The organism is uncultured Capnocytophaga sp., assembly GCF_938029845.1.
Taxonomy (GTDB): Bacteria; Bacteroidota; Bacteroidia; order Flavobacteriales; family Flavobacteriaceae; genus Capnocytophaga.
Genome location: NZ_CALHGG010000078.1, coordinates 1 through 41,701, shown reverse-complemented (window position 1 = coordinate 41,701; position 41,701 = coordinate 1). Strand labels below are relative to the sequence as shown.

General features: G+C 39.6%; 43 protein-coding genes. 23 read left to right on the top strand and 20 right to left on the bottom strand.

The genetic code is table 11. The features are described 5' to 3' along the window. Positions 1–479 precede the first annotated feature (479 nt). From Q0625_RS05785 to Q0625_RS05760, 6 genes are all read right to left on the bottom strand, one after another. Positions 480–1,319, bottom strand: a complete 840-nt coding sequence (locus tag Q0625_RS05785) for a prephenate dehydrogenase (RefSeq protein WP_298824414.1) — start codon at positions 1,317–1,319, stop codon at positions 480–482. 98 nt (positions 1,320–1,417) lie between these two features. Then, positions 1,418–1,570 carry a DUF4295 domain-containing protein gene (locus tag Q0625_RS05780; RefSeq protein ID WP_002670441.1) on the bottom strand — a complete coding sequence of 51 codons (153 nt, stop codon included), beginning with the start codon at positions 1,568–1,570 and terminating at the stop codon, positions 1,418–1,420. Between the two features lie 8 nt (positions 1,571–1,578). After that, a complete protein-coding gene (gene rpmG / locus Q0625_RS05775) occupies positions 1,579–1,761 on the bottom strand; it encodes a 50S ribosomal protein L33 (protein WP_009641682.1) in 183 nt (60 codons plus the stop codon). 19 nt (positions 1,762–1,780) lie between these two features. Next, positions 1,781–2,017, bottom strand: coding sequence for a 50S ribosomal protein L28 (gene rpmB, locus Q0625_RS05770; protein WP_298824412.1), 237 nt, complete (start codon positions 2,015–2,017; stop codon positions 1,781–1,783). Positions 2,018–2,119: 102 nt separating this feature from the next. After that, on the bottom strand, positions 2,120–2,782 hold the full coding sequence (locus Q0625_RS05765; RefSeq protein ID WP_298824410.1) for an ABC transporter ATP-binding protein: 663 nt from the start codon (positions 2,780–2,782) through the stop codon (positions 2,120–2,122). A 143-nt stretch (positions 2,783–2,925) separates the two neighbouring features. Further along, positions 2,926–3,885, bottom strand: a complete 960-nt coding sequence (locus tag Q0625_RS05760; RefSeq protein ID WP_298824408.1) for a lytic transglycosylase domain-containing protein — start codon at positions 3,883–3,885, stop codon at positions 2,926–2,928. A 190-nt stretch (positions 3,886–4,075) separates the two neighbouring features. On the opposite strand from Q0625_RS05760, the gene Q0625_RS05755 reads away from it, so the two are divergent. The 3 genes from Q0625_RS05755 to Q0625_RS05745 all read left to right on the top strand — a co-directional run bounded on the left by Q0625_RS05755 (position 4,076) and on the right by Q0625_RS05745 (position 9,134). Continuing rightward, complete coding sequence (locus Q0625_RS05755) at positions 4,076–5,245, top strand: AIR synthase related protein (RefSeq protein WP_298824406.1); 1,170 nt, start codon at positions 4,076–4,078, stop codon at positions 5,243–5,245. A gap of 135 nt (positions 5,246–5,380) precedes the next feature. Beyond that, positions 5,381–7,816, top strand: coding sequence for a DNA translocase FtsK (locus Q0625_RS05750; RefSeq protein ID WP_298824404.1), 2,436 nt, complete (start codon positions 5,381–5,383; stop codon positions 7,814–7,816). 25 nt (positions 7,817–7,841) lie between these two features. Beyond that, on the top strand, positions 7,842–9,134 hold the full coding sequence (locus Q0625_RS05745) for a nucleotide sugar dehydrogenase (protein ID WP_298824402.1): 1,293 nt from the start codon (positions 7,842–7,844) through the stop codon (positions 9,132–9,134). A 16-nt stretch (positions 9,135–9,150) separates the two neighbouring features. Here the strand turns inward: Q0625_RS05745 and cmk are convergent, their stop codons facing one another. The 10 genes from cmk to Q0625_RS05695 all read right to left on the bottom strand — a co-directional run bounded on the left by cmk (position 9,151) and on the right by Q0625_RS05695 (position 20,442). Beyond that, positions 9,151–9,867, bottom strand: coding sequence for a (d)CMP kinase (gene cmk / locus Q0625_RS05740; protein WP_298824400.1), 717 nt, complete (start codon positions 9,865–9,867; stop codon positions 9,151–9,153). Between the two features lie 70 nt (positions 9,868–9,937). Further along, a complete protein-coding gene (locus tag Q0625_RS05735) occupies positions 9,938–10,336 on the bottom strand; it encodes a hypothetical protein (protein ID WP_298824398.1) in 399 nt (132 codons plus the stop codon). A 12-nt stretch (positions 10,337–10,348) separates the two neighbouring features. Beyond that, positions 10,349–10,822 (bottom strand): hypothetical protein, encoded by a 474-nt coding sequence (locus Q0625_RS05730; RefSeq protein WP_298824395.1) that lies wholly within the window; start codon positions 10,820–10,822, stop codon positions 10,349–10,351. 172 nt (positions 10,823–10,994) lie between these two features. Continuing rightward, positions 10,995–11,921: a transporter gene (locus Q0625_RS05725; protein ID WP_298824392.1), complete on the bottom strand. Its 927-nt coding sequence runs from the start codon at positions 11,919–11,921 to the stop codon at positions 10,995–10,997. Positions 11,922–12,145: 224 nt separating this feature from the next. Continuing rightward, the gene (locus Q0625_RS05720; protein ID WP_298824389.1) at positions 12,146–14,155 is read right to left on the bottom strand and encodes an OmpA family protein; all 2,010 of its coding nucleotides are present in this window, start codon (positions 14,153–14,155) and stop codon (positions 12,146–12,148) included. A 32-nt stretch (positions 14,156–14,187) separates the two neighbouring features. Continuing rightward, the gene (locus Q0625_RS05715) at positions 14,188–15,102 is read right to left on the bottom strand and encodes a type IX secretion system membrane protein PorP/SprF (protein WP_298824415.1); all 915 of its coding nucleotides are present in this window, start codon (positions 15,100–15,102) and stop codon (positions 14,188–14,190) included. Between the two features lie 346 nt (positions 15,103–15,448). Continuing rightward, positions 15,449–16,909 (bottom strand): peptide MFS transporter, encoded by a 1,461-nt coding sequence (locus Q0625_RS05710; RefSeq protein ID WP_298824386.1) that lies wholly within the window; start codon positions 16,907–16,909, stop codon positions 15,449–15,451. A gap of 28 nt (positions 16,910–16,937) precedes the next feature. After that, positions 16,938–19,106, bottom strand: coding sequence for a S9 family peptidase (locus Q0625_RS05705; RefSeq protein WP_298824383.1), 2,169 nt, complete (start codon positions 19,104–19,106; stop codon positions 16,938–16,940). Between the two features lie 143 nt (positions 19,107–19,249). Further along, on the bottom strand, positions 19,250–19,480 hold the full coding sequence (locus tag Q0625_RS05700; RefSeq protein WP_298824381.1) for a uracil phosphoribosyltransferase: 231 nt from the start codon (positions 19,478–19,480) through the stop codon (positions 19,250–19,252). Between the two features lie 41 nt (positions 19,481–19,521). Further along, entirely contained in the window at positions 19,522–20,442 is a 921-nt protein-coding gene (locus Q0625_RS05695; protein ID WP_298824379.1) for an ATP-binding cassette domain-containing protein, read from the bottom strand. 95 nt (positions 20,443–20,537) lie between these two features. On the opposite strand from Q0625_RS05695, the gene Q0625_RS05690 reads away from it, so the two are divergent. The 10 genes from Q0625_RS05690 (at position 20,538) to Q0625_RS05645 (ending at position 29,707) form a co-directional block, all read left to right on the top strand. After that, positions 20,538–22,673 (top strand): alkaline phosphatase family protein, encoded by a 2,136-nt coding sequence (locus Q0625_RS05690; protein ID WP_298824378.1) that lies wholly within the window; start codon positions 20,538–20,540, stop codon positions 22,671–22,673. 105 nt (positions 22,674–22,778) lie between these two features. After that, positions 22,779–23,120, top strand: coding sequence for a hypothetical protein (locus tag Q0625_RS05685; RefSeq protein WP_298824377.1), 342 nt, complete (start codon positions 22,779–22,781; stop codon positions 23,118–23,120). An 84-nt stretch (positions 23,121–23,204) separates the two neighbouring features. After that, positions 23,205–23,873, top strand: coding sequence for a hypothetical protein (locus Q0625_RS05680; RefSeq protein ID WP_298824376.1), 669 nt, complete (start codon positions 23,205–23,207; stop codon positions 23,871–23,873). Between the two features lie 156 nt (positions 23,874–24,029). Continuing rightward, the gene (locus Q0625_RS05675; RefSeq protein ID WP_298824375.1) at positions 24,030–24,713 is read left to right on the top strand and encodes a hypothetical protein; all 684 of its coding nucleotides are present in this window, start codon (positions 24,030–24,032) and stop codon (positions 24,711–24,713) included. Between the two features lie 8 nt (positions 24,714–24,721). Next, complete coding sequence (locus Q0625_RS05670; RefSeq protein WP_298824373.1) at positions 24,722–25,246, top strand: gamma carbonic anhydrase family protein; 525 nt, start codon at positions 24,722–24,724, stop codon at positions 25,244–25,246. A gap of 25 nt (positions 25,247–25,271) precedes the next feature. Beyond that, a complete protein-coding gene (uvrA, locus tag Q0625_RS05665; RefSeq protein ID WP_298824370.1) occupies positions 25,272–28,019 on the top strand; it encodes an excinuclease ABC subunit UvrA in 2,748 nt (915 codons plus the stop codon). After that, positions 28,016–28,579 (top strand): 5-formyltetrahydrofolate cyclo-ligase, encoded by a 564-nt coding sequence (locus Q0625_RS05660; RefSeq protein WP_298824368.1) that lies wholly within the window; start codon positions 28,016–28,018, stop codon positions 28,577–28,579. The genes uvrA and Q0625_RS05660 overlap by 4 nt, the downstream gene beginning before the upstream one ends. A 16-nt stretch (positions 28,580–28,595) precedes the next feature. Beyond that, positions 28,596–29,036, top strand: a complete 441-nt coding sequence (locus tag Q0625_RS05655) for an Imm26 family immunity protein (protein WP_298824365.1) — start codon at positions 28,596–28,598, stop codon at positions 29,034–29,036. An 18-nt stretch (positions 29,037–29,054) separates the two neighbouring features. After that, the gene (locus Q0625_RS05650) at positions 29,055–29,387 is read left to right on the top strand and encodes a hypothetical protein (RefSeq protein ID WP_298824363.1); all 333 of its coding nucleotides are present in this window, start codon (positions 29,055–29,057) and stop codon (positions 29,385–29,387) included. 26 nt (positions 29,388–29,413) lie between these two features. After that, positions 29,414–29,707 carry a hypothetical protein gene (locus Q0625_RS05645; RefSeq protein WP_298824360.1) on the top strand — a complete coding sequence of 98 codons (294 nt, stop codon included), beginning with the start codon at positions 29,414–29,416 and terminating at the stop codon, positions 29,705–29,707. Positions 29,708–29,848: 141 nt separating this feature from the next. On the opposite strand, the gene Q0625_RS05640 is transcribed toward Q0625_RS05645, so the two are convergent. Together Q0625_RS05640 and Q0625_RS05635 are read right to left on the bottom strand one after the other, a co-directional pair. Continuing rightward, positions 29,849–31,078: an OmpA family protein gene (locus tag Q0625_RS05640; RefSeq protein WP_298824357.1), complete on the bottom strand. Its 1,230-nt coding sequence runs from the start codon at positions 31,076–31,078 to the stop codon at positions 29,849–29,851. Positions 31,079–31,091: 13 nt separating this feature from the next. Then, positions 31,092–32,858, bottom strand: coding sequence for an outer membrane beta-barrel protein (locus Q0625_RS05635; protein ID WP_298824356.1), 1,767 nt, complete (start codon positions 32,856–32,858; stop codon positions 31,092–31,094). A gap of 205 nt (positions 32,859–33,063) precedes the next feature. On the opposite strand from Q0625_RS05635, the gene Q0625_RS05630 reads away from it, so the two are divergent. From Q0625_RS05630 to lysS, 10 genes are all read left to right on the top strand, one after another. Next, a complete protein-coding gene (locus Q0625_RS05630) occupies positions 33,064–33,642 on the top strand; it encodes an alkylphosphonate utilization protein (protein ID WP_298824354.1) in 579 nt (192 codons plus the stop codon). Between the two features lie 91 nt (positions 33,643–33,733). Then, the gene (locus Q0625_RS05625; RefSeq protein WP_298824350.1) at positions 33,734–34,081 is read left to right on the top strand and encodes a DUF2853 family protein; all 348 of its coding nucleotides are present in this window, start codon (positions 33,734–33,736) and stop codon (positions 34,079–34,081) included. Positions 34,082–34,149: 68 nt separating this feature from the next. Then, positions 34,150–35,292, top strand: a complete 1,143-nt coding sequence (locus Q0625_RS05620; protein ID WP_298824347.1) for a hypothetical protein — start codon at positions 34,150–34,152, stop codon at positions 35,290–35,292. Then, positions 35,289–35,999, top strand: a complete 711-nt coding sequence (recO, locus tag Q0625_RS05615) for a DNA repair protein RecO (RefSeq protein ID WP_298824344.1) — start codon at positions 35,289–35,291, stop codon at positions 35,997–35,999. Before Q0625_RS05620 ends, recO begins: the two co-directional genes overlap by 4 nt. 64 nt (positions 36,000–36,063) lie before the next feature. Then, on the top strand, positions 36,064–36,270 hold the full coding sequence (locus Q0625_RS05610; RefSeq protein ID WP_298824341.1) for a hypothetical protein: 207 nt from the start codon (positions 36,064–36,066) through the stop codon (positions 36,268–36,270). Next, positions 36,270–36,707: a type II toxin-antitoxin system VapC family toxin gene (locus tag Q0625_RS05605; RefSeq protein ID WP_298824338.1), complete on the top strand. Its 438-nt coding sequence runs from the start codon at positions 36,270–36,272 to the stop codon at positions 36,705–36,707. Before Q0625_RS05610 ends, Q0625_RS05605 begins: the two co-directional genes overlap by 1 nt. A 9-nt stretch (positions 36,708–36,716) precedes the next feature. Beyond that, on the top strand, positions 36,717–37,742 hold the full coding sequence (gene ruvB, locus Q0625_RS05600) for a Holliday junction branch migration DNA helicase RuvB (RefSeq protein ID WP_298824335.1): 1,026 nt from the start codon (positions 36,717–36,719) through the stop codon (positions 37,740–37,742). A gap of 31 nt (positions 37,743–37,773) precedes the next feature. Beyond that, positions 37,774–38,031 (top strand): toxin-antitoxin system, antitoxin component, encoded by a 258-nt coding sequence (locus Q0625_RS05595; RefSeq protein ID WP_298824332.1) that lies wholly within the window; start codon positions 37,774–37,776, stop codon positions 38,029–38,031. Further along, positions 38,009–38,302, top strand: coding sequence for a type II toxin-antitoxin system RelE/ParE family toxin (locus Q0625_RS05590; protein WP_298824329.1), 294 nt, complete (start codon positions 38,009–38,011; stop codon positions 38,300–38,302). The genes Q0625_RS05595 and Q0625_RS05590 overlap by 23 nt, the downstream gene beginning before the upstream one ends. Positions 38,303–38,445: 143 nt before the next feature. Then, the gene (gene lysS, locus Q0625_RS05585) at positions 38,446–40,131 is read left to right on the top strand and encodes a lysine--tRNA ligase (RefSeq protein WP_298824326.1); all 1,686 of its coding nucleotides are present in this window, start codon (positions 38,446–38,448) and stop codon (positions 40,129–40,131) included. A gap of 160 nt (positions 40,132–40,291) precedes the next feature. On the opposite strand, the gene Q0625_RS05580 is transcribed toward lysS, so the two are convergent. Beyond that, the gene (locus tag Q0625_RS05580) at positions 40,292–40,846 is read right to left on the bottom strand and encodes a DUF1629 domain-containing protein (protein WP_298824324.1); all 555 of its coding nucleotides are present in this window, start codon (positions 40,844–40,846) and stop codon (positions 40,292–40,294) included. A gap of 128 nt (positions 40,847–40,974) precedes the next feature. After that, complete coding sequence (locus Q0625_RS05575) at positions 40,975–41,610, bottom strand: hypothetical protein (RefSeq protein ID WP_298824321.1); 636 nt, start codon at positions 41,608–41,610, stop codon at positions 40,975–40,977. Positions 41,611–41,701 lie beyond the last annotated feature (91 nt).

Sequence of the window (41,701 nt, the reverse complement as noted above, 5' to 3'; positions counted from 1 at the left end):
TTAGGAATTGTCTTAGCCAGCGCCTGTGTAGAGACGCAATTTATTGCGTCTTACAGAATGTCTCATCCATTAACATGAGTTCGATATAATCAAAATTTACACATACCTAGTTGGGTATTCGCGCCAGCGTGGGGGACAATAATTTACAAGACGCAATGAATTGCGTCTCTACGGAAAACTATGCCCATTAACATGAGCTCTATATAATGAAAACTCGTACAAAACCAGCTATGGGTGTCTGACCGCTGTCTTCTGACTACTGACCACTAACCACTAAATACTGATAACCGAACAGAGTGCAAAATTACAACAATGCAAGGGACAAAGTCAAGGAAAAGGCTGGTGAGAAGTAAGAATTTATACGATAAAAAATAATGTTAAGTGTTTAACAGTAGGCAGTAGACAGAGGTCAGTATTCAGTAGACAGTGTCTAACAACTAACAACTGTCCTCTGACAACTGACTACTGACCACTGACTGCTATTTCAGTATTTTACGTATATAGTTTGCCTCTTTGATATTTTGAGTAATAGCGTCTGCTTGATCGGTTTCGAGAAGATGTTTGAAGTTTTCTAAGTTTTTGATGTACTCGGTAAGAGCTTTGAGTACATTAGTCTTGTTTTCCAAGAAGATAGGTGTCCACATTTGAGGGTGGCTCTTTGCCAATCGCACAGTGGAGGCAAAACCTGTGCTAGCCAAATCAAAGATCTGTGCTTCGTCCTTTTCTATCTCCAATACGGTCTTACCCAACATAAAGGAGCTTACGTGGGATAAATGGGAGACATAGGCTGTATGAAGGTCATGATCTGTAGGCGACATCATCTTGACCCTCATATTGAGCGCTTTGCTAATATCCAAAGCCCTATCCAAGAGCTTCCAATTACTTTTCTCTACCTCACATAAGGCCATCACCTTACCGTCAAAAAGGTCATATAGGGCAGCCTGAGGGCCTGAGTATTCAGTACCTGCCATAGGGTGTGCAGCAACAAACTGGCTGCGGCGCGGGTGTTGGGCTACTTCCTTACAGATAGACTCTTTGACTGAACCTACATCCATGACTAGGGTATTCTCCCCTACATGGTCTAATACCTCATGGACTACTTGTGCTATACGATTCACAGGAACTGCCACTAGTACAAGGTCTGCATCGGCTATCTGTGGGTAATCAATTGCTTCGGATATGATCCCCAAGGCAAGAGCCTCCTGCAAGTGCTGAGGATTCTTATCTATACCCACTACGGTATATTGTAAGCGTTTCTTAAGTTCCAAGGCAAAGGAACCTCCTATAAGTCCTAAGCCTATAATCACTGCTTTTTTCATGGTTAGAAATAAAAAAAGACTACTCACATACTATGAATAGCCTGCTATGTTATAATCTTTATAGCTAAAAAATAAGAAAGCCCTTATAAGGGGCTTACTTATTTCTTTTTTAAGAATTCTTCTGCTAATTCAGGAGCCATTACGCCTTCTACGAAAGTGTAAGCACCTGTTTTAGGTGATTTCACCATTTTGATTACTTTGGTCAATCGCTTAGATTTACCCTGTAAAGTTGCTACTGTCTTCTTTGCCATAGTATTATTTATTTAATTTCTTTATGAACGGTAACTCTCTTTAGGATAGGGTTGTATTTCTTAAGCTCCAACCTATCTGGAGTATTTTTTTTGTTTTTAGTAGTAATATATCTTGAAGTTCCTGGAAGTCCAGAATCCTTATGTTCAGTACATTCTAAGATTACTTGTATTCTATTTCCTTTTTTAGCCATGGTATATGATTTTTATAGGTTATTTAATAAATCCTTGCTTTTTAGCTTCTTTGATTACTGCAGAAATTCCCTTTTTGTTGATGGTTTTGATAGCGCTTGTTGAAACGCGAAGGGTAATCCATCGGTCTTCTTCAGGAATATAGAAACGCTTGGTTGTCAAATTCGCTTTAAATTTTCTCTTTGTTTTGTTCATGGCGTGAGAAACATTGTTTCCACCCATTGCTTTTTTACCTGTCAATTCACAAACTTGTGCCATTTTATCACTTTTTAGTTCATTATTTTATCGGGGTGCAAAGTAACGAACTTTTATTGAAACTACCAAATTTTTTTCACTATTTTTTTTGTTAGTGATTTGTGTTTAGTCACTAATTCTTCCGTCCTGCATAGTAAAGGTCTTATCAGCCATTTGTGCCAACTGGGTATTGTGGGTTACAATCACAAAGGTTTGTTCAAAGGCGTCTCGCAGGGAGAAAAATAACTGGTGTAGCTGCTGGGCACTCTCTGAATCAAGGTTACCACTAGGCTCATCGGCAAAGATGACCGCAGGTTGGTTCATTAGGGCGCGAGCTACCGCTACTCGTTGCTGCTCTCCTCCTGAAAGTGCATCAGGCTTATGAGAGAGCCTATGGGAAAGCCCTAAATAGTCCAATAATTCCTTTCCTCTACTTTCGGCTGCTTGGCGTGCTGTCCCTTTTATAAAAGCAGGAATACAAACATTCTCCAAGGCAGTAAACTCAGGCAGGAGTTGGTGAAACTGGAATATAAACCCTATATGCTCATTGCGGAATTGTGCTAGCTTCTTAGCCGAGAGCTTTCTAACATCTATTCCATTGATAATAAGACTGCTCCCCTCGACTTCTGTCATAGTATCGAGTGTACCGAGAATGTGTAATAGAGTGGTTTTCCCCGCCCCTGAAGCCCCCACTATAGAGACCACTTGGGCTTTCTCCACTTGGATATCTACCCCTTTGAGTATCTCTACTTGGCCAAATTTCTTATGTATATTAGTTGCTGTTATCAAAATGAGTGAAAAATGAAAAATAAAAAGTGAAAAGTGTATAGTGAAGAATGAAAAGTAAAGCCAGCGAATACTTGGAGCTGGGTATGTGGGTGAAAAGTTGTCATAAACTAACCTCTAACCACTAACAACTGATCACTAACCACTTATTTAGGTACTTTGATTACATAGGTCTTCCCTGACTTGTTTTGGAGAGAAAAATCTCTTATCCAAGGATTCAGTAGGCGTATTGTCTTGTAATTGGTTTTATAACGCTTAGCGAAACTTGCTAAGTTGGTAATAGTAGAATCCACTGTGATATATTGTACAGGTTCCAAGCTATATAGCTGATCTTGCTTATAGTTGAATCCGTACTTCTTTGGATTTCTCATAATCTCCTTAATAGCCAAAATGCGGAATACATAGCGGCTAGTCTCATTGTTCAGGTGTAGGTCATAGTAACTACTTACCTCCTGCTTATTCAGTTGGTTACGGATCCCTGCCTTTCCTGCATTGTAAGCAGCGGCAGCGAGTGTCCAGCTACCCATTTCCTCCTTGGCTTTTTTCAAATACAAGCAAGCAGCCTCAGTGGCTTTCTCCAAGTGATAGCGCTCATCTACCGTATCCTCCATTTCCAAGTTATACTCCTTAGCTGTATTTTTCATAAACTGCCAGAAGCCTGCTGCTCCTGAGGGAGAAACCACATTCGTCAGACCACTTTCTATTAGAGCTAGGTATTTGAAATCGTTAGGAATATCGTATTTGTGTAAGATCGGCTCTATAATCGGGAAGAACTTATGTGCTCGCTTGATAAGCAATAGCCCATTGGACTGCCAATATACATTGACCAACAGCTCCCTATCGAGACGTTCTCTGACATCGGATAGCTGTAATGGCACCGCTTCACCTGCGAAATCCAGCTTTTTAGGCAAGTCAAAGGCACGAATCTGATACATAGGCAAGCTATCTCTTTCAGAAATCGCCTCTACCATGATGGGGTCGTCCGCACTAAGGGTTGGCACTTCCGTTTCAGCAGGAGAAGCCACCGCATTGATAAGCAAAAGCGCTATGGCAATCACTCCTATTCCGCTGAATATCTTTTGACAAACAGAAAAAAACTTACTCATTTTCAATAGTTTATATTATACATGTTCTTATTTTCTACCATTATACAAGTAGAAAATATTAAGGCATTTTTCTGCGCACAAAGATAGAGAAAAAAGTAAAAGGTAAAAAGTAAAAAGTAAAAGTTTTTTATATCAACTTTTTTCACTACCTTTGGCACTTGTAAAAACCGCTAAAAAACCATTACTTCAGATGGACAACCGATACGCCATGCGTGGGGTCTCTGCTACCAAAGAGGAGGTTCACAACGCTATTAAGAATATTGATAAGGGACTCTTCCCTAAAGCCTTTTGTAAGATTATCCCTGATTACTTAAGTGGAGATGACCAATACTGCCTTGTGATGCATGCCGATGGGGCTGGCACTAAGTCCTCCCTCGCTTATATGTATTGGAAGGAAACGGGTGATCTCTCTGTATGGAAGGGCATCGCTCAGGACGCCCTAATTATGAATATTGATGACCTCCTCTGTGTAGGAATTACCGACAATATCCTACTTTCCTCTACTATTGGTCGTAACAAAAGGCTCATCCCTGGGGAAGTGATTGCAGCTATTATAGGGGGTACTGAAGAACTCATCAAGGAGTTGGGACAATATGGAGTTACCATTCACTCCACAGGGGGTGAAACCGCTGATGTAGGTGACCTAGTACGTACCATTATTGTAGATTCCACCGTTACAGCGCGTATCAAGCGCAGTCAAGTGATCGACAATGCACGTATTGAAGCAGGAGACGTTATCGTAGGTTTGGCCTCTTTCGGACAAGCTACTTATGAGAAGAGCTATAATGGCGGCATGGGCAGCAATGGACTTACTTCGGCACGACATGATGTATTTTCTAAGGTCTTGGCAGAGAAATACCCTGAAAGCTATGATCGTGGACTCCCTGAGGAAGTAGTCTATACAGGAGGCAAAAACCTCTGCGATACAGTGACTGATAGCCCGCTCAATGCTGGTCTGCTAGTGCTCTCTCCTACCCGCACCTATGCTCCTGTGATTAAGCAAATCCTCTCCCAATACAGTCCTACTGATATTCATGGCATGGTACACTGTAGCGGAGGCGCCCAAACGAAAATCCTACATTTCATAGATAACCTACACGTTATCAAGGATAACCTCTTCCCTGTGCCTCCCCTCTTCCAACTCATTCAAGAAGAATCTAAAACCAATTGGAAAGAAATGTATCAGGTGTTCAACTGTGGACACCGTATGGAACTCTATGTCCCTGAAAGGATTGCAGCCGATATTATCCGTATCTCCCAATCTTTCCATATAGACGCCCAAATCGTAGGCCGTGTAGAGAAATCAGACCATAAAAAGGTTACTATACAAAGCGAATACGGCATTTTCAATTACCAATAAGGAATAACCAAAGACCGATGACAAGTGACAAGTGACTAATTTTGTTGTTAAAAAGATTTGTTACTTGTCACTTGTCACTTGTCATTATTTTCGTATTTTTGCAGCTGTTTTTTAACTTAAGATGTGTCCATAATCATGGCAAAAACCAAATCCCCAGAGACTGAGAAAGAGAAAGGAAAAGAGAACAAAGGCAAGCGAAATACCCTATTGGAGCGAAAAGTCTCTATAGGGGTGATTCTTCTTTTTGTATGTTTTGCGCTTTGTGCCTCTTTTATCTCCTTTATCTTCACTTGGCAGGCTGATCAAAGTATCCTAAGCGAGTTTGCTGACAGGAATGTACGACCACAGAATATCCTCAACAAGATAGGGGCTTACGTGGGTAACCTTTTCATATACAGAGGCTTTGGGATAGCTACTTTTATTCCGCTTTCTCTTTTGACTCTTACAGCCTTAAAACTCATTTTGGATACTAAGACCAAGATGCTCAACAAGTGGTTTTGGGGGATATTGTGGATGCTCTTTCTTTCGGTTTCCTTTGGCTTTTTCTCATCCGATGCTACCATTCTCAGTGGTATAGGCGGGTATGAACTCAATGCCTTCCTAAGCGATTACATAGGGCATTTAGGTACTGCCTTGGTGTTGCTAGCTATACTTTGTGTATATCTTGTTAGAAAATTCCACATCACCCCTGATAAGATCAAAGATTCAATAGATACAAGTAATAACTGGATTAAAAACCATAAAAAACCCTCTTTTTCCACTCCCCTTAAGGGTAAAATTGTCCCCTTAACCCCTACGGAAACCCCTCCAGCAGGAGAGGAGTCCTTTGCCCCTGACCCAACAGGCTTTCAAGAAAGCGAAGATGGTCAAGCTACTGACGAAAAGATAGATGTCTATACGCACCGAGATGACATTCCACGCTTACACCCTGAAGAACCCCTGACTCCAGAGGCTACTCCCTCAGTAGAAGAGGAAGAGGATAGTGCTTTCAAGGTGGAAATCAAGCAAGAAGAAACTGTTAATCCTGAAGATGTAGCTCGCCGCTTGGTAGAAGACTTTGGCGAGTTCGATCCTACCTTGGAACTCAAGTCTTACCAATTCCCTCCTATAGACCTGCTCAAGGAATACAAAGATGCAGGCGTAGTGCGCAATGATGAGGAATTGGAGGAAAACAAAAACACCATTATTCAGACCTTACGTGACTACAAAATAGACATCTCACGTATTACCGCTGTGATAGGGCCTACTGTTACCCTCTATGAAATAGCTCCTGCCCCTGGCGTACGTATCTCCAAGATCAAAAGCTTGGAAGACGACATAGCGCTCTCCTTGGCAGCCTTAGGGATTCGTATCATTGCTCCTATTCCAGGGAAAGGGACTGTCGGTATAGAAGTGCCTAATAAGCATCCTGCCATGGTACCTATGCGATCTGTCATCAGTTCGGTTAATTTTCAAAAAGCAGAAATGGAGCTACCTATTGCTTTTGGGAAAACCATTAGCAATGAGACTTTCGTAGCCGACTTAGCCAAAATGCCTCACATGCTTATGGCAGGTGCTACAGGACAAGGAAAATCAGTAGGGCTTAATGCCGTACTTACTTCCCTACTCTACAAAAAACACCCTGCTGAGGTAAAATTTGTCCTTGTAGACCCTAAAAAAGTGGAGCTTACCCTCTACAATAAGATAGAGAAACATTACTTAGCTAAACTTCCTGATAGTGAAGAAGCTATTATCACCGATACCACCAAAGTTGTCAATACCCTCAACTCTCTCTGTATAGAGATGGACAACCGATATTCCTTGCTGAAAGATGCTATGGTGCGCAATATCAAGGAATACAATACGAAGTTCAAGTCTCGACTGCTCAACCCTAATGATGGTCATAGGTTCTTGCCGTATATAGTCCTAGTGGTAGATGAGTTTGCCGATCTTATCATGACAGCAGGCAAGGAAGTAGAGCTTCCTATTGCTCGCTTGGCACAGCTAGCACGTGCCGTAGGTATCCACCTAATCATCGCTACTCAACGACCTTCAGTGAATGTGATTACAGGGCTTATTAAGGCGAATTTCCCTGCCCGTGTAGCCTTCAAGGTATCACAGTCCATTGACTCCAAGACCATTTTGGATGGCCCTGGTGCCCAACGACTTATCGGTAAGGGAGACATGCTCTATACGCAAGGCAATGACCTAATACGTATCCAATGTGCTTTCGTAGATACCCCTGAGGTAGAGCGTATTGCTAACTTCATTGGTGCCCAACGTGGTTATCCCGATGCCTTCTTACTCCCCGAATATGTGGGTGAAGGAGGCGAAAATGGTATTGTTGACGTAGATATGAGTAAGAAAGACCCCCTACTGAGAGATGCTGCTGAACTTATTGTGAATAGTCAATTGGGGTCTACCTCCATGCTACAACGTAAGTTAGAGGTAGGTTTTGCGCGTGCCGGCCGTATCATGGATCAGTTGGAAGTGCTCGGTATCGTAGGTGCCAATAAGGGTAGCAAGGCACGTGATGTGAATTTCCCTGACCTTATCTCCCTACAACAATTTTTAGACGAAAAAGGTATATAACAGAATAAATTAAGCAAAAGACACAATGAATCCCCCTAAAATAGCTATCATTGGACTTGGATATGTAGGTCTGCCCTTGGCTCGGCTCTTGGCTACTCGCTATGCTGTAGTGGGTTATGACAAAAAAGCCTTACGTGTGGAAGCCCTACAAAGAGGGGAAGATACTACTCTTGAGGTAGAAAAAAACCTATTACAAGAAGTCTTAACCCCAACAAACCCCACTCTTACTAAGGGACAAATAGGTCTTTTCTGTACCCATAACCCCGATGACTTAGCACAGTGTAACTACTTCATTGTTACGGTGCCTACCCCTGTGGATAAGCACCATAGACCACTACTTGCCCCCCTACACTCAGCCAGTGAGGTTGTAGGCAAATACCTCAAAGCAGGAGATATCGTCATCTACGAATCTACCGTATATCCAGGTTGTACCGAAGAAGAATGTGTACCTATCTTGGAACAGGTCTCAGGACTGAAGTTCAACCAAGACTTTTTCGTAGGTTATTCCCCTGAACGCATCAACCCTGGGGATAAGCTCCATACAGTGGCACATATTCTAAAAATCACCTCTGGTTCCACCCCAGAGACCGCACAAAAGGTCAATGCCCTCTACCAATCGGTAATTGAGGCTGGCACCCACTTGGCTCCCTCTATCAAAGTAGCCGAAGCTGCTAAGGTAATAGAGAACTCACAACGAGATATCAATATTGCTTTTGTCAATGAATTGGCAAAAATATGTAATTTGTTGGATATTAATGTACAAGCAGTATTGGAAGCGGCAGGAACCAAGTGGAATTTCTTGCAATTCTCTCCAGGTCTTGTAGGAGGCCATTGTACAGGGGTAGATCCCTATTACTTAGCTCAAAAAGCTCAAGAGGTAGGTTACCACCCCGAGATCATCTTAGCAGGTCGCCGTATGAACGATTCTATGGGCAAGTATGTAGCTGATCAAGTTATTAAGTTGATGATCTCCCGTGAAATCCCTATTCATGGAGCACGTATCCTTGTACTGGGTATCACCTTCAAGGAGAATTGCCCCGATGTACGCAACACTAAAGTTACCGATGTGGTACGCCAATTAGAGGCTTTCCACACCCAAGTCACCGTATATGACCCTTGGGCACACCCAGAAGAAGTATGGGAAGAACACCAAATTCGCTCCCTAACAACCTTACCTAAGGAGCTACCATACGATGCCATTGTACTGGCTGTTGCCCATAAGGAGTTCCTTTCTCTGCCTTGGAAAGAGCTAAGAAAGCCTCATAGTATCCTCTACGATGTAAAGGGTATACTTCCTGAAGCTGACGGACATTTATAGAAAAAAGCGTAGGCAACTACGCTTTTATTTTTTCTTCAGCCAGATGTACAATCTGAGCTACCACCTCCTCAAGTGAGGTATGAGAGTTATCTATCTCCACCGCATCAGGAGCTTTTTGTAGAGGTGATTCTTTGCGATGTGTATCTTGATAGTCACGCTCTTGTATATTCTTGAGTACCTCTTGGTAAGTAGCAGGCTCTCCCTTTTGTTGGAGTTCCTCAAAGCGTCTTTGGGCACGTATCTCTTCCGAAGCTGTCATAAATACCTTCAGCTCAGCATTAGGGAATACAACAGTGCCTATATCACGTCCGTCCATGACCACTCCCTTCTGTTGTCCCATTTCACGTTGCAAGTTTACCAAATAGGCACGTATTTCAGGGATTTTAGCCACTTCACTCACATAACTTGCTACGGATAAGCCTCGTATTTCTTTCTCAATATTCTGCCCATTAAGGTAGATTTCTGAGACTCCCAATTGTGGATTGTGCTCAAAACGAATAGTACTTTGCTTAAGTGCTGAGAGCAAGCCATCCTTATCAATATTCAAAATCTGTTTCTCCTCTCCCCCATGTGGCAAAGAGATAAAACCCTTTTCAAGAGCTAGAAAAGTAACAGCCCTATACATAGCTCCCGTATCTATATACACATATTGTAAAGCTTTGGCTACACGCTTAGCGGTAGTACTTTTTCCAGTAGAAGAATGACCATCTATGGCAATAATTATTTTTTTCATGATATCAAAAAAAATAACTTACCAAAAACAAGTTATGGATTTCGGTAAGTTATGTTATAAAGTATGATTTTTAATTATTATTCACTATTTTACAAAAAGATTTGCTTTCTGTCTCAGTACGTATTTTCCTGATTAGGAGTTTGGCCAGCCCCACGATAGCCGTATCATCAAGTATCACATGATCTAAGACCTTTTTGCTCTGCAAAAGCCCAATTAAGTGCGTTTGCCCTTGATATACCAAGCATACATCATCTACTGTTTTATTGGCAAGTCCTTCTGTATTTTCGAAAGAAAGAATAGCATTTCTAAAGATTTCTACTTGGTAAGAGCTTGCTAGGCGGTTATCTACTCCTGGGCGTGCTTTGTAGGCTACGATAGAGCCATCAAGGGTACTTACCAATGAAACAGAGATCACCCCTGGCACATTATTAAAGAGTAGTGCTGCATATTCGTTCAAAAATTGTTCCATGGTTTGTATGCTTTAGCTAAAGAATAATTTTCTGAAATGACTTTCTTTCTTAGGAGCTTCGGAAGTTGTATTGGTATTATAAAGCTCTGTCTGTATATTATCAAATGTAACCACTTGATTCATTGCCTCATAACATTGCTTATGAATCACACTCAAGACCCCATAATTGACCTTGGTAGCATCTGTGATAATATGTATCAAGTAATCAAAATCCTTAGACACATAGATTACATGTATCTGCTCATTATTGGATATGGTAATCTCACGAAGTGAATCTTCATGAATGTTATCTATATATTTAATTTCTTGAAGTGCATTTTTAGCTATTTCAGCCTCAAACTTTGAAGTAGCGGAATAGTCTAATCCACTAAAAGATTGGTTGTATAACACCTCACCATGTTCTGTACCTATAAAGCTAACTGATAGTATGCCAGAAAGTTGGGCTCTCATCTGGTCAGCGTATTTTTTAAATTCTTCCAAAATCATACTTTCAAAATTTTAGTTAGGTTACAACAATGCAAAACTACGATGTTTTTCTATAAATTGCAACTTTTACACCTTAATATATTCAACAAAATAGCTTTTTTTGTTGATAACCTTATAAGATATTCATCTACAATTATTTACACAGAAACTCCGCTATCTTTCAGTGAATAAATTAAAAGCCAAAAATCTGAGCATCTTCCTTGTTTTGTTTATCTCTAGCTTTTTTCTTAGCTTCATATTCTATGTCCTTATATCTATCATAGAAACGATAAGAGAAGCCTATTCCGCCCATATAACGTGTTGGTGTAGTTTTCCAACTAGCCCCTATGGTAGCATTTATTTGAAAATTTTCATCTATGAGATAAGAAACACCCCCTCTTAGCAGAGAATCCTTGTAATAATCACTTGTAATCCCCTCATTTTCCAAATAGATACTCCAACGATCATCATAAAGATTGTGGGTAAGAGTGAACACATAGCTATACTGTGCATGTTGGGAAGCTATATTAGTTCCTATGATATTGAGAACCAATGCCACTTCTTTGAGAGGATGGCTCTGAAGGATAATCATTGCCTTGGGGGTAGCTATTGGGTAGCTCTCATTCATCACCTCATAGAGGTAACGATTTTTTTCTAAGAGATTTACCCCCGCATAGAGTGAAATGGCAGGGATCAATTTTCGCCACTTGAACTCTGCATTAGCCTTCCAGCTATATACATTGATATCACTTAGAAAAACGGGGTCATAGAACAAATATTTCACCCCAAGAGTAGTACGCTGAAAGCCCAATTTCCCCGATGAAACGCCATCGGTAGAGCGGTTGCTATAAAGTAGCGTACCATCGCCTACAATCTCGAACTGGTCTCTCCAAACCCCATAACGTACCATATAATTCAGTCCTACATTCTCCTGAGAAAGACCTAAGAGGTCATGCTTATTGGTCTCATAATAGATATCTGATTCCACTTGAGCCACCTTCCTTCCCACCGAATAAGCCCCCATAGAGCGCCCAGGCTTGTTTGAGTTAATAATATCTGTGTATTGTGCTTGAGTGGTTATAGCCGATAACACCAAAAGGAAAAATAGCACTTTTTTCATAAACAGATTCATTTTGTTAAATAATTAATCTTACAATTTACCACACTCCTCTGCTTTTTGATATAAAAAAATAGCCATTTAGAGTGTTTTATAGCTTAGTTCTTATAAGGTACAAAATTAAAAAAAATATTATTAAAACCAAGACTTAACCTTAAAAAGTTTTAGTATAAAAAACGGCAATAGGTTTCCCCATTGCCGTAAAAAATATAAACTATGAAAAAATTTTACATTTCCACAATGATAAACTCACTACGTCTGTTTTCTTGGTGTTCTTCTTCAGAGCAAGGAACGCCATTCTTACAATGGTTAACGAGTTGTGTTTCTCCATATCCCTTAGCAGTAAGCCTGTTCTTAGCAATTCCTTGACTTACAATCCAAGCCATAGTAGCTTTGGCACGTTTGTCAGAAAGGATAAGGTTATACTTATCAGAACCACGGCTATCAGTATGAGAACGGATAGAGATCTTCATAGTAGGATGATCCTTCATTGCCTCTACGATTTTAACCAATTCAGCAGCTGCATCAGGACGAATATTATATTTATTAAGGTCAAACTTGATTTCCTTTATCTGGAAGATCTTAGCTAAATCATCACCTTTCTTAAGTTTTTTCTTGGTGGTTTTCATCAAGATTTCTTTCTCAATAACAGTACCTTTTTCACGGATACTCACTTGTTCTTCTACTACTGCATAGTCCTCTCGCTGAGCACGAATGAATACGAAGGTATCATCACAATTTACTGTCTTAGCACCAAAGTCATAATCTCCGTTGGGTTTATTGTCAATCTTGGCAATTTCTTTTTGGTCACTATCGGAGAGTGTAAGAGTTACGTGACCTAGTACTTCTTTAGTATCTATATCCTTAACAATCCCTTTGATAGTCTTTTTACAATCAAATTCCAAAGGTCTGTTTTGTATAAAATAGTAGATATCATCTTTTCCTTTACCTCCTGGACGATTAGAAGAAAGGAAACCAACACTTCTGTCTTCGTCAAGTACAAAAGCAAAGTCATCGTCAGGAGTATTACCTGGGCGACCTATATTCTGCAATCTCTTAAGAGAACCATCTTGTTCTATTTTCACAGCAAAAATATCCAAACCTCCTAAACCAGGAAGACCATCAGAAGAGAAGAATAACACATTCTTAGAAGAAATATAAGGGAAAGTTTCTCTACCTTCAGTATTGATAAGATCACCTAAGTTTTCTGGTTTTCCATAAACACCTTTCTTATGGTTGATACGTACTCTGAAGATATCGGACTTACCACGAGTACCATTGATATCAGCAGCGAAGTAGAGCCATTTTCCATCAGGAGTGATGGCAGGATGCGCCACACTGTAGCCTATGACATTGAAAGGTAAGCGCACTGGATCTGTCCATTCGTTATTTTTTCTAACAGAACGATAAAGTTCCAAGAGAACTTTCTCTTCTGCTTTCTTTTTCTTTTCTTCTTTAGAAAGCGGAACTTGGTAGTTACGAGTAAAATAGATCGTATCCATTGTTCTTGTAAATACAGGACTTGACTCATTCAAAAGAGAGTTGAGCTTGGAAGAGAAGTTCTCCTCTTTGGTAAGTTGTCCATTGCTGAATTTTGCTCTAAAGAGATCATAATAGCCCTCACCTGTCCAATTAGAAGTACCACGAGCTGATGTCTTTCGGCTTGCAGTGTATACTACTTCATCTTTTCCATAGAAAGCAGTACCATATTCAGAGAATTCGGTATTGATATCTACAGGTTTAATTGTTAAGCGACCTGAATTATCTTTGATTACTTGCAAATAGTCTGAATGCTCTTCCAATTTGCGAGCACGAAGGTCTTCCTTACCTGTAAGCTTTATAAATTGATCCAAAATAGTCTTTGCTTCATCGTAGCGCTCTACCGATTTAAGACATTGTGCATAACGATAGTAATATTCTGGAGTAATTTTGTAATTTTGGCTATCTTTTTTAGCGTTTTCAAAGAGCTTGTCATACCATTTCAAAGCTGTAGTATAGTCAGCATTGAAATAATAAGAATTTCCTAAATTTTCCAAGACATTTTGATCTACATACCCTTGTTCTGCTATACGTTCGTATATCTTAATAGCATCTATATAGGCATATTTACCATAGAGATCATTAGCTTTTTTTATTTTACTTTCATTTTCTTTCTTCAATTTCTCCTTGTCTTCCTGAGCAAAAATTACAGAGACAGAGCAAAACAGAAGAAAAATAGCGGTTATCTTTCTTATCATTTTTTTATTTTTTTAATTGATTAGTACACTATTTAGAAGAAACGAGGAGAGATAATCTTTTGAATATCTCGAACAAACTCGTAACGCAAGAAAATTTCATGAGAGCCAGAGTTATACTTACTTAGTTTAGTAGTTTCCCAGTCAAAAGCATAACCAATAAACCAGTTTCTATCTATCTGGAAACCAGCCATAGCACTCACAGCAGCACTCCAGCGATAAGCAGCACCAAGAACAAAACGGTCATCGTACATAAAATTAGCTGAAAGGTCTACTTGCAATGGGCTACCAGATACCATTTTCATAAGAGCAGCAGGCTTGAACTTGAGGTCTGAAGAAAGGTCAAACACATATCCTCCCATAAGGTTGTAGTGTTGTCTTTCATTGATATCAGTAATCTTTCGCTCATCTGTCTTGGAGAATGTTTTGGTATCCAAGAGATAAGGGATAGAGAAACCTACATAGTATTTTTCTCCATAATAGAAAACTCCAGCTCCTATATTAGGTAAGAAAATATTTGCTTTCCCTTCAAAAGCAGCATCATTAGGATAAAGTAAGTTAAGCTTGTTTCTATCAAAGTTGTAGAAACCAGCTGCAGCCTTTAACCCGAAAGCCAACTTAGATTCGTCAAAATCCAAGGTATAAGAGAAATCCACGTCTACCACATTAGTAGATTGAGGCCCTATACTTTCATGATAGATACCTGCACCTATTCCTATATGTTTCTCCTCAAAAGGAGTATGGAAGCTCAAAGAAGCCGTCTTAGGAGCTCCATCCAAGCCTACCCACTGATTACGATAGAGAGCAAAGATGCTCGTACAATCACGAGAACCTGCATATGCAGGATTAATCATCATTGTGTTATACATATATTGTGTATACTGAGAGTCCTGCTGTGCAGTTGCCTGATCTCCAAGCAATACCAATCCTAATAACACAATTAATCGCATTCCTTTTTTTAACATATTCTTTTCATTTAAGAGTGTGCAAAGATACAATAAAAACAAATGATTGCACAAATATTTCATTTATATATTTCCTATATTCTTATTGATTTTTTCTATACAACTGTAAATCAAATACTTAACCCCTCAAAAGTTATTAACAATTATAGAATTAATTATAATTTGTTAATGATCAATTGTTAATTATTTAAAGATTAGCCGTTAGTGATTAGTGATTAGTGATTAGTGACTAATGGGTAGTGACTGGTGACAAATGATTAGTGACTAGTGACTGATACCTGTAAAAGGATTAGTCACTAGTCACTATTAGTTAGTCACTATAAGGATATCACTATCTGATACCATGCATCATGCGTTCTATCACTTTGTTAAGGGATACCATAAGGATACCCAATATCATTACAAAGGCAGAAATAGAAGCAAATACAGTACTTGCACCCAACTCTACCACATAAGAAGAGATAAGTCCTGCAAGCATATTAGCAAAGGCAGCCGCCATAATCCATACACCCATGAACAAAGACGCAAAACGCGCTGGGGATAGCTTGGTTACGATAGAAAGCCCTACTGGAGAGAGAGATAGCTCCCCTATGGTATGTAGTAGGTAAGTGAGTATCATCCAAATCATACTTGCCTTAACCATTTCATTGGAGTTATCTACAATGGTTAAGCCTCCTTCCCAAATAGCTCCTCTTTGGAAACCAGCAATGAGCATAAACCAGAAACCTATTCCAAGAACAATCAGTCCGAGTCCCATTTTCAAAGGTGTATTAAGGGCTTGTCCCAATCGGGTATTCCAGAAATAAGCAAAGACTGGTGCCAAGACAATCACAAAGAAAGGATTCACCATCTGTAACCATGCAGTAGGAATCTCACGCCCAAATATAGTCCTGTCTATATATTTGTTAGCATATAGGTTAAATGACGCACCTGCCTGTTCCATACCTGCAAAGAAGAAGACAGCAAAGAAGAAGAAGATGAAGATTACCGCAATACGTTCTTTTTCTTGTCGGGTAAGCGGTGTCTTTACTTCTTCAACAGAGGTTTCTGCTACTTTGGCAGCACCCTTAGGTGCTATACCTATATTGCCTAAATACTTATTACTTAGGAAAACAAATAAGAGTTGCCCTATAAGTACCCCTACAGAAGCCGCTAAGAATCCGTAACGATAGCCATGTGTGATCTGAGTAACCCCATTGGCATCTACATAAGTGGTAGCAAATACGTTATCAGCTAAAAGTCCTACGATGAGTGGCGCAATTACCGCACCCAAGTTAATACCCATATAGAAGATAGAGAAAGCTGAATCCAAACGCTTGTCACCTGGTTCATACAAGTCTCCTACTATGGAAGAGATATTTGGTTTGAAGAAACCATTACCTATAATTAGTAAGAAGAGTCCTGAGAAAAGACCTACTCTACCAATAAACTGGTTGTGTTCCAATTGTTCGGGAGTAAGGGTAGGCGAAATGGTAGTGAAGAGTTCAGGAGCAAAAAGCAAGAACTGAGCCAATACCATGATAAAGCCCCCAATAAGGATGGATTTGCGCTGTCCTAAGTATCTGTCAGAAAGCCAACCTCCGAAGAGCGGTGTGAAATAACAAAGTCCTGTAGCCAAACCATAAACGGTAGTACTAAACTTCTCGTTATAGCCAAGCCCACCATTGAGCCAAGTAGCTGTTAGGTAAAGTACCAAGATACCGCGCATCGCATAATAGCTGAAACGCTCCCACATCCCTGTGAAAAACACGAGATAAAGCCCCGCGGGGTGTCCTTTTTTTTCTGTATTCATTATCTGTCTAATTAAATTATATTATGTGTTATAAATTATTCAATATGAATTGGGTCATCTTTTCATATAGGTGATGTCGTGTATTTCCTCCGTAGATACCATGATCCTTGTCAGGATAGATTGCCCACTCGAATTGCTTGTCATACTGTACCAAAGATTCTATCAGGCGCATGGAGTTCTGTACATGTACGTTGTCATCGGCAGTACCATGTACCAAGAGGAATTTCTTGTCCAAGTTCTTAGCGTAGGTAAGAGGTGAATTGTTATCATAACCTTCAGGGTTTTCCTGAGGAGTCTGCATATAACGTTCTGTATAAACAGTATCATAGAATCTCCAGTTGGTTACAGGTGCCACCGCAATGGACATTTTGAAAACCTCTCCTCTTAAGATACAGTTGGAAGCCATAAATCCACCAAAGCTCCAGCCCCAAATACCAATACGATTCTTATCTATATACTTATAGTTACCGACAATCTTAGCGGCTTCCACTTGGTCTTCTAATTCGTATTTACCTAATTGTTTGTAAGTACATTTCTTGAAGGCTGCCCCTTTGTATCCTGTACCACGACCATCCACACAGAGAATGATATAGCCTTTTTGAGCCAACATATAATACCAGAAATCATCAAAGCCAGAGAAAGAGTTGCTCACTTGTTGAGAACCAGGTCCTGAATATTGGCACATAAACAAAGGATATTGTTTGTTTTCATCAAAATCAGCTGGTTTTATCATCCAAGCATTGAGTTTGTCTCCGTTTTTGGTAGTAATCTCAAAAAATTCTTTGGTTGATTTCTTATAAGTAGCAATTTTTTGTTCTAATTCATTATTGTTAAGTATTTCCTTAACTACCTTTCCTGTTTTACTATCATTAAGAGTATAGACATTGGGTTTCTTAACGCTTGAAAACTCATTGATAAACAAGGAGAAATCAGGACTAAAGGTAGCTTCATTCGTACCATTCTCTACGGCTAAGGCTTGTTTGTCCTTACCTGAAAGGGAGATACTATAGATACCACGATTGATAGAACCTGGCTCAGTGGATTGGTAGTAGATGCGTTTGACCTTAGGATTGTAGCCATAGTACTCTGTTACCTCCCACTTTCCTTGGGTAATTTGCTTCAAAAGCTTACCAGTTTTGTCATAGTGGTAAAGGTGATTGTTACCATTTTTCTCTGAAGAGATGATAAAGCTATTATCATCCAAAAAAGTAAGGTCATCGGTGATACTTACATAAGCCTTATCCACTTCATGATATACAGATTTGAATTGCTTAGTGTTAGCATCTACAAAGATAAGATTGAAATCATTCTGATGCCTATTGAGTGTCTGAACACTTAGTATATTAGGCTCCTTACTCCATTGGATACGAGGAATATAATAAGCCTCTACTGGGATTTTGGTTGCCTTTTGGTTATTTACATCATAGAGGTAAAGACTTACTACAGAGTTATTTTCGCCAGCCTTAGGATACTTGAATGTATTCTGAGTAGGATAGAGGTTCGTACCATACACATCCATAGAAAACTCTGGTACTTGACGTTCGTCAAAACGGATATAAGCCAGTTGAGTACCGTCCGCATTCCAATCAAAAGTTCTTACGATAGCGAACTCTTCTTCATACACCCAGTCACTAGTACCATTGATAATCTTATTTTTCTCTCCATCAAAGGTTACTTGTTGTTCTTTTTTGGACTGTGTATCATATATATAGATATTGTTTTGGTATACGTAAGCCACTTTGTCTCCTTTTGGTGAGAAGAATGGTTCTTGGATTTTCTTATCAGTCAATTTAGAGAGTTCCTGTTTTTTAAGGTCAAAAACATAGAAATCGGCTGAGAAAGAACGTCTGAAGATAGACTCTTTGTTGGTAGCAATTAGGATTTTATCCTCCTGCTTGTTGAAGGTGTAGCTATTGATACGCTGAATCTGTGGATAGTTTTTGGTATCAAAAAGCGTTTTCTCCTTCTCTAAAGTAGAAAAATTATACAAATCAATCGTATAATTGAGATTTGTATAATCATAATTAAGCACTGTATACTGATTCGTATTCTTCAGTGCGGAGAGATTGGTCATTCCACTTGGATAGAAAGCGTAATCTGTCCAAATGTCTTTCAAAGTAATCAGCTTATTTTGGGCGCTCACATTCAATGAGATAGCCAAAAAAAACAGCCATAAGTAATAGTTTCTAGTTCTCATTTTAGAATATTTTTTGTAACTACAATTTTACGTTTTTTTTCTGACATAACCTCTTCTTTTTTGTTTTTTTTTAAATTCTAACAAAAAAGCGACCTGCTTTTCAAGTCGCTTCGAAAAAATAAATCAGTCCCTTATATACTTAATTATTTGAAAAAAGAATGAGCAGTAACATCCACTCGTTCTGTTCCTTCTTTTGAAAATTTCACCAATTGCTTTACCCAATAAAAGAAGAAGCCAAATAGCACTACTATCATTATCCATGTAGCGATATTTGCTCCCCACCAAGAGGAAAGCTCCATTTTTCTTAAATAATCATAAGGAGCAAAAGCAATTTGTTCAAAAAAATATTTGATTCCTTTAAAAAATGCTGTCATAACCTTTCTTTTTTAGTGGTGCAAATGTACAACTTTTTTTATTAACTTCCTATTTTTAGGAAAACTTTTTTTTCTTTTTCTATCCTTTCAGTATGTTTTACATAAATCCGCCCTTCTGCTCCCTTGCACACCAACAGGTAATAACTCCCTTGGAAGAAACAATATTCCACTTGTACCTGCCAATCGGATTGAGCCACCACACTTATCTGGTGAGGATAGTATAGGCGCTGCTCTTTTGCTACTTGTACCTTATTGACCAAATCAAAAAGTGAGGCTACATAAACATCCTGTGAGTGATAGACCTTTTCGGGAGTATCTATCAGTACTTGCTTCCCTTCCCTTATAATCATAATCCTATCGGAAAAGCCCAAAGCTTCTTGACTCTCATGGGTAGCTATAAGGGCTGTGATTCGGTGGGCTTTCAGAAAGGCAAAAAGGTTCTGACGTATGGTATTCTTAAGAAAACTATCTGTCTGGCTAAAAGGTTCGTCCAAGAGTAGCACCTCAGGCGCTTGTGCTAAAGCCTGTGCCAATCCTACTCGCTGTTGCTGTCCGCCACTGAGAAAAATGGGTTTCACCTTGGCATAGTCCTGCATAAGTGTCATCTCCAGCAGTTCCGCCACCCGAGCCCGCTTCTTAGGTAGATCCAGGTTAGAGAGGTATTTTCCTACATTTTCCTCCACCGTCATATAAGGCATTAGACCGAAATCCTGTGCTAGGTACTTCATCTTTGCAAAACCAGGCACCAGATTATGAGATGGACCTAAGACGGGTATCCCTTTCCAAGAAATCTTACCTTGCTCAAGGTCGAACAAGCCATAGATCGCCTTAAGCAAAGTGGATTTGCCTGAACCACTTGCCCCCACTATGGAGAGTATCTCGCCTTCTGTAAGGAAAAAGTCTATATTCTTAAGCACCTGAGTATCGGTATAGGTATAAGATAGATTTTTAACAATAAGCATCTGTCATATTTTTTGTGGGGCAAAAATAAGAATTATTTCTAAGATGAACACTTATTCATTTGTTTGTTGTATCTTTGCCAAAAAAATTTATCTTTATGAAAGCATGGCTCAGCAAGCTTACCCCTTTCTTCTATGTAGGTGGGTTATATATCGTTATCTCTTTTGTCCTTAGAATCATTTTTATGGGACACCCCATTACTACGACCTCTTTTTCTATATGGCAGGTCTTGGGAATGTTCTTGGTGGGTAGCCTCAACGACATCTTTATCATCTGCTTAGCTCTTAGTATCTTAGTGCTTTACTTCCTTTTTATCGCCAATGTGAAGTACCAAAAGCCTTATGGCTATATTATCCTTGGGGCAATGCTTTTGCTCTTGGGCTATATAGAGTTTGTCCCCAATAATATTTTCTACCAATATGGAGGTTCGGTAGAGGAAATTGCCTTGTACTTCTTTGGGGCAAAGACCCTTTGCTTTGCTGCGATGCTCTTTGCGGGTAAGTGGCGCAAGCAAGTGCGTAATGTACTCTATTTCATTACTCTATTTATCTATACCTTTGCTATAGTGATGAATGCCGTTAGCGAATATTTCTTCTGGAATGAGTTCGGGATACGGTACAACTTTATCGCGGTGGATTACCTGATCTACACTACGGAGGTTATCGGAAATATTATGGAGAGCTACCCTGTAGTACCGCTCTTCTCAGGAGTATTTGTCGTGGTACTTGCCCTAACTATTTTCCTCTATAAGAAAACAAAATCTACCCTTGAGACTATCCCTAGCCTTAAAGAAAAAGGCTTGTTATTGGGAAGCTATGTGGCATTGTTCCTCTTGAGCTTGTGGGCTACCCCTAAGTTTGACGATATCAAGTCCAACAACGTGTTCGTTCAGGAGATACGCGCCAATGGAGTCTATAAGTTCTATTATGCTTTCACCCATAGCGAGTTGGATTTCTTCCAGTTCTACCCTACCCTACCCGAAGAGGAGGCAAGAACCACCTTTTTGAAGCATTTTATGACATTGATGGGAAAGCCCCCTGTACCAAGCTGTGGCGTACGAGACTATGTTTCTGTTAAAAAACTCCCTTATTCTGTAGAAGGAGAAGATGACGAGCAGCATAAGAATGTGGTGCTTATCTCGGTAGAGAGCCTTTCGGCCGAATATATGGCGGCTTATGGCAATACAGAGGGCATTACTCCGTTCCTCGATAGCTTAGCACAAAAAAGTATCTTCCTGACCAACTTATACGCTACAGGCAACCGTACTGTACGCGGTTTGGAGGCTCTGACCCTTTGTGTACCTCCTACACCAGGTGAGAGTATCGTTAAGCGCAAGGATAACAAGGACAAATTCACCACGGGGAGTGTCTTCAAGTCCAAAGGGTATAGTGTCAAATACCTCTATGGGGGGTATAGCTATTTTGACAATATGAAAGACTTCTTCGCAGGTAATGGCTACGACATCATAGATAGAGACAACTTTACTCCTGAGGAGATTACCTTTGCCAACATCTGGGGGGTAAGTGATGAGGATATGGCGCGCAAAGCCATTAAGGAGATGAACGCCCAAGCAAAAACAGGCAAACCGTTCTTTAACCACTGGATGACCGTGAGCAACCACCGTCCTTTTACCTATCCAGAAGGTCGCATTGATATCCCTGGTACGGCTAAGTCGCGCCAAGGTGGGGTAAAATATACCGACTATTCGCTTAAGCTCTTCTTTGAACTCGCTAAAAAAGAATCGTGGTTCAAGGATACGGTGTTTGTGATTGTTGCCGACCACTGCGCTTCGAGTGCTGGACGTACCGAATTGCCTTTGGATAGGTATCGTATTCCCTGCCTTATCTATGCTGACTTCTTAGAAGCCGAACAGATAGATAAGCTCGCTTCTCAAATAGACGTGATGCCTACCGTAATGGGACTCTTGAACTTTTCTTATGAGAGCAAGTTCTTAGGTCAGGATATCCGCACTTGGTATTACCAACCGCGTGCCTATATAGCTACCTACCGAGAGCTGGGATACCTTACCCCTGACACTCTTTCCATTATCAAGCCTTTGCGTGAGCAGATACAATATAAAATAGTTCCAGAGGCTGAACAACCTAAGGTAGAGCTTCCTATTTTTTACCAACAGCTCAAAGTAGCTCAACCTGATGAAAAGCTCATGAAGGAATGTATATCCGCTTACGAAACTACCTATTTCTTGCTAAAGAAGGGGGAACTGAATAATTGATGAGGCGATGAGGCAATGAGGCAATGAGCCAATGTGTTAATTTGTTGATTGGGTAATGAGCCGATGAATTGAGACATGATTTATTACAAATTAAACAATGGGTCAATGGATTTAGAACTAAGTACTTTTATCCCTATTATCAAGGAGATGGTATACCATATCTCTATTGATGATTATGCTTCCATAGAGCGCAAGGGTCAAAATGGAGATATCCTTATAGAGGATTTGGCTGAGGTGATTCATTGGTATCCTTATAAAATAATCCCTTTGCCTGATGAAGCTTTTGACCTAGCGGAAAGTTACTTTATAGAGGAGAAAAAGAGCCTTGATGTATATATTCCCTTCTGGACAAAAGAAGAAGGCAGAAGCGACCTAATGCTTGCACTTTCCTGCTATATAAATGACGGGGCTGAGGAAGTCATTATCTATGATGTATATGTACCTTAAGAAAGTCTTTGTATAACCATGTTACGAGTGCTATGAGAAGGTAATATCGTTTTACATTTTCGGATAACTCTAATTATAAAATATATGAGGTTCTTTATTTGTTCAGCACAAGTATATGCTTATAAAAAATACAAGGTCTTCCACGAAAGTATCCACTACATAAGGGATTATTTAGACGGAGACTGGCAAGATGCTATAGGAGGTATCCTTATAAAAGAATGGAAAGATAAGGATAAGATACTCAGACCTGCTGAAGAATATCCTGATGAAATCTTTATACAATATCCCGATAAGGTATATGATATAATGAAATTTAATTACTTTGAGAAGGTAAGCCTAGTCATAAGGGTATTCCCTAGAGTTACCCAATGTAAGACTTATGCCCGTTATTACAAAAAGGAAGAAGTCATTGGGGAATATACCATAAAAAAAGAATACCTCCATATAGACCCTGTGTTCATAGCTGAAGACTATGAGGAACTGAGCAATGAGGAAATACACAAGAAATTCTGTGATGATCTTTACGACCTCTTAGCATACTATCTGCTAAAGTATAAGAAACGTTTTACAGATTTTGATGCAGAAGCATTTCTCCCTTTTCTTAAGGAGAGACTTCTTTCTATCAAGGAACGTAAATTTCCTACTTGGGAAGAAGAAAAAGCCCTTAGAGCACAGCAACCTAAAGTAGAAGTAATCCCTGACAAAGGAAATATTTTTGAGAACAAAAAGAAAAAGAAGACCTCAAAACCTTAATACTTTTGAAGTTATAAAACCCTTTTTTCCAGCTACCACTATGACAAAGGTAACTCTACTAATAACTCTGATATACTGAAGCCTATCGGGTTAAATACTCTAAATAAATTATCGTATCTTTGCCCCATAGATGTATTCTAAAAGAACTATCACTTAATGATTGATTTTGAACGCTTTATAAAAGAAGTACTTGAGAAGAAAATTCCCAAAGAGAACATCAGATACTTCGGGAAACCTAATGAGGGTATTGTGGTGGATTTCGAAACTGAGACACACCTAAAAAGGTTCACGGTGTGGAGGGATTCCCAGCGTTGTGATTATGAGGCGTTGTGTATAGCTACTGATGCGCTAAGTGTATATAAGAGTCAGGAGTTTGATAGCGTAGGGCAGCTTATAGGTATCTTTAACCGATTCTATCATACCGCCTACTCTGAGATAGATACATTCATCAACCAGCTTTATGAAGACTATCGAGCACACCTGATAGAGAGGGAGGAAATAGCAAACATTATACGAGAAGACCATTGTAGCAAGTACAAAGGGGAGAATTATCCGTATGAGAAATATCTGTCACTCCTTTGGAAAGAAGAATACCTGAACGAAAAGGATATAGACCTATTAGACCTTTGTTTATTTTACCAGTACATAGGTGAGGAGATAGAAATATTAGGCTATTGGGTAACCGGTCATGGAGGAGGCACCTATGAAAAATTTGAAGCAAAAGGCTCCTTTGAGGTACTGAAGCCTAAAATACAAGCCTTTGTAAATCGGTGTTACGAACGCTATGAGGAGGTAATGCAAGTATATCTCCAAACTCCAGAAAGATTTAAGAAGAAATAAACCATTTTATGCCTATCATCAGAGAAATTAGGGGAAAAGCCCCCATTATAGGAAAGAACGTATTTATAGCCGAGACAGCTGTCCTTATTGGCGAGGTTACCCTCGGTGAGGATTGTAGTATATGGTACAATGCCGTCCTTAGGGGCGATGTGAATGCTATTGTTATCGGCAACAAAGTTAATATACAAGACAATGTCATGGTACACTGTACCTACCAAAAGACCTCTACTACTATCGGTAACAATGTTTCCATAGGACACAACGCCATCATACATGGTTGTACCCTCAAGGATAATGTACTTATCGGTATGGGGGCAATTGTCTTGGATGGCTGTGTAGTGGAGAGCAACTCTATCGTAGCGGCAGGAGCAGTGGTTACCAAAGGTACTCATATAGGGTCAGGTGAGGTATGGGCAGGAGTCCCTGCTAAGAAGATTAAGGATATATCCCCAGAACTTACCGAAGGAGAAATAAACCGTATCGCCAATGCTTATGTGAAGTATGCACAGTGGTACCAAGAAAGTGAAGAGTGAAAAATGAATAGTGAAAAGTAAAAAAATGAAAGAAGAACAAATCCTTATCAAAGGAGCCAAATTACATAATCTTAAGAATATCAATGTAGCTATTCCCAAAGGGAAATTAGTGGTAGTAACAGGGCTTTCAGGCTCTGGGAAATCTACTTTGGCTTTTGACACCCTTTATGCGGAGGGACAACGCCGCTATGTGGAAAGCCTAAGTTCCTATGCCCGCCAGTTCTTGGGCAGGTTGGACAAGCCTAAGGTGGATTTCATTGAGAATATCTCCCCTGCCATTGCTATTGAACAGAAAGTCAATACTAGTAATCCTCGCTCTACAGTGGGTACCTCTACCGAAGTGTATGACTACCTAAAACTACTCTTTGCACGAGTGGGACATACCTTTTCCCCTATATCGGGCAGAGAGGTTAAGAAAGATACGGTATCCGATGTGGTGGATTTTATCCTTTCTTTCCCCGATGAGCACAAGCTATTACTACTCTCCCCTATTACCCTTAGTGCAGGGCGTACCTATGAACAAACCCTTCGCCTATTGGAGGAGCAGGGATATGCCCGTATCAAGTACCAAGGGGAAGTCGTGCGCCTTAGTGATTTAGATTTTGCCAAGGTCAAAAACGACTTTCAGTTAGTCATAGAGCGTATTGTAGTGGATCACGAGGAGGAAACCGCCCAGCGCTTGGCCGACTCGGTAAGTACTGCCTTCTTCGAGGGAAAGGGGATTTGTAGTGTGGAGGACTTGACCACAGCAGAAGAACGCCACTTCTCCAACCAGTTTGAAGCCGATGGGATTACTTTCTTGGAGCCCAATGTACATCTGTTTAGCTTCAACAACCCTTATGGAGCTTGTCCTGTATGTGAGGGCTATGGCGATACCATAGGGCTTGATGAAACCCTCATCGTACCCAACACCTCCCTTTCTGTGTATGACAATGCGATTTATCCTTGGCGTGGGGAGACCATGTCCTGGTTCAGAGATCAATTGGTAAATAATGCCTACAAGTTTGACTTTCCTATTCACCGCCCTTGGTATGAGCTTACCGAAGCCCAAAAGCAGCTTGTATGGGACGGCAATGAGTACTTTACAGGACTTACTGCCTTTTTCAAAGAATTGGAGGAAAAAAACTATAAAATACAAAACCGAGTGATGCTTGCTCGCTATCGTGGTAAAACTACCTGCTATGCCTGTGGGGGTAAGCGACTCCGCCCTGAAGCCAACTATGTACGCGTGGGAGGCAAGTCCATTTCTGACTTAGTCTCTATGCCTATCTCTGATTTGGTCATTTTCTTTGATAACCTATCACTCAATGCCTACGAGCAGAAGGTAGCTAGCCGCCTCTTAAGGGAAATACACAACCGCCTCCACTACCTATTGGACGTTGGTTTGGGCTACCTTACCCTGAATCGCAAGTCCAATAGCCTATCAGGGGGAGAGAGTCAGCGTATCAACTTGGCTACCTCCTTGGGTAGTAGCTTGGTAGGCTCCATGTATATCTTGGACGAGCCAAGTATTGGGCTACACCCCAAAGATACGGAACGACTTATTCATGTACTCGAATCCCTTAGAGACTTGGGCAATACCGTCATTGTAGTAGAACACGATGAAGATATTATGAAAGCCGCCGATTATATCATAGATATAGGCCCCGAAGCAGGTACCCTAGGCGGAGAAGTGGTTGCCACAGGCACCTATGAGGAGATCCTCAAGGCTCCCACCCTTACCGGAGAATACCTCAGCGGCAGGCGTAGTATAGAAATGCCTAAAAAAGCACGTACCTCCAAGCACTTTATCGAAATTAAAGGCGCCCGTGCCAATAACCTAAAGAATATAGATGTTACCTTCCCCTTGGATATGCTCACCGTAGTAACCGGTGTATCAGGTAGCGGGAAGAGTACCTTAGTGAAGCACATCCTCTACCCTGCCCTTTTGCGCAAGCTCGAACAACCTACCGACAAGATAGGCGAGTACAGCAGTATGGACGGGAAGTTTTCCCATATCAAGCGTGTAGAGTTTGTCGACCAAAACCCCATAGGAAAGTCCACCCGTTCCAATCCTGTAACCTACATCAAGGCTTACGATGATATTCGTCAGCTCTTTGCCTCTCAGAAACTTGCCAAGATGCGTGGCTATACCGCCAAACACTTCTCTTTCAATACTGAAGGGGGACGTTGTGAGACCTGCAAAGGCGAAGGAGAGGTAACCATAGAAATGCAGTTCATGGCCGATGTACACCTAACTTGTGAGGCTTGTGATGGCAAGCGATTCAAACCAGAAATTCTAGAAGTTACTTTCCAAGGAAAGAATATACACGATCTACTGGAGACCACTATTGATGATGCCGTAGCCTTCTTTACCGAGCACAAGCAAGAAAAAATTGCCCAAAAGCTCCTTCCCTTGCAGGAAGTAGGTTTAGGTTATGTAACCTTAGGGCAACCCTCCTCTACCCTATCTGGTGGGGAAGCACAGCGTATCAAACTAGCGTCTTTCTTAGTAAAATCATACCAAGAGACCCCTACGCTCTTTATCTTTGACGAGCCTACCACAGGGCTTCACTTCCATGATATAGGCAAGCTGCTACGCTCCTTCAATGCCCTGATTGAGCGCGGGCACTCTATTATCGTGATAGAACACAATGTAGAGGTCATTCGCCGTGCCGACTATATCATAGACTTAGGCCGAGAAGGAGGAGCACAGGGAGGAAACCTCGTAGCCACAGGTATCCCAGAGGAGATTAGGAAAAACAAAAATAGCTATACAGGACAATATATATGAACAAGAAAGCCCTCCGTACCCTTTACAAGCAAAAGAGAGCCACCATTTCCGCTGAGCAACAAGCCCTCTTAAGCCAGCAGATAGCCCAGCAAACGCTACGGCTCCCCATTTGGGATAAGCAGGTTTTCCATAGCTTTCTTTCCATCATCTCCTTTGGAGAAGTGGATACCAGCTACCTTATCCGCCTTTTGCAGGAGCGAGGAAAAACGCTGGTCGTCTCTCGTACCCTAATGGAGACCGTACGTATGGAACATTTTTTATATGATCCTGCCCAGATAGATGCCAATAACAAATGGCATATCCCTGAACCCCAAGGAGGGATTCCCGTGAGGAGCGAAGAGATAGAGGTCGTTTTTGTACCCCTTTTAGCTTATGACACCAAGGGCAATCGTGTAGGCTATGGTAAGGGCTTTTATGACAATTTCTTAAAAGAGTGTAAGGCAGACACCCTCAAGATTGGACTATCTTTCTTCCCTGCAGAACCTCTCATAGAAGACGTAAGAGAAGGCGATATTCCTTTGGATTATGTAGTAACACCCGAGGACGTTTTTAAGTTTTAAGTTAAGGGGTATAAGAATGAAGAAACATCCGTTGGAAGGAAAAGTAATAGGGATACCTTTGGGGGAGCAGCTGTTTCTGACAGGCTTAGTAACCCGTCAGAATAAAAACATTCTATTAGGTTACTTTTTTAGACAGACCTATAGAAACTTACCCACTATTACAGAGTGGAAACCGTCAGAAGTCTGCCTAATATGCTTATTTAGCGCATTGGGTATAAAAAACAAGGAATGGGAAATTATTGGAGACTTCCCTATGTGGAACAGACAAGAATGGGAAGTACCCACTTTCAAACTAAGAGACCCTATCAATGAAAGTGTATACTATGCCATTGCGTACGATGACAATATCATTTCTTCCAAAAGATACCGCGTAACAGAAGAAGAAGCGGAGGAATATTACAGAGATGGAATCTATGGTTATAAAGCTGTAGAGGCTGTTCTATCTAATAAAATCTAACCCAATGATTCATTAGTTATGAGAGAAATAGAATTGTTTAAACATATAAAGGATCACCTTGGCTTGTTCGTACCCAATAGCACCTATGACAATTATGTATCCCTTATTATTGGCTATGATTTGGCTAAGGAACATAGGCTGCTGAAAGGGCTCGACGAATGGTTAGCTTCTAAGTATAAGTTACCTCACTTTGTCTTCTCTCAACAAATCAAATATTACCTATTCGAAAAAGAATTTGCTAAGACTTTAACCAAAGAAGATGAAATACTCTTAATCAATTGTTTGTATGAGAAATTAGTGGAATTTTGTCTTGATAAAGCTCTATTTGATTCATCTATTCCTAAAAATTAGATTAAGAAAACAAATTTGTCTGTATTATGAGTAAAATAGATGTTTTTACTGTAGAAAAGTTTATAGATAGATTAGAAAAGTTTGTTAAGCCTAACTTACCTACTAACGAACTTATCTCCTATGTGACAGCAATTATCAAAGATGCAAGAGAACTTATCTCTTTTGGAGAGAAAAGATTAGCCTTAGATATTCTATTAGAAAATCTTATTGAAGAAAAGATCATAATAGACAAAGAAACTTTATCATTATTAGCTACTATTGAGGATGAGGAGATACATTCATCCATATCTTACTTATGTAACCTATCAGAGAAAGGGTAATGTATCGGCGATATTGTTCAAACTTCACCCCTTTCCTATCCATAGCAAACACCAAGTATAATTAATAAAGGCACGAGCGGAATGCTCGTGCCTTTTATATCAAGGATTTGTAGAAATTCTTCCAAACAAACTCTTTATTTATTAGCGTATTATAACCGATATATCTACTCTTCGCGCTTTTTCTTTATCCACTGAATCGTCTATTCCCCGAAAAGCGGTAAGTATCCGTTGTAATGAGATTCCTTGTTTTTGAAGTAAGCGAGCTACACTCTCTGAACGCTTCATTGACAACTGATTATTGTACTCGGCTGAACCGACATTGCTCGCATATCCTTCTAATAGAATGGATAGTTCTGGATTATTACGGAGCATAGTTACTATCTGATCTATAGCATCTGTATCGTGTGGCAAAGGTTGATACGCATTGTTTGCAAAGTAAATAGGTGTCTTTTTATTCCCATACTTAGCCAATAAATCCTCTAATGTACGTCTTCTTTCTTCCGAAATAACCGAATTTCCTCCATTATTCTCTGTTGTTTTTACATTTTGTACAATAACAGAGGTTTCTTTAGGGGCTTGTACATTATTCTGATCCGCTTGCTTTTTAGAGAGTAATAAGATAGAGTCTGTACGCTGTTGGATGTTGTCAAGCTTATCCTTATTATTCAATGTAGTTAATGGGATCATCGCAGCTGCCAATAGTTTTTGTTGATCACTTAAATCCTTTATTGATTTAGCTATCATATCCAACTGTTTTTGTAACATAATATCCTTATCAGAATCATTAGCTACATGTTTTGATCCATTAGGATTATTTTTAGCTATATAATTCGCAGCATTAGGGTTATTAGCCACACGCTTTGCTGCATTAGGATTATTTTTAGTTACATTATTTGCCTCGTTGGGATTATTAGCTACATGCTTTGCTGCATTAGGATCATTTTTAGCTAGATAATTTGCTCTATTGAGATTACTATTAGCCACATACTTTACCGTATCTGTCAAATGAATAACCGAAATACTGTCTTTCTTCATCATATAAGCCAATAAGATATCCAATTTTCTATTTACTTGCTCTATATCTGTATGTGTTGAGTCTGCATTTTGAGCTAAATAGTAAAAGTTTTTTACCTCATTGGATTCATATATGTTTGAAACAGCCTTTTTCTGTTGAGATTTATGCAAATTAGCCAGTTTTTCTCCTCTTATTTTTCTCAATTTAGCCTCTGCAATCTTTTGTAAGAGTAATTGTAATTCCTCTTTGGATAAAACAATTTCTCTCTGCTGATTGTATAGTTTATCTTGAGCAAAGATAATAGCAGGAACAAACACTAATATAAATATAATCCCCTTTTTTATGATATTATTCATATTTTTGGGCTTTTTATTTACTTCTATTTATTGTTGTATTCGTTTTTTGTCGTGTAGGTACAACGACATTTGTTTTTTGGACATTTCCTTCCAAATTCTTAACCGCTTCAAGTATAGACTGATTTATTTTTTGTTGTTCTTCTATCATTTTGTTATCCTTATTAATCTCTAACAACAATTTTTCGAGTCTATCAATACGTTGATCTGGTGTCTTTCCTTCACCTTCTTCAATTTTATTAATTATTTCGGAAATCAAGGTTTGTAATTGCTCTGGAGTCATTCTCACCAAGTTTGCTTGATTTTCGGAAGGGTAAGGGATATGCTCAGCTACATAATTATTGCGTAATTCTTCCCATTTTTCCTTTTCTTTTAGCAATGAAGAAGCGTTATTTATATCATTCTGACGGTAAGCAAGCTGTATTTGCTTTTCAACATTGGCAATCTGTGCATTAAAATAATCTATATCCTTTTGTTTTTGAGATATAGGTGTTGCTTTTGTATCGTTTTGAACCTTTACTTGTTCTTTTCCTTCCTTCACCTCTGAGGTTTGAAGATCATTGACAAGGTCTTGATAGGTATATTTTTCGTTTTCTTTGGCAAACTTAATACGAATACCTGCATTGTAGAAGACATTGCTTTGCAACTTATTAGGTGATTTTAGAGCATTGTCCACACTCTCATTACCTGTGGTATATAAGAGATTAGCCACTCCAAACAGCTCTAAATGCTTGCTTAATGGGATAGCCAAACCAAGCCCTCCTTTTGCAAAAATACTAGACTTGTTCTCAACAGTAGCTACTTTACCTTGATAGTCTTTACCTGCATTAAGATATCCTGCCCCAACAGTAATATAAGGAACTACTCCATTAGAAACATTAAGACGCGCTAAGAATTCGGCACCATACAATGAGAGTTTATCAAAGTCTAATGATACTTTTTCTTCCTTCATTGCTTGATAATAAAATCCTCTTACTCCTATGTATTCGGTAAAGTCAAAACCTAACGAACCACCTGCTAAATAAGTGTTACGGAAGTTATTATCATCGTCAAAATCAATATATCCAATTGCAGGAGCTACTACGACCTTAAAATTCTTAAGATTGGTATAAGAATTATCCAATTCTGTAAGCTCGTTAGGATTACGACCGCCTAGATACAATTGTAAGCCTGCCTGAAGAGACCAATTTAACATCTTCTCATTGGAGATATTATCGATTATCCACTGATTATAAGTACTTGTTCTCGCTTCAGAAGCCTTATAAAGGATGTTAGAGGCATCAGAATTAAAGTAAGTTCCTTTTGCCTGAAGATTGAGCGTAAGGCGTCTTGTCAAATTGAATTTAGTCCCTAAACCAAAAGCATAATAAATAGCATCTTGTTTGGTTTCATTTGCTTTTATCGTTTGTATTCCAGCCCCCAAAGTAACATAAGGCTGAAAGGAATAAGTCATCGGTATATTACCTTTGAGTTCTCCTCCCCAACGATATACATCTACATCGGTAGAAGTAAATGCATCCCTTATATTATCTGGCACCGAAAAACCATCGATTCTAGATTTTAATCCTAATGATTGACTGTATGAACCAAGCAATTCTAAGTTTTTGCCAAAGCCAAAACCTACATATCCACCAACCATAAAACCATTTTGAATGGCTGATTTCTTATTCCACAACACATATTCTCCTGTGGGTGCTATAGCAAAACTAATATCCTTAACTTGCGCTACCGCATTGAAACCTAATGCAATAGCAAAAAAACTTGTGAAAATTTTTCTTTTCATAAAATAACAATTATTCTTTTTTTCTTATAATAGAATCCTTCTATTAATTGGGGGCCAAAAGTACAAAAATATTTATACATACAACAAAAAAATACGGGATTAATTTGGCACTTCCTAAAATTAACAATTGACCATTTATAATTAACAATTAAAAGTCGTACTTTTGCCACCCATAAGCCCTAAGTGAAAAAATCTGTACCCTGATATGTTATTAGATGATTTGAAAAAGCGCAGTGGAAACTGTTGCGAACTATGTGGAAGCACTACTTCCCTGAGTATCTACCAAGTACCCCCTTCCAAAGTAGGAGGTGTGGATGATAGTCTTTTGGCCTGTGAAACCTGTATCAGCCAAATCAATAACCCTGAAACTATGGACAGCAATCATTGGCGTTGTCTCAATGATAGTATGTGGAGTGAGCACCTACCTGTAAAGGTAATGGCTTGGCGTATGCTCAATCGCCTCAAAGCAGAAGGTTGGTCATTGGACTTACTCAATATGCTATACCTTACGGATGAGGAATTGGCTTTTGCCCAAGCACTCAATGACCACTTAGAGGAAGGTGATAAAGTCATCCATAAGGATAGTAATGGAGCTATACTTTCCGCTGGGGACAATGTGGTACTTATCAAAGACTTGAAGGTCAAGGGTAGTAGTATGGTTGCCAAGCAAGGTACTGTAGTGCGCAAAATAGCCTTAGATCCCAAGAATGCACAATATATAGAGGGAAAAGTAGAGGGACAACAGATTGTAATCCTTACCCAATATGTCAAGAAAACTACTTAAACCCTCTTTGAGTGATAATTTTTTGTTAAAATATATTGGCTAACAAAAAAATATACTACTTTTACAGCTGTTAATCATAATATATACAAGCATGAGTACACAAGCTGAATTGATTGAACTTTACACCGCTGACCTAAAGGAAAAATGTGGTGTTGCCGCACCTGATGTGGAACTGCTCACCAAAGTAACTAAAGGGTTAGGCCCCTCTATTTACAACAATGATGCCTCCAAAGTTTCAGGTTCTGACAAAACAGAATTAGACTTAGTGAAGAACAATTTCTTAATCAAAAAATTGGGATTGGCCGACACTCCTGAACTCGATACTGCTATTGACAGCGTATTAGAACAATACGGAAAGTCCAACAAAAATAAGTATCGTGCCGTGGTTTACTATTTATTGACTAAGCACTTCGGTAAGGAAAGTGTTTACAATGACTAATCTATCACAAACAACTTTCAGAGGCTACCCCCATGTGGTAAGGTAGCCTTTTTTCATTGTATATCCAAATGAGACGAATCCTACTCCTATTCTTTCTTATAGGTAGCTTACTCTCCTGCGAACAACGCAAAAAGACAGATGTATCCCAGAGACAAGAAGCTAAAAGTGTATATATCAAGAAATACACCTTTCCTGAACTGAGCGAAGAAGCCGCCCAGAACATACGTAATTGGTATGAGCTAAAAACCATTTACCAAATACTACTGAGTATTTCCCCAGAGCGACAGACTGTTCCTATACTAAAGAATACCAACCCTGACTCGCTCTATGTGTATAAGCGGCTCTATGCCACTGCCAAAGAAAATATCCAAACCAATGGGAGCATCATGCAGGATTGGCGCGACTTAGAAAGCAAGTCCGACACCGCTTACAGATTTGTCAAGCGCAAGACCGACGAAGTAGCATCCTTTGCTTGGGAAGCCATTTTGCTCAAGGATCTTCCCTACACCTTTTCGGTACGTATGTATCCTTCCTCTGGTATTAAAAAGGTTAAGTTAGAGGTCGTACGCCAAAAGGATCAGAAAGTCATACGTGAGCAGTTCCTACACTTGGACAGCCTCTCTCTGAACACCCTAGCCGCCTATACCAAGCTCACCCCTGAAGATAATGGTTGGCTCAAGGTAGATATGCAGGTAGAGACTCCCCTATATGGCGAATACTCCTTTGCTATCAACTATGATGAGAAGGAAGTAGCTGAAGATTACATTTCCTTCTATCGTTCTGAACTTCTTTTACCTATAAAGTACCAAGATGAGATAGAAAAATCAAGTGAAAAGCTACTAGGAAAAGAGAAAAACATCAAAAGTTCCTATAACAGTATCTATTTTTGGCTCTTCCAGCTCGAAGATGAACTTAGGCAATTATGGGCAAAGGATAATTTCCCAGAAAAGCTCCGAAGAGACGAGATCAAATCACGCCTCAAGCTCTTTGAAACCTATGTACGTCGTCTCTCCAGTGAGGTGAAGGAAAACCCTAGCGTTAGTAAAGAGGAGGTACAACAAGGCATCCTAGACATACGAGAGTCCTTTGCTTCGGTGATTCGCTATATCAACTTCCTCAACAAGGAAAAATTGGACGAGAAGCTTGGTACCCTGCTAAACAGTTCCGATACTCTTACTATCAAACCTAACAACTTACTTCCGTCACAATGATACAGACCAAGGCGATAGTGCTTTCTGCTATTAAATTCCAAGAAACGAGCCTTATTGTACGTTGTTATACACAGGAGGGAGTGCGTTCCTACCTACTCAAGGGCGTACTGAAACATAAGAAAAAAGCGATTACCCCTGCCTATTTCCAACCCTTGAGTCAGCTGGAGGTTATCACTACCGACCGCAATGACGGCACACTGGAGTATATCAAGGAAGTGAAAGTCAGTTACCCTTATAAGAACTTACACCAGAGTGTCATCCGTAGTTCAGTATTGTTTTTCTTGGCCGAGATAGGTAATAACGTATTGCAGGAGGAAGTACCTAATGCTGCCCTTTTCTCCTTTTGGGAGGAGAACCTACAGTGGTATGACAGGGCAGAGCACTTTGCCAACTTCCATCTAAAATTCCTCACTGACCTTACTTTCTACTTAGGAGTGTTACCCAACACAAGTGCTATGGGACTCCCCTATTTTGATTTGGAAGCAGGGGTATTTGTCGCCATGCACAATGGTCATTTCCTGATGAGTGAGGCGGAGAGCCTTCTTTTGAAATTCTTCCTCACCCACTCCATGGAGGAGGTAAGCCAACTGAAAATGAGCCGAGAAGAGCGCAATGACCTCTTGGAACAACTGTTGAACTATTACCGCTGGCACCTACCTGCCTTCAAGACACCTCAGTCTTGGGAAGTCCTCAAAAGCGTCTTATAGACTTGCTTTCTAAGGAATTTTATTGTACTTTTGTGGCGTGTTTAATCTTATAAAAAATATAATTATGAGTACCATTACCATGCCTGAACCAAAGAAAAAAACTAAGAATAAAAAGCAAAACAATACCTCTGAAAAAAAAATGAGTATGTGGGATTATATGCTGAAATTCAAAGAAAAACCCTTAATAAAGGTATTAGATGAAGATTTAGTTTTTGGTTCCAACATGTGGACAAAACTTTTACAAGAAGATGAACCTAAAGAGGAAAAATAATGGATTATTTTCTAGATACTAATATTATTATCATACTTTTTGAAGGGCGAGATAATGAAATAAAGAATAAAGTAAAGGATATCCTCACTAATGATAATAATTCTTTCTATGCAAGTACTATTTCTATATTAGAAATGGCTCAACTATACAGAAAAAAAAGAATTAATAATATAAATTATGAAAGTGAAGAATTTAATACAGGGGATAAATTCATAAGTTATATTCTCAATGAACTTCCCATCTTAAAGATCCTTCCTTTTGAAGAAAAACATGCCTTGATAGCTAGTCGTTTGTCTTTTGTTAAAAATCACAATGATCCTAATGATCTTGCTATTATAGCTCATGCTATTGGAGAGAAAATGCTTCTTATTTCTTGTGATGATAAATTTCCTCTCTATAAAGAACAAGGGGCTTTCATAATCCACAATAGTAGATAGAAAATCTTCATGAACGCAAACCTGAATCCAGAAAAGAGTAACCTTTCTCCCCAAGAGTTGGATATAGAACGTGCCTTGCGACCACTTTCTTTTGATGACTTTACAGGGCAGGAGGCTATTTTGGAAAACCTTAAAATATTCGTCAAGGCGGCTAATCTCCGTGGAGAAGCCCTCGATCATACCCTCTTCCATGGCCCTCCTGGACTGGGGAAAACAACCCTTGCCAATATCTTGGCCAATGAGCTAGGCGTAGGTATCAAAATCACCTCAGGCCCGGTGTTGGACAAACCTGGGGATTTGGCAGGACTTCTGACCAATTTGGAGCCACGTGATGTACTCTTTATTGACGAAATTCACCGCCTTAGCCCCATCGTAGAAGAATACCTCTATTCGGCTATGGAGGATTATAAGATAGACATCATGATAGAGTCCGGCCCCAATGCTCGTACGGTACAGATTAACCTCAACCCCTTTACCCTTATAGGGGCTACCACCCGTTCAGGTTTGCTTACTGCACCTATGCGAGCACGTTTTGGTATTCAAAGCCGGTTGCAGTACTATACCACCGAGCTGCTAGCCACTATCCTCCAGCGCAGTGCCTATATCTTGGGAACACCTATCTCCGAAGAGGCTGCCATAGAGCTAGCAGGGCGTAGCCGAGGTACCCCGCGTATTGCCAATGCACTGCTAAGGCGTGTACGCGACTTTGCCCAAATAAAAGGCAATGGTAAGATAGACATAGAGATTACTCGCTTTGCCCTCAAAGCCCTCAATGTAGATGCCCATGGCTTAGACGAGATGGACAACAAGATACTCCTTACTATCATTGATAAGTTCAAGGGCGGCCCTGTGGGTATCACTACCCTTGCCACTGCTGTTTCTGAGAATGCCGAGACACTGGAAGAGGTATATGAACCCTTCTTAATCCAACAAGGGTTTATCATTCGTACCCCTCGTGGAAGAGAAGTTACCGACTTAGCCTATAAGCACTTAGGAAAAGTACGCTTCCATGACGGACAACCGACCTTATTTTGATAGAAAAGTGAATAATGAAAAAATATAACTTATGAATACGAATGCAATACCTCTAAAGAAAAAATTAGATTTTCATCAATACTTAAAACTCATGAAAGTATTAGAAAAAATGGGAATAGAAGTAGATGATTCTATAGGCGAAGATGACGACTTCTATTATGAACTCACGCCTCAAGAGATAGAAAGTATAGAATTATCTAGACAACAGATAGCCGAAGGGGCATACAAAAGTTCCTCAGAAATACATAGAAAAATAGAGGAGAAATATGGAATTACGTTGGACAGATAATGCAGAAGAGCATTATAATGACACTCTTGAGTATTGGTACAAACATAATAAATCTTTTGATTATTCTAAAAAAATAGCATTGGAGGTACTAAAAATAGAAAAGAGTATTATTGAAAAACCTTATAGTTCAAGTCAGTATAGTGAAACACTGGACTTACATAGAAAATCCTTCTTCAAAGGAAAATTTTCCTTATTTTATCAAATAGATGAAGAGGAAAATGTTATTTGGATCATTGATTTTAGGAGTAACCGACAGAAACCTTTATTTTAGAAAAGTAAAAGCTATGCAATCCTCGGGGAAACCTACTTTTAGAAAAGGATATTTACCATAATAAAAATATTGTTAATAATTAATCATTCATCATTGTTCATTAATCATTATTTTGTACTTTTGCCCTCATAAATCTATATAAAATGACCGAACAAGAACTCATCCGTCGAGAGAAGCTCGCAAAGCTCAGGGAATTAGGCATCAACCCATATCCTGCTGAGCTGTTCCCTGTGAACTTCCTCGCCAAAGACATAGAAACCCAATACGAAGAAGGTAAGGACGTGGTCGTAGCAGGTCGCCTCATGTCCTTCCGTATTCAGGGGAAAGCCTCTTTCGCTACCTTACAAGACAGCTCTGGTCGCGTACAACTCTACTTTAAGCGCGATGACCTCTGCCCAGGGGAGGACAAGACCCTCTATAATGAGGTATTCAAAAAGCTCCTCGACTTAGGCGACTTTATCGGAGTGGAAGGTACCCTCTTCACAACCAATATGGGCGAAAAATCCATTGAGGTAAAGCAGTTCAAAGTATTGTGTAAGACCCTACGCCCCCTACCACTCCCTAAGGTAGATGCCCAAGGAAAGGTACACGATGAGTTCAATGATGTAGAACAACGTTACCGTATGCGTTATGTGGATTTGGTAGTGAATCCTCAGGTGAAAGAAGTATTCCTTAAGCGTAACCGCCTATTCAATGCGATGCGTGAGTACTTCAACAATCACGGATATATAGAAGTAGAGACTCCTATCCTTCAGGCAATCCCAGGGGGTGCTTCTGCGCGTCCTTTTATTACACACCACAATGCTTTGGATATTCCGCTCTATATGCGTATAGCCAACGAACTCTACCTCAAGCGCCTCATCGTAGGGGGCTTTGATGGGGTATATGAGTTTGCCAAGAACTTCCGCAACGAGGGAATGGACAGAACCCACAATCCTGAATTTACAGGAATGGAAATATATGTGGCTTACAAGGACTACAACTGGATGATGGAATTCACTGAAAACCTCTTGGAGTACTGTGCTAAGGCGGTGAATGGCACCACCAAAACAACCTTTGGCAAGCACGAAGTGGATTTCAAGGCGCCTTATCCACGTGTTACGATGACCGAAGCTATCAAACGCTTTACAGGCTTTGACATCACAGGAAAGAGCGAGGACGAACTTAGAGCTTTTGCCCAATCCATTGGCATAGCAGTAGATGACACCATGGGCAAAGGCAAGCTCATTGATGAGATATTTGGAGAAAAATGCGAAGGCAACTTTATCCAGCCTACCTTTATCACTGACTATCCTAAAGAGATGTCTCCGCTTACCAAGGAACACCGCAATGACAAGAACCTCACCGAACGCTTTGAACTTATGGTATGTGGTAAAGAAATCGCCAATGCTTATTCGGAGCTAAACGACCCTATCGATCAGCGTGAACGCTTTGAGGCACAAATGGCGCTCTCTGAACGTGGTGATGACGAGGCGATGTTCATAGACCAAGACTTCCTCCGCGCCTTAGAGTATGGTATGCCACCTACTTCAGGATTGGGTATCGGTATGGATAGGCTTATTATGTTCCTAACCAACAATGAGACCATACAGGAAGTACTCTTCTTCCCACAGATGCGCCCTGAACGCAAGGAAGTAGAGCTCTCCGAGGACGAAAAACTAATCCTTGACCTACTTAAAAAGGATAACAAATTACCTTTGGAAGACCTCAAAGCTAAGGCCGAATTTTCCAATAAGAAATGGGACAAGGCCATCAAGGGACTTACCGCTAAGAAAGTAGCGGCTGTCAGCAAAGAGGGGGAAACACTTTTTGTTTCTATTAATAGCTAGTGGTTAAACTGCCAACGGATTAACATAAAAAAGCCCCGAGCCTTACAGCTTGGGGTTTTTGCTTTTAGAAGGTTAAAAAACATTTCTTCTATGTTCCTATACTCCCTTTTCCATCTGAATAAGGATATTGTTCTCTTATCAATATTAGACACATGGGCACTTAACACCAGATAGAATAACCCTCTTCGGTAAAATTAAAGCCTTTTAATTTTTCTCTTTCACAAATATTCTTGAACTCCTCAGATACTATTATGTAAGAGCTATGTTCTTTCATTCGTACAATAGAATAAGATTCCATTTTTTGGGCATCTATAAACCATTTCTTTATCGAATAATAGTTATCTTCGTCTATTTCAAAAATAGATTTTTCTTTGTCCAGACAAGGAATTAACTGCAAAATATTCAATGCAAAAAAAGTATCATCATTGTTTCCCTTCTTATCTACTATATGAGCAGGAAAAAATTCTATTTCCTCTTTATCAACTAAATGCGAAAATAAGTTCCTGAACCTACTACTTACCAAAGGTGCCCCAATGGTAGATAATATATCATATGTATGAAGGTAAGTATCCAATCTGTCTACGCTAAAGACTAAAGGTGCTTCAATACTCAATTTCTCTCCCGAAAAGAAATCTAACCAACTTATAGGATTTTGCGCTTCACTATAAGCAAAACTAACATCTCGTTTGTAAAATTGTGAAAGTCTATAATACATGTTTTAATCTGTTTTACTGTGTCTGTTTTTTTATAAGCAAACTAAAAGAATTAGATAGTTTGCATGAAAATTTCATGACCCATTATAACATTAGTTTGATGAATCTGCTATTGATAGGGTTCTCTCCCCTACTTCATAATACATTTAGGTAAAAATTCTTCTTTTTTATTCATATTGTTATAAGCTGTAGGAAAATCTTCTATCAAATAAATCTCAGGCTTATAGAATGAACTTAAAACAATATCTTTTGTCTCTTCCGTGAATAATAAACCTTGTTTGTAAGCTATCCTATCGTAATAGAACACGCCTTTTTTCTGCTCTTTTATAGTTATATTGGGGTATAGATATTCAAAACGATTACCCGCCATACGTTTTTTCCCTTCTTCTTCTACGATAAAAGAAGAATTATCCACCTCTAAAAGGAAAAGAACAAAGTAGGACTTATCCGAGCAAGATACTCCTTTCGAGTTTTGCACCAAACAAGGAGATACTACATAACGATTTTCCTCCCAATACGCTGATAGAAAAGATAAAAAATCTTCTGAGACAACCATTATTCTATTTCTATAGGAAACCCAGTCAAACCTAACATTTTCTTTGTTTTTATAGGTAAGAAGCATCTGAGAAGGAATGTTTTTCATATATTTCCAATCAGAATTAGTAGGATTTTCCAAATCCGATAACTCAGCATTGTAAAAGAACTGGGGCACCCCTGCTCTCCAGCGTGTTGTAGTCATAAACCATATAAACAATTTTTCTTTCATAGTTTTTTTATAAATAAGTTATTAATATTCATTACAAATTCGAATCAATAGTTAAAATATTATTTGCTAACTTTTTAAGACGCAATAAATT

Excerpts from the sequence above, each read along its gene's own strand:
- Q0625_RS05745 (WP_298824402.1), top strand. The coding sequence starts at position 7,842 with ATGAATCCCCCTAAAATAGCTATCATTGGACTTGGATATGTAGGTCTG.
- Q0625_RS05635 (WP_298824356.1), bottom strand. The coding sequence starts at position 32,858 with ATGAAAAGAAAAATTTTCACAAGTTTTTTTGCTATTGCATTAGGTTTC.
- Q0625_RS05685 (WP_298824377.1), top strand. The coding sequence starts at position 22,779 with ATGGATTTAGAACTAAGTACTTTTATCCCTATTATCAAGGAGATGGTA.
- Q0625_RS05590 (WP_298824329.1), top strand. The coding sequence starts at position 38,009 with ATGGAATTACGTTGGACAGATAATGCAGAAGAGCATTATAATGACACT.
- Q0625_RS05630 (WP_298824354.1), top strand. The coding sequence starts at position 33,064 with ATGTTATTAGATGATTTGAAAAAGCGCAGTGGAAACTGTTGCGAACTA.
- rpmB (WP_298824412.1), bottom strand. The coding sequence starts at position 2,017 with ATGGCACAAGTTTGTGAATTGACAGGTAAAAAAGCAATGGGTGGAAAC.
- Q0625_RS05735 (WP_298824398.1), bottom strand. The coding sequence starts at position 10,336 with ATGGAACAATTTTTGAACGAATATGCAGCACTACTCTTTAATAATGTG.
- Q0625_RS05725 (WP_298824392.1), bottom strand. The coding sequence starts at position 11,921 with ATGAAAAAAGTGCTATTTTTCCTTTTGGTGTTATCGGCTATAACCACT.
- Q0625_RS05785 (WP_298824414.1), bottom strand. The coding sequence starts at position 1,319 with ATGAAAAAAGCAGTGATTATAGGCTTAGGACTTATAGGAGGTTCCTTT.
- Q0625_RS05605 (WP_298824338.1), top strand. The coding sequence starts at position 36,270 with ATGGATTATTTTCTAGATACTAATATTATTATCATACTTTTTGAAGGG.
- Q0625_RS05640 (WP_298824357.1), bottom strand. The coding sequence starts at position 31,078 with ATGAATAATATCATAAAAAAGGGGATTATATTTATATTAGTGTTTGTT.
- Q0625_RS05595 (WP_298824332.1), top strand. The coding sequence starts at position 37,774 with ATGAATACGAATGCAATACCTCTAAAGAAAAAATTAGATTTTCATCAA.
- Q0625_RS05700 (WP_298824381.1), bottom strand. The coding sequence starts at position 19,480 with ATGACAGCATTTTTTAAAGGAATCAAATATTTTTTTGAACAAATTGCT.
- Q0625_RS05580 (WP_298824324.1), bottom strand. The coding sequence starts at position 40,846 with ATGTATTATAGACTTTCACAATTTTACAAACGAGATGTTAGTTTTGCT.
- Q0625_RS05705 (WP_298824383.1), bottom strand. The coding sequence starts at position 19,106 with ATGAGAACTAGAAACTATTACTTATGGCTGTTTTTTTTGGCTATCTCA.
- uvrA (WP_298824370.1), top strand. The coding sequence starts at position 25,272 with ATGAAAGAAGAACAAATCCTTATCAAAGGAGCCAAATTACATAATCTT.
- cmk (WP_298824400.1), bottom strand. The coding sequence starts at position 9,867 with ATGAAAAAAATAATTATTGCCATAGATGGTCATTCTTCTACTGGAAAA.
- Q0625_RS05625 (WP_298824350.1), top strand. The coding sequence starts at position 33,734 with ATGAGTACACAAGCTGAATTGATTGAACTTTACACCGCTGACCTAAAG.
- Q0625_RS05675 (WP_298824375.1), top strand. The coding sequence starts at position 24,030 with ATGATTGATTTTGAACGCTTTATAAAAGAAGTACTTGAGAAGAAAATT.
- Q0625_RS05720 (WP_298824389.1), bottom strand. The coding sequence starts at position 14,155 with ATGATAAGAAAGATAACCGCTATTTTTCTTCTGTTTTGCTCTGTCTCT.
- Q0625_RS05760 (WP_298824408.1), bottom strand. The coding sequence starts at position 3,885 with ATGAGTAAGTTTTTTTCTGTTTGTCAAAAGATATTCAGCGGAATAGGA.
- rpmG (WP_009641682.1), bottom strand. The coding sequence starts at position 1,761 with ATGGCTAAAAAAGGAAATAGAATACAAGTAATCTTAGAATGTACTGAA.
- Q0625_RS05755 (WP_298824406.1), top strand. The coding sequence starts at position 4,076 with ATGGACAACCGATACGCCATGCGTGGGGTCTCTGCTACCAAAGAGGAG.
- ruvB (WP_298824335.1), top strand. The coding sequence starts at position 36,717 with ATGAACGCAAACCTGAATCCAGAAAAGAGTAACCTTTCTCCCCAAGAG.
- Q0625_RS05620 (WP_298824347.1), top strand. The coding sequence starts at position 34,150 with ATGAGACGAATCCTACTCCTATTCTTTCTTATAGGTAGCTTACTCTCC.
- Q0625_RS05695 (WP_298824379.1), bottom strand. The coding sequence starts at position 20,442 with ATGCTTATTGTTAAAAATCTATCTTATACCTATACCGATACTCAGGTG.
- Q0625_RS05710 (WP_298824386.1), bottom strand. The coding sequence starts at position 16,909 with ATGAATACAGAAAAAAAAGGACACCCCGCGGGGCTTTATCTCGTGTTT.
- Q0625_RS05780 (WP_002670441.1), bottom strand. The coding sequence starts at position 1,570 with ATGGCAAAGAAGACAGTAGCAACTTTACAGGGTAAATCTAAGCGATTG.
- Q0625_RS05715 (WP_298824415.1), bottom strand. The coding sequence starts at position 15,102 with ATGCGATTAATTGTGTTATTAGGATTGGTATTGCTTGGAGATCAGGCA.
- Q0625_RS05750 (WP_298824404.1), top strand. The coding sequence starts at position 5,381 with ATGGCAAAAACCAAATCCCCAGAGACTGAGAAAGAGAAAGGAAAAGAG.
- Q0625_RS05690 (WP_298824378.1), top strand. The coding sequence starts at position 20,538 with ATGAAAGCATGGCTCAGCAAGCTTACCCCTTTCTTCTATGTAGGTGGG.
- Q0625_RS05730 (WP_298824395.1), bottom strand. The coding sequence starts at position 10,822 with ATGATTTTGGAAGAATTTAAAAAATACGCTGACCAGATGAGAGCCCAA.
- recO (WP_298824344.1), top strand. The coding sequence starts at position 35,289 with ATGATACAGACCAAGGCGATAGTGCTTTCTGCTATTAAATTCCAAGAA.
- Q0625_RS05660 (WP_298824368.1), top strand. The coding sequence starts at position 28,016 with ATGAACAAGAAAGCCCTCCGTACCCTTTACAAGCAAAAGAGAGCCACC.
- Q0625_RS05610 (WP_298824341.1), top strand. The coding sequence starts at position 36,064 with ATGAGTACCATTACCATGCCTGAACCAAAGAAAAAAACTAAGAATAAA.
- Q0625_RS05655 (WP_298824365.1), top strand. The coding sequence starts at position 28,596 with ATGAAGAAACATCCGTTGGAAGGAAAAGTAATAGGGATACCTTTGGGG.
- Q0625_RS05645 (WP_298824360.1), top strand. The coding sequence starts at position 29,414 with ATGAGTAAAATAGATGTTTTTACTGTAGAAAAGTTTATAGATAGATTA.
- Q0625_RS05680 (WP_298824376.1), top strand. The coding sequence starts at position 23,205 with ATGAGGTTCTTTATTTGTTCAGCACAAGTATATGCTTATAAAAAATAC.
- Q0625_RS05670 (WP_298824373.1), top strand. The coding sequence starts at position 24,722 with ATGCCTATCATCAGAGAAATTAGGGGAAAAGCCCCCATTATAGGAAAG.
- lysS (WP_298824326.1), top strand. The coding sequence starts at position 38,446 with ATGACCGAACAAGAACTCATCCGTCGAGAGAAGCTCGCAAAGCTCAGG.
- Q0625_RS05575 (WP_298824321.1), bottom strand. The coding sequence starts at position 41,610 with ATGAAAGAAAAATTGTTTATATGGTTTATGACTACAACACGCTGGAGA.
- Q0625_RS05650 (WP_298824363.1), top strand. The coding sequence starts at position 29,055 with ATGAGAGAAATAGAATTGTTTAAACATATAAAGGATCACCTTGGCTTG.